At 59.4% G+C, this 57,499-nt stretch carries 48 protein-coding genes and 7 pseudogenes; 30 read left to right on the top strand and 25 right to left on the bottom strand.

Annotated elements, in window-relative coordinates:
• Positions 1-72: 72 nt before the first annotated feature.
• The 3 genes and pseudogenes from tli1a to DR88_RS31290 form a co-directional block, all read left to right on the top strand.
• Positions 73-423: pseudogene (gene tli1a, locus DR88_RS15745) on the top strand (Tli1a family immunity protein); the annotation flags it as partial.
• Positions 424-491: 68 nt separating this feature from the next.
• A complete protein-coding gene (gene tli1 / locus DR88_RS15740; protein ID WP_025862318.1) occupies positions 492-1,016 on the top strand; it encodes a T6SS immunity phospholipase A1-binding lipoprotein Tli1-KP in 525 nt (174 codons plus the stop codon).
• Entirely contained in the window at positions 1,004-3,457 is a 2,454-nt protein-coding gene (locus DR88_RS31290) for a T6SS phospholipase effector Tle1-like catalytic domain-containing protein (protein WP_004148173.1), read from the top strand. Before tli1 ends, DR88_RS31290 begins: the two co-directional genes overlap by 13 nt.
• An 87-nt stretch (positions 3,458-3,544) precedes the next feature.
• Here the strand turns inward: DR88_RS31290 and DR88_RS15730 are convergent, their stop codons facing one another.
• Positions 3,545-4,513 (bottom strand): IS110 family RNA-guided transposase, encoded by a 969-nt coding sequence (locus DR88_RS15730; protein ID WP_028016388.1) that lies wholly within the window; start codon positions 4,511-4,513, stop codon positions 3,545-3,547.
• Positions 4,514-4,700: 187 nt separating this feature from the next.
• Here DR88_RS15730 and DR88_RS15725 point away from each other — a divergent pair, with 187 nt between their 5' ends.
• From DR88_RS15725 to DR88_RS15690, 8 genes are all read left to right on the top strand, one after another.
• Positions 4,701-4,901 carry a PAAR domain-containing protein gene (locus tag DR88_RS15725; RefSeq protein ID WP_050511145.1) on the top strand — a complete coding sequence of 67 codons (201 nt, stop codon included), beginning with the start codon at positions 4,701-4,703 and terminating at the stop codon, positions 4,899-4,901.
• The gene (locus DR88_RS15720) at positions 4,898-6,037 is read left to right on the top strand and encodes a KPHS_23130 family T6SS system protein (RefSeq protein ID WP_004148175.1); all 1,140 of its coding nucleotides are present in this window, start codon (positions 4,898-4,900) and stop codon (positions 6,035-6,037) included. Before DR88_RS15725 ends, DR88_RS15720 begins: the two co-directional genes overlap by 4 nt.
• Entirely contained in the window at positions 6,021-9,449 is a 3,429-nt protein-coding gene (locus DR88_RS15715) for an ImcF-related family protein (RefSeq protein WP_004148176.1), read from the top strand. The genes DR88_RS15720 and DR88_RS15715 overlap by 17 nt, the downstream gene beginning before the upstream one ends.
• A complete protein-coding gene (gene tssA, locus DR88_RS15710) occupies positions 9,446-11,038 on the top strand; it encodes a type VI secretion system protein TssA (protein ID WP_004148177.1) in 1,593 nt (530 codons plus the stop codon). The genes DR88_RS15715 and tssA overlap by 4 nt, the downstream gene beginning before the upstream one ends.
• A 79-nt stretch (positions 11,039-11,117) precedes the next feature.
• On the top strand, positions 11,118-12,872 hold the full coding sequence (gene tssF / locus DR88_RS15705; protein WP_004148178.1) for a type VI secretion system baseplate subunit TssF: 1,755 nt from the start codon (positions 11,118-11,120) through the stop codon (positions 12,870-12,872).
• Positions 12,836-13,921: a type VI secretion system baseplate subunit TssG gene (gene tssG, locus DR88_RS15700; RefSeq protein ID WP_004148179.1), complete on the top strand. Its 1,086-nt coding sequence runs from the start codon at positions 12,836-12,838 to the stop codon at positions 13,919-13,921. The genes tssF and tssG overlap by 37 nt, the downstream gene beginning before the upstream one ends.
• Positions 13,899-14,441: a type VI secretion system lipoprotein TssJ gene (gene tssJ, locus DR88_RS15695; RefSeq protein WP_020803993.1), complete on the top strand. Its 543-nt coding sequence runs from the start codon at positions 13,899-13,901 to the stop codon at positions 14,439-14,441. Before tssG ends, tssJ begins: the two co-directional genes overlap by 23 nt.
• A 128-nt stretch (positions 14,442-14,569) precedes the next feature.
• A complete protein-coding gene (locus tag DR88_RS15690) occupies positions 14,570-15,064 on the top strand; it encodes a hypothetical protein (RefSeq protein WP_016947221.1) in 495 nt (164 codons plus the stop codon).
• A 66-nt stretch (positions 15,065-15,130) separates the two neighbouring features.
• On the opposite strand, the gene bdcA is transcribed toward DR88_RS15690, so the two are convergent.
• Complete coding sequence (gene bdcA / locus DR88_RS15685; protein ID WP_025862233.1) at positions 15,131-15,844, bottom strand: SDR family oxidoreductase; 714 nt, start codon at positions 15,842-15,844, stop codon at positions 15,131-15,133.
• Positions 15,845-15,917: 73 nt separating this feature from the next.
• Here bdcA and DR88_RS15680 point away from each other — a divergent pair, with 73 nt between their 5' ends.
• A complete protein-coding gene (locus tag DR88_RS15680) occupies positions 15,918-16,511 on the top strand; it encodes a TetR/AcrR family transcriptional regulator (RefSeq protein ID WP_025862234.1) in 594 nt (197 codons plus the stop codon).
• 4 nt (positions 16,512-16,515) lie between these two features.
• On the opposite strand, the pseudogene DR88_RS15675 reads toward DR88_RS15680, so the two are convergent.
• Positions 16,516-16,845, bottom strand: a pseudogene (locus DR88_RS15675) (SDR family oxidoreductase); the annotation flags it as partial.
• On the opposite strand from DR88_RS15675, the gene DR88_RS0125625 reads away from it, so the two are divergent.
• Entirely contained in the window at positions 16,822-17,703 is an 882-nt protein-coding gene (locus tag DR88_RS0125625) for an NmrA/HSCARG family protein (RefSeq protein WP_032443860.1), read from the top strand. The pseudogene DR88_RS15675 and the gene DR88_RS0125625 overlap by 24 nt on opposite strands.
• Positions 17,704-17,759: 56 nt before the next feature.
• On the opposite strand, the gene DR88_RS15670 is transcribed toward DR88_RS0125625, so the two are convergent.
• Complete coding sequence (locus tag DR88_RS15670) at positions 17,760-18,308, bottom strand: TetR/AcrR family transcriptional regulator (RefSeq protein WP_004179582.1); 549 nt, start codon at positions 18,306-18,308, stop codon at positions 17,760-17,762.
• An 88-nt stretch (positions 18,309-18,396) separates the two neighbouring features.
• On the opposite strand from DR88_RS15670, the gene DR88_RS15665 reads away from it, so the two are divergent.
• Positions 18,397-19,431, top strand: coding sequence for an NADP-dependent oxidoreductase (locus DR88_RS15665; RefSeq protein WP_004148181.1), 1,035 nt, complete (start codon positions 18,397-18,399; stop codon positions 19,429-19,431).
• Between the two features lie 44 nt (positions 19,432-19,475).
• Here the strand turns inward: DR88_RS15665 and DR88_RS15660 are convergent, their stop codons facing one another.
• On the bottom strand, positions 19,476-20,651 hold the full coding sequence (locus DR88_RS15660) for an aminotransferase class I/II-fold pyridoxal phosphate-dependent enzyme (protein ID WP_004148182.1): 1,176 nt from the start codon (positions 20,649-20,651) through the stop codon (positions 19,476-19,478).
• A 220-nt stretch (positions 20,652-20,871) separates the two neighbouring features.
• Between DR88_RS15660 and DR88_RS15655 the strand changes: the two genes are divergently transcribed.
• Genes DR88_RS15655 through DR88_RS15645 form a run of 3 tightly spaced genes read left to right on the top strand, consistent with a single transcriptional unit; the run spans position 20,872 to position 23,361 of the window.
• On the top strand, positions 20,872-21,678 hold the full coding sequence (locus DR88_RS15655) for a MetQ/NlpA family ABC transporter substrate-binding protein (RefSeq protein WP_002902393.1): 807 nt from the start codon (positions 20,872-20,874) through the stop codon (positions 21,676-21,678).
• A gap of 8 nt (positions 21,679-21,686) precedes the next feature.
• Positions 21,687-22,700: a methionine ABC transporter ATP-binding protein gene (locus DR88_RS15650; RefSeq protein WP_032444022.1), complete on the top strand. Its 1,014-nt coding sequence runs from the start codon at positions 21,687-21,689 to the stop codon at positions 22,698-22,700.
• Positions 22,693-23,361 (top strand): methionine ABC transporter permease, encoded by a 669-nt coding sequence (locus tag DR88_RS15645; RefSeq protein WP_002902397.1) that lies wholly within the window; start codon positions 22,693-22,695, stop codon positions 23,359-23,361. The genes DR88_RS15650 and DR88_RS15645 overlap by 8 nt, the downstream gene beginning before the upstream one ends.
• 28 nt (positions 23,362-23,389) lie before the next feature.
• Here DR88_RS15645 and DR88_RS15640 read toward each other — a convergent pair whose 3' ends face one another.
• From DR88_RS15640 to DR88_RS15630, 3 genes are all read right to left on the bottom strand, one after another.
• Entirely contained in the window at positions 23,390-24,568 is a 1,179-nt protein-coding gene (locus DR88_RS15640; protein WP_025862151.1) for an amino acid aminotransferase, read from the bottom strand.
• A 38-nt stretch (positions 24,569-24,606) separates the two neighbouring features.
• Positions 24,607-25,221 (bottom strand): YitT family protein, encoded by a 615-nt coding sequence (locus tag DR88_RS15635; RefSeq protein ID WP_004176405.1) that lies wholly within the window; start codon positions 25,219-25,221, stop codon positions 24,607-24,609.
• A 251-nt stretch (positions 25,222-25,472) separates the two neighbouring features.
• Complete coding sequence (locus DR88_RS15630) at positions 25,473-25,952, bottom strand: Lrp/AsnC family transcriptional regulator (RefSeq protein WP_002902405.1); 480 nt, start codon at positions 25,950-25,952, stop codon at positions 25,473-25,475.
• A 334-nt stretch (positions 25,953-26,286) separates the two neighbouring features.
• Here DR88_RS15630 and DR88_RS15625 point away from each other — a divergent pair, with 334 nt between their 5' ends.
• Positions 26,287-27,666: an amino acid permease gene (locus DR88_RS15625; RefSeq protein ID WP_002902408.1), complete on the top strand. Its 1,380-nt coding sequence runs from the start codon at positions 26,287-26,289 to the stop codon at positions 27,664-27,666.
• 250 nt (positions 27,667-27,916) lie between these two features.
• Positions 27,917-28,663 (top strand): annotated as a pseudogene (locus DR88_RS0125630) (hypothetical protein).
• Between the two features lie 112 nt (positions 28,664-28,775).
• Here DR88_RS0125630 and DR88_RS15620 read toward each other — a convergent pair.
• The 3 genes from DR88_RS15620 to DR88_RS15610 form a co-directional block, all read right to left on the bottom strand.
• Positions 28,776-28,970, bottom strand: coding sequence for a hypothetical protein (locus DR88_RS15620; RefSeq protein ID WP_004148189.1), 195 nt, complete (start codon positions 28,968-28,970; stop codon positions 28,776-28,778).
• A gap of 236 nt (positions 28,971-29,206) precedes the next feature.
• Positions 29,207-30,325, bottom strand: coding sequence for an oxidoreductase (locus DR88_RS15615; RefSeq protein ID WP_047719043.1), 1,119 nt, complete (start codon positions 30,323-30,325; stop codon positions 29,207-29,209).
• A complete protein-coding gene (locus DR88_RS15610) occupies positions 30,288-31,031 on the bottom strand; it encodes a DeoR/GlpR family DNA-binding transcription regulator (RefSeq protein ID WP_023316286.1) in 744 nt (247 codons plus the stop codon). Before DR88_RS15610 ends, DR88_RS15615 begins: the two co-directional genes overlap by 38 nt.
• A 279-nt stretch (positions 31,032-31,310) precedes the next feature.
• Here DR88_RS15610 and zntB point away from each other — a divergent pair, with 279 nt between their 5' ends.
• The 3 genes from zntB to dbpA all read left to right on the top strand — a co-directional run bounded on the left by zntB (position 31,311) and on the right by dbpA (position 34,193).
• The gene (zntB, locus tag DR88_RS15605) at positions 31,311-32,294 is read left to right on the top strand and encodes a zinc transporter ZntB (RefSeq protein ID WP_004148192.1); all 984 of its coding nucleotides are present in this window, start codon (positions 31,311-31,313) and stop codon (positions 32,292-32,294) included.
• A 316-nt stretch (positions 32,295-32,610) separates the two neighbouring features.
• Entirely contained in the window at positions 32,611-32,805 is a 195-nt protein-coding gene (gene ynaL, locus DR88_RS31670; RefSeq protein ID WP_049245346.1) for a proline-rich small protein YnaL, read from the top strand.
• Between the two features lie 14 nt (positions 32,806-32,819).
• On the top strand, positions 32,820-34,193 hold the full coding sequence (gene dbpA / locus DR88_RS15600; protein ID WP_004148193.1) for an ATP-dependent RNA helicase DbpA: 1,374 nt from the start codon (positions 32,820-32,822) through the stop codon (positions 34,191-34,193).
• Positions 34,194-34,238: 45 nt separating this feature from the next.
• Here dbpA and ttcA read toward each other — a convergent pair whose 3' ends face one another.
• Positions 34,239-35,174 carry a tRNA 2-thiocytidine(32) synthetase TtcA gene (gene ttcA, locus DR88_RS15595; protein WP_002902422.1) on the bottom strand — a complete coding sequence of 312 codons (936 nt, stop codon included), beginning with the start codon at positions 35,172-35,174 and terminating at the stop codon, positions 34,239-34,241.
• Positions 35,175-35,407: 233 nt separating this feature from the next.
• Positions 35,408-35,842: a universal stress protein UspF gene (gene uspF, locus DR88_RS15590; protein WP_004140161.1), complete on the bottom strand. Its 435-nt coding sequence runs from the start codon at positions 35,840-35,842 to the stop codon at positions 35,408-35,410.
• A 65-nt stretch (positions 35,843-35,907) separates the two neighbouring features.
• On the opposite strand from uspF, the gene DR88_RS0125635 reads away from it, so the two are divergent.
• Both DR88_RS0125635 and DR88_RS27385 read left to right on the top strand, forming a co-directional pair.
• Positions 35,908-36,605, top strand: a protein-coding gene (locus DR88_RS0125635) for an IS1 family transposase (protein ID WP_115223979.1) whose coding sequence is annotated in 2 segments (ribosomal slippage) — positions 35,908-36,157 and positions 36,157-36,605 — 699 coding nt in all. Because the reading frame shifts where the segments join, the coding sequence is not laid out codon by codon here.
• A gap of 214 nt (positions 36,606-36,819) precedes the next feature.
• Positions 36,820-37,685: pseudogene (locus DR88_RS27385) on the top strand (IS3 family transposase); the annotation flags it as partial.
• Between the two features lie 11 nt (positions 37,686-37,696).
• On the opposite strand, the pseudogene DR88_RS28020 reads toward DR88_RS27385, so the two are convergent.
• The 4 genes and pseudogenes from DR88_RS28020 to nifJ form a co-directional block, all read right to left on the bottom strand.
• Positions 37,697-38,046 (bottom strand): annotated as a pseudogene (locus DR88_RS28020) (IS1-like element transposase); the annotation flags it as partial.
• Between the two features lie 134 nt (positions 38,047-38,180).
• Positions 38,181-38,393 (bottom strand): KTSC domain-containing protein, encoded by a 213-nt coding sequence (locus DR88_RS15585; protein ID WP_002902432.1) that lies wholly within the window; start codon positions 38,391-38,393, stop codon positions 38,181-38,183.
• Between the two features lie 143 nt (positions 38,394-38,536).
• Positions 38,537-39,658 carry a porin OmpK37 gene (gene ompK37, locus DR88_RS15580; protein WP_004148196.1) on the bottom strand — a complete coding sequence of 374 codons (1,122 nt, stop codon included), beginning with the start codon at positions 39,656-39,658 and terminating at the stop codon, positions 38,537-38,539.
• 356 nt (positions 39,659-40,014) lie between these two features.
• The gene (gene nifJ, locus DR88_RS15575) at positions 40,015-43,542 is read right to left on the bottom strand and encodes a pyruvate:ferredoxin (flavodoxin) oxidoreductase (RefSeq protein ID WP_004148198.1); all 3,528 of its coding nucleotides are present in this window, start codon (positions 43,540-43,542) and stop codon (positions 40,015-40,017) included.
• 362 nt (positions 43,543-43,904) lie between these two features.
• On the opposite strand from nifJ, the gene DR88_RS15570 reads away from it, so the two are divergent.
• On the top strand, positions 43,905-44,168 hold the full coding sequence (locus tag DR88_RS15570; protein ID WP_004140155.1) for a putative hemolysin: 264 nt from the start codon (positions 43,905-43,907) through the stop codon (positions 44,166-44,168).
• A 45-nt stretch (positions 44,169-44,213) separates the two neighbouring features.
• Here DR88_RS15570 and hslJ read toward each other — a convergent pair whose 3' ends face one another.
• The 3 genes and pseudogenes from hslJ to DR88_RS0125645 all read right to left on the bottom strand — a co-directional run bounded on the left by hslJ (position 44,214) and on the right by DR88_RS0125645 (position 46,414).
• On the bottom strand, positions 44,214-44,654 hold the full coding sequence (hslJ, locus tag DR88_RS15565) for a heat shock protein HslJ (protein ID WP_002902513.1): 441 nt from the start codon (positions 44,652-44,654) through the stop codon (positions 44,214-44,216).
• A 122-nt stretch (positions 44,655-44,776) separates the two neighbouring features.
• Complete coding sequence (locus DR88_RS15560) at positions 44,777-45,766, bottom strand: 2-hydroxyacid dehydrogenase (RefSeq protein WP_002902515.1); 990 nt, start codon at positions 45,764-45,766, stop codon at positions 44,777-44,779.
• Between the two features lie 147 nt (positions 45,767-45,913).
• Positions 45,914-46,414, bottom strand: a pseudogene (locus DR88_RS0125645) (DedA family protein).
• Between the two features lie 206 nt (positions 46,415-46,620).
• Here DR88_RS0125645 and DR88_RS15555 point away from each other — a divergent pair.
• Genes DR88_RS15555 through DR88_RS15545 form a run of 3 tightly spaced genes read left to right on the top strand, consistent with a single transcriptional unit; the run spans position 46,621 to position 49,773 of the window.
• Positions 46,621-49,260 carry a YdbH family protein gene (locus tag DR88_RS15555; RefSeq protein ID WP_004148203.1) on the top strand — a complete coding sequence of 880 codons (2,640 nt, stop codon included), beginning with the start codon at positions 46,621-46,623 and terminating at the stop codon, positions 49,258-49,260.
• Positions 49,257-49,442 carry a YnbE family lipoprotein gene (locus DR88_RS15550; protein WP_002902519.1) on the top strand — a complete coding sequence of 62 codons (186 nt, stop codon included), beginning with the start codon at positions 49,257-49,259 and terminating at the stop codon, positions 49,440-49,442. Before DR88_RS15555 ends, DR88_RS15550 begins: the two co-directional genes overlap by 4 nt.
• A gap of 7 nt (positions 49,443-49,449) precedes the next feature.
• Complete coding sequence (locus DR88_RS15545) at positions 49,450-49,773, top strand: YdbL family probable chaperone protein (protein ID WP_002902522.1); 324 nt, start codon at positions 49,450-49,452, stop codon at positions 49,771-49,773.
• On the opposite strand, the gene feaR is transcribed toward DR88_RS15545, so the two are convergent.
• On the bottom strand, positions 49,774-50,676 hold the full coding sequence (feaR, locus tag DR88_RS15540; protein WP_016947236.1) for a transcriptional regulator FeaR: 903 nt from the start codon (positions 50,674-50,676) through the stop codon (positions 49,774-49,776).
• 235 nt (positions 50,677-50,911) lie between these two features.
• On the opposite strand from feaR, the gene DR88_RS15535 reads away from it, so the two are divergent.
• Positions 50,912-52,411 (top strand): aldehyde dehydrogenase family protein, encoded by a 1,500-nt coding sequence (locus DR88_RS15535; protein WP_004140136.1) that lies wholly within the window; start codon positions 50,912-50,914, stop codon positions 52,409-52,411.
• Positions 52,412-52,534: 123 nt separating this feature from the next.
• On the top strand, positions 52,535-53,425 hold the full coding sequence (locus DR88_RS15530; protein ID WP_025862099.1) for an oxidoreductase: 891 nt from the start codon (positions 52,535-52,537) through the stop codon (positions 53,423-53,425).
• A gap of 17 nt (positions 53,426-53,442) precedes the next feature.
• On the opposite strand, the gene DR88_RS15525 is transcribed toward DR88_RS15530, so the two are convergent.
• The 4 genes and pseudogenes from DR88_RS15525 to DR88_RS27290 all read right to left on the bottom strand — a co-directional run bounded on the left by DR88_RS15525 (position 53,443) and on the right by DR88_RS27290 (position 57,452).
• Positions 53,443-54,174, bottom strand: a complete 732-nt coding sequence (locus DR88_RS15525; protein ID WP_016947239.1) for a class II aldolase and adducin N-terminal domain-containing protein — start codon at positions 54,172-54,174, stop codon at positions 53,443-53,445.
• Positions 54,175-54,179: 5 nt separating this feature from the next.
• Positions 54,180-55,010, bottom strand: a complete 831-nt coding sequence (locus tag DR88_RS15520) for an ABC transporter substrate-binding protein (RefSeq protein WP_016947240.1) — start codon at positions 55,008-55,010, stop codon at positions 54,180-54,182.
• A 23-nt stretch (positions 55,011-55,033) separates the two neighbouring features.
• A pseudogene (locus DR88_RS0125650) lies at positions 55,034-55,905 on the bottom strand (phytanoyl-CoA dioxygenase family protein).
• Positions 55,906-55,931: 26 nt separating this feature from the next.
• On the bottom strand, positions 55,932-57,452 hold the full coding sequence (locus DR88_RS27290) for an amino acid ABC transporter permease/ATP-binding protein (RefSeq protein WP_004148211.1): 1,521 nt from the start codon (positions 57,450-57,452) through the stop codon (positions 55,932-55,934).
• Positions 57,453-57,499 lie beyond the last annotated feature (47 nt).

Consider the following 57,499-nt stretch of genomic DNA (forward strand, 5'->3'; position numbering starts at 1 on the left):
CCTGAGTCCGGTAGAGTACCGAACCCAGGCTCTGAGAGCCGCTTAATATGAACCATCCAACTTTATGGGGTCAGTCCAGGGGGCGGAGGCGGCTGCTGCTTCAGCGTGCCCGCCCGCTGGACGCCGGGTATGACGGTGCGCGTTGAATGGGAAACCGGGCAGGGTTCATCCGCGGGTTTCCCGGGGTTTGCTGATGAGGCGAAATACCTTGCCTGGAAAAAAGGGATTGATGCCCAAAAGAGGCAGCACAGCAAAACCGTTCCGCTGCCCGACTATAACGGCCAGGATGTGTGCGGCATTACGGTGCACTTTTTACCCTGCGATGACGTGAAGGTGACCACCAGCTGCTGGTCACCGAGAAATGCGAACTATCCGATAAAAGAGCCCGTCAGGATGAAGGAGCCTGCCGTATGTCCGAAGTAGCCCGCCTTCGTTTATTCAGGATGGCATCACCATCCCTTCATTACCCTCAAACCGACAGGGAGAGTCCGATGAAATCTGCATTAATCAGCCCGCTGCTGGCGGGTCTGCTGCTGTTAACCGGCTGTGCACAGCCTGCCGCACAGGCCGGAGGCGGCGGCACCATTGACGCCATCAACCACACCAAATGGGCAATTAACCACTTCAGTATCAATGGCCAGTCGGGTATCGATTCAATAGGCCCGTTTCAGGGGGGCGGAGGCGGCTGCTGCTTCAGCGTGCCCGCCCGCTGGACGCCGGGTATGACGGTGCGCGTTGACTGGGAAACCGGGCAGGGTTCATCTGCGGGTTTCCCGGGGTTTGCTGACAGGGCTAAATATAAAGCCTGGATAGCAGACATTGATGCCCAAAAACGCCAGCACAGCCAAACCGTTCCGCTGCCCGACTATAACGGCCAGGATGTGTGCGGCATTACAGTGCACTTTTTACCCTGCGATGACGTGAAGGTGACCACCAGCTGTTACACCTACGGCAGTCCGTCGTACCCGATAAAAGAGCCCGTCAGGATGAAGGAGCCCGCCGTATGTCCGAAATAACCGAAACCCATGCCGCCTGGGTCCCGCCGCCGTTTCCGCCGCAGGGACGTCTGCCGGGCCGGGCGCTGCAGGTTGGGCAGAACTGCCATCAGCAGAACAGCGACGAGCGGCGCTATCACCAGGAACTGTGCCTGGCTGCCGGACGGCGCGTGGAGCCGCCGTGCTGCAAGACACTGCACATCAGCCTGTTTTTCGACGGTACCGGCAATAACTTAAATCATGACTTTTTTATCGCGAACCCGAAGCACCCGACCAATATCGCGCGTTTGTTTCGTGCCACCATTGGCGACGGTACCGCCGGCGGCGTCACTGATACCAAAAAGATGCCGCTGGATGGGGTAAAAGACAGTGGAGGAAAATACTTCAAGTTTTATATTCCCGGTGTGGGCACCCCGTTCCCGGAAGTGAATGACCCGGACTATTCCACCATGGGTCTGGTGGGGGCAGTTAAGGGTGAGGAGCGGATTAACTGGGCGCTGCTGCGGATTATTGATGTGCTAATGCGCCTGAGTAAGGACAAGGAAAACAACAGCATAAAGCTGTCCGAAGGAGCCAGCCGTGAATCCCTCAAAAAAATGGGTACCAGCTGGAACCGGCTGTGGTTTGGCGGCAGCCATAACCGCTATGAAGAGTTCACTCGTTTGCTGAATGATTTGGCCTCTGATTTGAAGCCCCTGATTATTCAGCCTGAGCCGGGCAAGCCGAAACTGACAGGCATCAAGCTGTATGTCTATGGTTTTTCCCGCGGCGCGGCAGCGGCGCGCACCTTTGTGCGCTGGCTGAGCGAACTGCTGCCCCCGCCGGCGGCGGAAGGTGAAAAACCGCCGCAGTGCCTGCAGACAGGCGGGATGCAGCTGCCCGTCAGCGTGGAGTTTCTCGGGCTGCTGGATACGGTGGCCTCCGTTGGGGTGGCGCATGTGGTGCCGGTTGCCGACGGGCATATGTCCTGGGCAGACGGCACGATGGAGCTGCCGGATGATGAAACCTATGGCGGGCTGATAAAAAAATGTGTTCACCTGGTCTCCGGGCATGAGCAGCGTCTCTGCTTTCCGCTGGACTCTGTGCGCCGGGCAAACGGCAAATACCCGCCCTGTGCCACTGAGGTGGTTTACCCGGGAATGCACTCGGATATTGGTGGAGGGTATCCACCGGGGGATCAGGGGAAGGCGAATGCTAAACATGATGGCTATCTGTTGTCACAAATAGTGTTGCATGACCTGTATTCAAGCGCTTTTTCTGCTGGCGCGCCACTGAAAGTCAATAAATTTAGTTTACCGGAGAGTTTAAGAAAGGATAGTTGGCGCGCTCTTGATGCTGAGCAAATTAGAGATTTTGTCGCTGCACCGGAATTAATATCACGCTTCAACGCCTGGCGCGAACTTACCCTGGGCCAAACCACGCCGAAAACGTTCGATCCCGATGCAGCCTCTCACTACGAACCACCTGCCGCCGGCGGCAGTCTGGAAACCGTCATTGCTGAGCAGATGGCCTGGATCACCGCCTGGCGCATCGACCGCTATGCCAGAGGCTCAATGCTGAAAACGCCCTTCTATCAGCGCGCCACGAATACCGAAGCGCTGCCTGCCGCGCGTAAGGCGGCAGAAGAGATTCGTGATGAAAAACAGGCGGCGGTGCTCAGGGCTCGCCAGAACCAGATAGCAAACCAGCCTCCTGACAGGATGGATGAGCTGGTTCTGCAGCCGGGCGTGAAGGATTTTGACCCAAAGATGGATCAAACCCAGCTGTTCGACGCGGCGAAGGAGTTCGGAAAGGATTACCACGACGGTTACCGTATCCCGGATAACCTGGCGCAGCTGGTGCTGGATACCGTGCTGCAGCCGGTTATTTTCGTTCTCAATACCGATGATGAAGCGCAGGAATACCGGCGCATGAAGCGTGACGGAGAGGCCCGGGTGGCCGTCCTCTTTCCCGATGCCGGGGAGGCCAGCAACGCGGAGCAGCCTGCCGGGCTGGTGAGGGCGCTGTTTGATGATCAGGTGCATGACTCACGCGCCTGGTTTATGTATGCCGCGCTCGGCACGCGCGAGATGTGGACCGGCTACTTCCGCTACCGGATGATTTACTTCAGCGAGCGCTGCAGTAAGCCGCTCTCGCCGCTGGTGCTCGCCGGAGACCTGGTGGGTTTTGCGACCGTGACCGCGGGTGTCGTGCTCAGTTTCCGGCAAAAGCGCCTGACCGGCAAGCTGGCCGGGCTGGCTGCGACAGGCGCCGTGCGCTCGCTGGAGGTGGCGGTGCTGGACCAGATAACCGGGGAAGCGCTGCCGGAGCTGCCCGGAGGGGAGCAGCTGCGGGCATTTACCCACGAGCCGGGAACCGTTGTCGCACAGCAAAAGGCGCGGAAAGCGGACGAGCAGCTGGCGCGGGGGCAAGCCGCGCTGCCGGCCAGCTGGCTGGAGGACGTTCTGACGACAACGGTCTGAACGCGGATAAGGAGGATCCGATGAATAAAGTCATTCGCAAAGGCGATACCCTGCGGGAGTATGGAGCAACTGTCTTGAAGGTAAAAATTATGGAGCAACGTGGTGGTACGACTCATCCCATTCTTCGTTCTTTCTGAGCATTGCGTTCAGGATGGTAAGCAGCTTACGCATACAGGCTACCAGCGCCACTTTTTTGGCCTTTCCGGCTGCAAGCAGGCGCACATAAAACGTTTTTATCACCGGATTAAAGCGGGTTGCCACAAGCGCAGCCATGTACAGTGCTGATCTTACGCCAGCCCTGCCGCCAAAAATGGTTCGCCGGCCACGCATAGTCCCTGAGTCCCGGTTGACAGGAGCAACACCTATAAGCGCACTGATTTCGCGCCGGGAGAGCGTTCCCAGTTCCGGAATCTCCGCCAACATCGCGGAAACGGTCATGGTGCCTACACCTTTGATACTGCTCAGGCGCTCAGCAATCTCTTTAAAGTGGTTCCGGATGTGACTGTTCATGTCTTTCTCGAGCCTGGCAAGCTCATCTTCCAGCGCTTTAATGATGGTATTAATGCTTTTCTTGTTCTGTGGATGGGATGGATACAGTCGGTTACGCTCAGCCACCAACATCGCAATCAACTGGCGTCTGCGAACCACCATTGCAGCAAGGGCCTGACGTTCAGCATCCGGCAGTGCCCTGATAAAGCGTTTCCGCTCAGGATGACGATTAATAACCTCAGCCATCTGCGTGAGGACTCTGGCATCAATTCGGTCGGTCTTCGCAAGATATCCCATTGCACGGGCGAAGTCACGGGCCTGCCTGGGATTGACCACGGCAACCTCAAAACCTTCGGCCTGAAGCGAACAGGCCACCGCAACCTCCAGCCCACCAGTGGCCTCCATCAGAACCAGAGCAACGGAGTGCCGTCTCAGTCCGGTAATAATCGCGTTAAAGCCATCAGAGTCATTGCTGACTGTAAACTGAGCAACATCACTGCTGGCAGCGATGTCCAGTGTGGCTTTGGAAACATCGATGCCCACACAAAGTGGATTTGGCTGACTCATTTTTACCCCTCCTTGCAAATACGTTATGGAATACGGACAACTGTTCGGGTTTCAGATGAGTGGCTCAGCGTATGCGCCAGTCGCTGATATACGGGCTTGAACCCTGGAAGGCATCGGGCTGCATACGTTTTGCCAAATCTAATCGTATTAATTTTAATCAGTCTTCAAGATACAAGGCAGGGTGCTGATGGGGCATTATCAGTGTTTTGGTCTGGGGTTCGCCTGCAAGGGCGACCCGGTCAAGTGTAACAAACACGGTATGACGACCATTGCTGAAGGCAGCGCACTAACCACGATTGATGGCCAGCCGGTTGCGCTGCACGGTCATCGCTGCGCCTGCGGCTGCACGCTGGTCAGCTCTAACCCAGACTGCGGGGTTGATCAGTGAGGCCGGTACCGGAGTATCCCCCGTACGGAGACGCGCGACCGCCTGGTACGGCCAGGTGGCTATCGGCTTCGGCCCTGCTGGTCCTGCTTAGCGGCGGGGTCAGCGCTTTACTTCCCTCGTCAGAAGGAAAAAGCGCCCTGGTCGCCACCGGGATCCTGTTGGCTCTGGTGCTGGCAGGTACCGGCTGGTTGATCCGGCTGCTGTACTACCGCATGAGCGTGCATAACGCCAGGTTCTATGACCAACTGGTGGCATACGAACAACAGCAATGGTGGGCGGAGCATCGGCAGCCGATCGGGTTACAGGAAGGTCTGTTGCTGGGGCCCATGGGCAAAACGACCACTGACTGGCTGCGGGTGCTAAGCCGTCACCAGCGTCCGCCAGAGGAAGAGAACGAGGGCGGCGGCAGGGCGCTGCGAGCGCCATACCTTTCAGTTTCTGAGGCTATCGCCCGCGAAAAACGGCTGGCGGAACTACTGGTGATGGAATGGCAACGACAGCGCAGTGAAAGAACGCTTACGCCGCCGCTGCGTTGCTACTGGCAGGGAACGGAGCTCGCCTGGCAGGCGTTTCGTGCACAGATGACCCTCACTGTTGCGCAGATGACACTACCCTCACGCCCGTATGCCTGGCGTGGGGAGGCCAGCCTCGCGGAGATAGCACACGCTCTGGCGGAAGCTGACCCCCATGACACTGTGCTTATCGCCGGATGTCAGGTGGTTGTCGCCCAGACGGGGGCGGTGCAACCCGCCGGAGAGTCTGCGGTACTGTGGCTCGCCGGACGGGACGGTCCGGTGCACCTGACCAGGGGGGAAATCTATTGCGCAGAAAAAGGGGAGGCCCTGACTGCTGTAACCGCTCGTGTGCTGGAGCAGAACGAACTGAGCGGCCCCCCGGAAGCCTGTGCGCTGTTTTTTCAGCCGGGGCTGGAAGCGCTGGCGCACAGCGGTTGGGATATCAACCTGTATCGCCAGGATGCCTGTTGGGGAGACATCGGCGAGATGGAAGGCTTGACCGTCCTGTCGCTGGCGGCGATCTACGCCGCGCACTACCAACAACCGTGTGGCTGGCTAGCCCGCGATCCCTTGAATACCCTCGCAATTGGAATTGTAAAACCTGATGGACAACGTCAATAAACCTGCAGCTATCTCTGTGGCGGCTACGGTTATCGTCTGTATTGCTGCGGTCACGCTTCTGGTGCTCCTGGGCGGGCTGGCATGGTGGCTATGGGCGATGGATCGTGCCACGCAGTGGGAAACGCTGCGCCCGCTTATCGCCACGGGCTTTATTATCTGGGGGATGGCACTCAGCCTGCTGGTACTGGGGTTTATGGCCTTTCGACTGCTGATAAAAGATAAGGTTAAGCCTTCAGCAGCGCCTGTGCGGCAACCCACCAGGCCCGCCGGGCGCGAAGCCCTTTATGCCCCGCTGAAAAAGCACCTTCACGCACGTTACCGCCTGCGCTGGCGGCGCAAAGTCCGCCTGCTGCTGGTTACCGGCGACGAGGCAGCAATCGAACAACTGGCGCCTGGTCTATGTCAGCAGCGCTGGCTGGAGGGCCAGCGTACCGTTCTGATTTACGGCGGCGGTCTGCTCTCCGAACCCGATAACCAGCAATACGCCGCGCTGCGCAAGCTGCGCCGTGGCCGTCCTCTGGACGGGATTGTGCGGGTGATGCCGTCGTCTCTGACCCTGACGCCGCAGATAAGCGAGAGCGACCTGCGCGGGCTGGAAAAAATCAGCGAACTGCTGGGCTATGCCGCCCCGGTCTGGTTATGGAAACTGTGCGACAGTGAGTGGCCGCAGGCTGACCGCGCGGTGCAGGCGGTAGGGGTTAGCTTCCCGTTGCGCGCCACTGAGGAAGATGTCGCCCGTCAGCTTGCGCAGATGTTGCCGACGCTACGGGAGCAGGGGATGCACCAGATCGCAGCAGATACCCGCCACGACTTCCTGCTGCGTCTGGGGCAGCAGCTTATCGACGGGGAGATCGCACAATGGCGCCGGCAGCTGGCGCCGTGGCTGACCGCCTCGCGGCAGCGGCTTGCGCTGCGAGGCCTGATGTTTAGCCTGCCAGAGCCTCGTACCGTAGATCCGTATCAGGAAGCTGATGCCCTGCCTGCGAGCCAGCCTCACCTCCTGACGCTGCCCGCCACCTGGCAGGGGATCGTCGATGACTGCCGCCGTTTACGCGGGCATCACGTGGGAATGGCATGGGAGCGGGGCCTGGCGTGCGGTCTGCTGGCCATCTTCGGCCTGTGGGCGGCGGGACTGCTGCTCTCCTTTGCCCTCAATTACAGTCAGATTGCTTCGGTAGCGGGAAAAGCCCGCGACCTGGTGGCCCACCCCTCCGTTTCTGACTATCAACTGACGGCCCTCCATGCCCTGCGCAATGAGGCCGGCCGTCTCGTGCACGATGGGCAGAATGGCGCTCCCTGGTATCGGCGCTTTGGTCTGGACCATCATCAGCAACTATTAGACGCCGTCCTGCCCTGGTACGGTGTGGCGAATCATCGCCTGATACGTGACCCGGCCAATGCCGCGTTGCAGCAGGCGCTCAGCGCGCTGGTCAACTCCGCCCCCAATAGCGACCAACGAGCCCAGCTGGCGAAACCGGGCTATGACCAGCTGAAAGCCTGGCTGATGATGGCTCGTCCGGATAAAGCCGATGGCGCATTTTTTGCGCAGACCATGAAAACGGTCCAGCCGACGCGAATGGGGATCTCGACCGGTCTGTGGCAAAGTCTGGCGCCGGATTTGTGGGCCTTTTATCTCTCCCTGCTGCCCGAGCGGCCAGAGTGGAAGATCATCCCGGATGCGCAACGGGTGAGTCAGAGCCGTCAGGTTCTGTTGCAGCAGCTAGGTCGCCGCAATGCCGAAAGCACCTTATATGAGAACATGCTCAAATCCGTGCGTCGTAATTTTGCCGATGTGTCGCTGGAAGACATGACCAGTGGCACCGACGCGCGCCGGCTGTTTACCACCAATGAAGTGGTCCCGGGGATGTTTACCCGCCAGGCATGGGAAGGCGGCATTCAGCAGGCCATTGATAAGGCAGCCAGCTCGCGCCGGGAGGAAATCGACTGGGTGCTGAGCGATTCGCGCAAAACGATGTCGACAGACCTGTCGCCGGAGGCGCTGAAAGCGCGTCTGACCCGACGCTACTTCACCGATTTCGCCGGCAGCTGGCTGAATTTTCTCAACAGTCTGCGACTCAACCCGGCGACCACCATTGCCGATGTTACCGACCAGCTCACGCTGATAAGCGATGTCCGCCAGTCGCCGCTGATTGCCCTGATGAATACCCTTGCCTGGCAGGGGCAGGCGGGGCAACAAAGGGAGGGGCTGTCGGACAGCCTTATTAAATCGGCCAAAGATCTGGTGGGCGGGAAAGACAAGCCGGTCATCGACCAGTCGGCAGCCGGCCCGCAGGGGCCTCTGGATGACACGTTCGGCCCACTGCTCCAGCTGATGGGGAAAAACACGGGCAGCAACGTCATGTCGGCCGATAGCACCCTGAGCCTGCAAACCTATCTGACCCGTATCACCCGCGTGCGCCTGCGCCTGCAGCAGGTTGCGAATGCCTCCGATCCGCAGGAAATGATGCAGGTCCTGGCGCAGACCGTCTTCCAGGGGAAAAGCGTCGACCTGACCGACACGCAACAGTACGGTAGCCTGATTTCGGCAAGCCTTGGCGAAGAGTGGAGTGGCTTCGGTAATACTCTGTTTGTGCAGCCGCTGACTCAGGCCTGGGAAACCGTGCTTCTGCCATCGGCGACCAGTCTGAATGATAAATGGCGCCGTTCGGTGGTCGCCAACTGGCACACCGCCTTTGACGGACGCTTTCCGTTTGCCGCCAGCAAAAGCGACGCCTCCCTGCCGATGCTGGCTGAGTTTGTGCGCAAAGACAGCGGGCGAATCGAACGTTTTCTCACGACGGAGCTGAACGGTGTCCTGCATAAAGAAGGCAGTCACTGGGTGCCGGATAAGGTCAACAGTCACGGCCTGGTCTTTAATCCGGCCTTTCTGCGCGCGATCAACCAGCTAAGCCAGCTGTCCGACATTCTTTTCACCGACGGCAGCCAGGGGATCAGCTTTGAGTTACAGGCCAGGCCTGCCCCGGAGGTTGTCGAGACACAGCTGACGATAGACGGCCAAAAGCTGCGCTATTTCAATCAGATGGCCGACTGGCAGACTTTCCGCTGGCCGGGGGAGACGTATAAACCCGGCACTCTGCTGACCTGGACCACCGTCAATGCGGGCACGCGTCTGTTCGGTGACTACAGCGGTACCTGGGGCTTTATTCGCTGGCTGGAGCAGGGTAAACGCCATCCGCTGGATCGCAGCCAGTGGATGATGAGCTTCTCCGCTCCGGATGGCCGCACCCTGCAGTGGGTATTGCGCTCCCAGCTTGGGAGCGGCCCGCTGGCGCTTCTGGCGCTGCGCGGATTGACCCTGCCGGATCAGATTTTCACTGTCGATGCGGCTGAGAGCGCACAGGCCCTGACGACGGGGTTAGGGAATAGTGACATGGATGAGATGGAATTATGAGTATTTTACAAAATTTGGTTGCCGCCAGTCAGTTGGATGAAAGCGTACTGCGCCAGCAGGCCCGGTCACGCCAGGCGCAGTGGCAGTCCTGGCTTGCGCCAATCAGTGACGCCCAACCAACCGGGGACGATCCGGGCTATGACGATGATTTTCAGCGTATCCGCGAGGAGGTCAATAAGATCTCCGGTGTCGATACCGAACTGATTTGCCAGCTGGCAGAAAAACTGCTGACTCAGACCTGCAAGGATCTGCGCGTGATCACCTTTTACGTGTGGGCGCGTCTGCAGCGGGATGGCGAAACCGGTATGGCGGAGGGCGTTACGCTGCTGGCGGCAATGCTTGAGCGGTTTGGGGCTATGCTCCATCCCCAGCGTGAACGTAGCTGTAAATCAGCGCTGGAATGGCTTGGCAGTCGCCGGATGTCGGACAGTCTGTCTCTTTATCCGGAAGTCGACATGACCACTATGCAGGTCATTATCGGGGCGTTATTGCTGGCGGAAGCCACTTTTTCCGGCTTGGCTGAAGCATCTCGCCCCGATCTTTCCGGGCTATATCAGATACTGGAGAACCGCCTGGTACAAAGCGGCGGAGCCCACAGTCTGGTGCCGCAGACCAGCCGCGAAGAACACGATCTGCTACCCCAACATACGGACACCGCACCGGTAATGCATACCGTCACGTCAGGTCGTGATTTGCTCGATCAGGCTAAGGTGCTGGCGAAATATCTGCGCGAGTGTCCCGGCGGATGGCTGGCAGGTCATCATCTGATGAAGAGTGTGCGTTGGGATACGTTAACGGAGTTACCGCCGCTGGATGCCTCCGGCCGGACACGGCTATTGCCTCCCAAGCCTGAGAGTAAAGCCCATCTTAAGCGGTTGTATTTACAGAAAAGCTGGTCGGAACTGCTAGAGCATACGGACACGCTGTTGGCGCAAGGCGTCAACCATCTGTGGCTGGATGTGCAGTGGTACGCCTGGCAGGCGCTGCTGAAACTGGATGCTGACAGTGTACGGGCCGATATCCTGTGCCGGGATATGAAAGGGCTATTGGCTCGTCTGCCGGGGCTGGAAACCCTGGCGTTTAACGATGGTACGCCATTCGCCGATGAAGTGACGCTCAACTGGCTTAACGAACGTGTCCTGGATGAGATGGCCGGATGGCAAGATGAGCCGGTAATGGCGGCGACCAGCGCTGATGAGGTGCTGTCGCTGGAGCCAGAAGTGCTCACCCGCGCGGACGATGAAGGTATTGAGTCGGCGCTGAACTGGTTACAGGCGCAGCCGGGCTATACCACCAGCCGCAATCGGTGGCTGATGCGCTTACTGATGGCGCGGGTCAGCGAGCAGTACGGAAAAAATGAAATGGCGCTGCATCTGCTGGCGGAACTCGACAGCCGCGCCCGGGAAATGACGCTCGAACAATGGAAGCCGGAGCTTATCTTTGAGGTCAAAGCCCGCCGACTCCGGCTGCTCAGAGGCAAGGCCGGGCGCAGTGAGGCAGAAAAAAATCGCTTGCTGCCAGAAATGGAGTCATTGCTTGCCGGGCTCATCGCTCTGGATCCTGCTCGCGCCGCGGTGCTGTGCTCATAATTCACGCATCATTCACATTGCACTCCCTGCACCTGCGGTTCTCTGCATATCTGAAAGCTATTACTCATTCTGGTGATTTATGGACGATTTAACCCTGCGTTATTACGACGCTGAAATGCGCTACCTGCTGGAAGCTGGTGAAGAGTTTGCCCGCGCTCATCCTGAGCAGGCGGCAATGCTCAATCTCGACAAAGCGGGCGCTCGCGACCCCTTTGTCGAGCGCCTGTTTGAAGGTTTTGCCTTCCTGATGGGCCGCATGCGCGAGAAACTCGATGACGATCTGCCTGAGCTGACCGAAGGCGTGGTCAGTCTGCTGTGGCCACATTATTTACGTACCATTCCCTCGATGTCGGTCGTCGAATTCACCCCCGACTGGCCGGAAATGAAAGAATCGATGACGATAGGCAAAGGTTTTGAAGTGCTTTCCCGGCCGATCGGTGAAAAGGGCACGCGCTGCCGGTACACCACCACCAAAGCGATCGCTCTGCAGCCGTTATCCCTGGAGCGCGTCCAGCTGGCCACCGATACGGATGGCCGGTCGGTGATCACGCTGCGCTTTACCTGCAGCCAGCTGACGGACTGGCGCCGGGTCGATCTCAGTCATATCCCGCTGTACTGCAACGCCGATGCGCCGCTGGCCTGCGCCATGCACGAGGCCTTTACCCTCAATGTGGCCCGGATGTGGCTGCGCATCCCCGATGAGGTGGACAGAAGGCCGCTGGACGGGTATTTCAGCGCGCTGGGATTTGGCGAGGATGACGGCCTCTGGCCTGAAGATGGCCGCAGTTTTCGCGGTTACCAGCTGCTGCTGGAGTATTTTACCTTCCGCGAAAAGTTCATGTTCATCGATCTGCGCGGGCTGGAGACGGTGGCTTTTCCGGCCGGACTGGCGTGGTTTGAAATCGACGTCGTGCTGGCGGAACGCTGGGAACATGACTTCCGCTTCAGCGAAAAGCAGCTGCGCCTGCACTGCGTGCCAGTGATCAACCTGTTTCCGCTGGAGTCCGATCCGCTGACCATCAATTCCCTGCAGACCGAATACCCGCTGCGCCCGATGCGCGTGCAGGACGGCCACACCGAAATTTACACCGTCGATTCCGTGATCTCCTCACACCAGCAGGTTTACGCGCCGTTCTCAAGTTTTCGCCACAAAGGCGGCATGATGCGTCATGACGCGGCGGACTATTACTATCATACCCGGGTGCGCCGTGGCCCCTCCGGGCTGTACAACACCTGGCTTATCGTCGGCGGAGAAGCCTTTGATAATCATACCGTACCGGAAGATGAAAGCCTGTCGCTGACCCTCACCGGAACCAACGGCCAGCTGCCGCGTCGCGCGCTGCAGAGCACCGTGCTCGATACGGTGATGAAAACCACTTCCGCCAGTATTGCAGTGCGTAACCTCTGCGCGCCGACGCTGCCGTGCTATCCCCCCGCCCAGGACCGTTTTCACTGGCGGGTGCTGAGCCATCTGGGCAGCAGTTTTCTTTCCCTGATGGATAACGCGGAGGTCCTGCGCGGCACCCTGGCGCTGTATGAATGGACCGACAGCGAGATGAATCGTCGGCGTCTGGAAGCCATCCTCGACGTGAAGCACCGCGCGACAGAGCGCTTTGCACAGGGCCATCTGGTGCGCGGCGTGCAGATTGAAGTCACCCTCGACAGTCACGGCTTTGCCGGACGAGGCGATATATGCCTGTTTGGCGAGATGCTTAGCCGCTTCTTCGCGCTCTACACCGACATCTACTTGTTCAACCGCCTGATTATCATTCTGCAACCAACCGGAGAACGACTGGAATGGGAAGAGAAGCACAGCCGCCGCATTCCCGGCTGACCCCGCGACTGGAGGCCGACCTGCCGCGGATCAATTTTTACCGCTTCTGCCAGCTTCTGGAAAAACGGCGTCCCGGCCAACCGCTGATGGGGGGAACCAGCCATCCGGCTGACGATCCGGTGCGTTTTTACCCGCATCCGGGAATGGGATTTCCCGCCAGCGAACTGAAAGCCGTGGAATACGATGAGGCCGATGACAGCAGGCCGCCGGTCATTCGCACCACCTTTATGGGGTTGTACGGTGTCGATTCGCCGCTCCCGACGGCATATCTCGATGATATCGCCCAGCACAGGGAAGGGCATGAAGCGCTGCAGGGCTTACTGGATATCTTCAGCCACCGGATCATGACGCAGTTTTACCGCATCTGGCGGAAATACTCCTGGCCCGCCACCTTTGAGCCCGGCGGCACCGATCGTCTCTCGCAGTCGCTACTGGGCCTGACGGGGCTGGGCATCCCCGGCACGACGCAGCATATCGCCTCGCCGGCGTCGCGCTTTCTGGCGCTAACCGGCGTGCTGCGTCAGCCGGGCAAAACCCAGCAGGGGATCCAGGCGCTGGTCACCCTGCTGGCCCCGGAGACCACCGTCAGGGTGAGCCCGTACAGCCTGCGTCCGGTGGCGATCAGCCAGCCGCTGGGGTTTTACGGCGATGACGACTTCTTCCTGGACGGCAATACGCCGCTGGGTGACGAAGCGATGGATGCCAGCAGCCAGCTCCTCGTCGCCCTTACCACCGACAATCCCGCGGAGGCGCAGGGCTGGAAGCCTGACGGCCCGCTGTTTCGGGACTTTCTCATCCTGCTGCGGGTATACCTCGGCTGGCGATTCCGGGCCAACATCACCCTGACCGCGCCGACCCGACTGCTGGCTGTCCCGCCGCTGGGGGACGAGCCGTTCTGGCTCGGTATGAACGGCGTGTTGGGCGTGGGTGAGGGCGAGAGTGAGGACGATATTCCTCAGACCTTTACCACCGAGCTGGGTACCTATACGGGCCTGCAGCCTGCCACCTTTCTACAAGGAAACCGACGTGTTACGTATAAGTTTGACTAAAACCGCCTGTCTGCTGCCCCTGCTTGCGCTTTGCCTGAGCGGATGCGGACTCACCCAGCGCGTCTCGGAGGGAACAAAGTCTGCCTTCAACGCCGTTTTTTATAAGAAAATTAATACGCTGCATCTGGACTTTACCGCGCGCGAAGCGCTCAACACCGATGCCAGAGAGAATCACTCGCTCTCTGAACCGGTGGTGGTGCGCATCTATCAGCTTAAAGATCGCCAGACCTTTGACCGGCTGGTTTACCAGCAGCTGCTGGAGGAGGGGGATATTCTGCTCGCCGCCGATCTCCTCGCCAGTCGCGATGTGGTGATCGGTCCCGGAGGGGACGCAAGTCTGAATATGCCGCTGGAAGCGGAGGCGACGTTCGTGGCGGTTGTCGGCCTGTTCCGCCATCCGGACACACAAAGAAATACCTGGAAGCAGGTGCTGGCGCGTGAGGAATTGGATCCGGACAAGCCGCGCATTTTCGCCGCCGAACACAACCAGCTACGGCTCAGGCCTGAAGCGGCGAAGTAACGTAAAAAAAAACAAACATTTGCGGCGGGGCCATCGCGCCAGTTCGCCCTCAATCTTCGTAACCAGCGAACGGGCGATAACCATCTTCATCCAGCCCAACCGGTTTCATCACAGCACAGGGGGATAACGTGACAGCGAGGGAACGTTTTTTTAAGAAACTGCAGCAACAGCAAAATCCGCGGCGGACAGCGGCCCTCGACGGGTCGGCCGCCGCGGATATCGCCAGGTTTCGTCAGCAGATGGCGGCGCTGGCACAGCAGATAAGTCAGTGGTTTGATGGAACCGGTATTGAGGTGGTGATTTCGACCCGCCATCTCCACGACCTGAGTACCCTTGGCTACAGCCTCAACAGCGGCATCTGCCGCTACGATATCCCGGCCATTCGTCTGCAAAACGGCGAGCGCAGTGTCAATATCGTGCCGCAGCAGCTGTTGGATGGCGTGGAAATGGGGATCGTGACCCTGAGTCTTGAGGCGCCCGACGGCGCGGGATCCCGGGAGGTGTTTTATCTGAGCCTGGCCCCGGAGGAGGGCTGGATGATCCGCAAGGCGCACCAGTCCCCGGAAGCGCGGCTTATGCTTACCGAAGATCGCTTTTTTATGGCGGTCGATAGCCTGGCCTGATGATCCCTGACAGGCGATGACGTTCCCGCGGCGGCGGTGCAAAGCGCGCATCGCCGCCCTGGGGTATCAGGCGCCAAACGCTCCGTCGATGGTGTGCATGGCGCCAGTGACAAACGACGCCTCCGGACCGGCCAGCCACGCCACCATTCCCGCCACCTCTTCCGGACGGCCATGGCGCTTAATGGCCATAAAGCTGTGCATCAGCTCTTTCATCGGGCCGTTCTCCGGGTTGGCGTCGGTATCAATTGGGCCGGGCTGGACGACGTTGACCGTGATGCCGCGCGGGCCAAAATCCCGCGCCAGGCCGCGCGCCAGCCCCTGCAGGGCCGATTTGCTGACCGCATAGGCCGCCATTCCCGGCACTGGCATGCGATCGCCATTGACCGAGCCGATGACAATAATGCGCCCGCCTTCCGGCATGCGGCGCGCCGCTTCGACGGAGGCATGGTAGGGGGCGTGAATATTGATGCGGAACAGGCGAACGATGGCATCGCTGTCCTGCTCGAGAGCGTCACCGAAAAGCGCGATCCCGGCATTGACCACTAACACGTCCAGCGGGCCGCTGTCGCGGACCAGGCTTATCACCGCATCGCGATCGGCGCTGTCCGCCTGCACCGCCGTGCTGCCGGTCTCTGCCGCCAGCCGCTCGGCCGCTTCCGGCGAACCGGAATAGCTAAACACCACCGACGCGCCATCGGCGACAAAACGCCTGACGATCGCCGCGCCAATTCCCCGACTCCCGCCTAAAACCAGCACTGATTTGTTGTGAAACGCTGTCATATCCCACACCTCATGATATTGTAGTGATGATTACAATATGCTGCGGCTAAACAGGCTGTCAAGGATTAATATAGTGACCACTACAAAACAAGGGCGTGCTCCGGGACGTCCCCGCCAGTTTGATGCGGAACAGGCCATTGAAACGGCGCAACGCCTCTTCCACGCGCGAGGCTACGACGCGGTGAGCGTGGCCGATCTGACCCAGGCTTTCGGCATCAACCCCCCGAGCTTTTATGCCGCTTTTGGCAGCAAGCTCGGGCTGTATACCCGCGTCCTGCAGCGCTACAGCCAGACCGGGGCCATTCCCATCGATGCCCTGCTGCGAGACGACCAGCCGGTGGCGGCGTCGCTCATCGCCGTACTGCAGGAGGCGGCTCGCCGCTATGTGGCCGATCCGGCCGCCGCCGGCTGCCTGGTGCTGGAGGGGGTACATTGTCAGGATGCTGATGCCCGGGTGGCGGCAGGCGAATGGCATGCTGCGGCAAGAGCCAAAATCCAGCAGTATATCGCCCGCCATCGCCCACAGGACGCGCTGCGGGTGACTGACTATATGGATACGCTGATGCTTGGCCTGTCGGCGAAAGCGCGGGAAGGGGATAGTCTGCCGCGTCTTCTGGAGACCGTGCGGCTGGCAGGCCTGGCGCTGGAGCGCATCCTGCCAGCCTGAGTCGTCAGATGGTTTGTCCGCCCGACACCTCGATCCGCTGAGCGGTCACCCAGCGGTTATCGTCGCGTAGCAGGCTGGCGATCATCGGCCCAATATCCTCGGGAACGCCCACCCGTCCCAGCGCCGTCATGGCGGCAAACTGCGCGTTTACCTCTGCGTCGTCCCGCACCAGCCCACCGCCAAAATCGGTGGCGATAGCGCCGGGGGCGATGGTATTAACGGTGATGCCGCGCCCGCCCAGCTCGCGGGCCATGTACACGCTCAGCATCTCCACAGCCGCTTTGGCGGCGGCGTAGGCGGAGAAGCCAGGATAGGAGACGCGGGTCAGCCCGGAGGGGTGGCGCGGGCGCTGCTGCACCGCGGCTGGCGGGTTCGGGCGCTGGTCAGGGATCCTTTCTCCGCCGGGGCCGCTGCGCTGGCGGCGCGGGGAGCCGAGCTGGTCGTGGGTACCTTTGAAGACCGGGCGGCAATGCGGTCGGCGATGGCCGGGGTCGACGGCGTCTTAAGCGTCCAGCCCAGTTCGCCGGGAGGGACGGTGACCGATGAGCAGGAGGTACGCTACGGGATAACCATCGCCGATCTCGCCGTCGAGTGCGGGGTGAAGCATCTGGTGTACAGCTCCGGCAGCGCGACGGGGGAGACGCCGACCGGCGTAGCGCATTATGACACCAAAGCGGAAATTGAACGGCATATTCGCCGCCTGCCGCTGGCGGCGACCATCGTGCGGCCCGCCACCTTTATGGAGCTGCTGGTGATGCCTGGTTTTGGCCTTGATGAAGGTCGTTTTCAATTTTTTATGTTGCCGGAGGGGAGAATGCAGGTGCTGGCGGTGGAGGATATCGGCCATCTTGTCGCGGCGGTTTTTGCCGCGCCGGCGCGGTTTGCCGGCAAGACGTTCGAGATCGCCAGCGACAGCGTGACCGGTCGTCAGCTGGAGGGGTTATTCTCCGCGGCGGCGGGACGGCCGATCCCCTATTCGCGATTTTCCGACGAGGTGCTGGCCGCCAGTCCTTTTCTGCATAAGCTGACCGGGCTGGTGGACGACGGGCGGCTGGCGGGGCACGCCGACCTCGACGCCCTGCGCCAGCTGCACCCGCAGCTGTACACCTTCGCCGGCTGGCTGGCCGGCCCCGGCTGTCCCGCCTTCGAGCGGGCGCTGACCAGCGGGGCCCGCTGGGCGTTTGATAGTTAAAGGCTGGTGTTCCGGTCACCCGCCAGGCGCGCTGTCTCGTCGGTGACCGGCCGCCGCTAGCCGGCAGTCAGGATCGCGTCGGCCAGCACCGCTAAAATCCGCTCTGCGCGCGGGGCATGGGACGGCTGCTCCCGCAGCCAGGCAAGCGCGGCGATCAGATCGAACAGCTCCTCTCCGCTGAGATCTGGCCGTGCCAGCCCGGCCTGCTGCGCGCGGGTAAGCAGCGACGTACCGGCGGCGCGCAGGGCAACGCAGGCGCTGTGCAGGGCGGACTCAGGATCGTCGATGGCGCTCATCAGCGGGGCGATGATCCCGCGATGCTGATGGGTAAACGCCACGCTCTCGGCCAGCCACTCCAGCAGCGCCGCGGCAGGATCGGCGGCGAGCAGAAGCGACTCAGCCCGGGCGGTTAGCGCCGCAAAGCGGCTGCGGAGCAGGGCTTCCAGCAGGCTGTCGCGGTTGGGAAAGTGGCGATAGAGGGTTCCCATTCCGACGCCCGCCCGGCGGGCGATATCGCGCAGCGAGGCCTCAGCGCCTTGCTCCACAAAGACGTCCCGGGCCACCTCGATCAACAGGTCATAATTTTTTCTGGCATCAGCTCTCATTGGCGTTCCTTGACAATCGGAGCACTGCTCCATATATTCGGAACAGTGCTCCGTTAAATATAACGCATTTCCATATGAGGAGAAAGCGATGTCGACGCAGATGATGAAGGCTGTTCAACAGCACGCCTTTGGCGGGCCGGAAGTCCTGAGCTATGAGGATGCGCCCATGCCGGTCCTGCAGGCCGGTGAAGTACTGGTACAGGTGCACGCGGTGGGCGTGAACCCGCCGGACAGCTATCTGCGCGATGGCTATCAACAGCTGCCCCCGGAGTGGCGGCCCGAGGTCCGCTTTCCCTTGATCCTCGGGACCGATCTCTCCGGGGTGGTGGTGGCGCGGGCGGATGACGTCCGGGAGGTGGCGGTCGGCGACGAAGTGTATGCTATGGCGCGTTTTCCCGAAGGGGCGGCAGGGGGCAGCCGCGCTTACGCCGAGTACGTTAGCGTGCCGGTCAGCGACCTGGCCCGCAAACCCCTAACCCTGAGCCATCAGCAGGCTGCCGCGGTGCCGATGTCGCTCCTGACCGCCTGGCAGTTCATGATCGATCCCGGGCATGAGGTGGCGAATCCGCTGCAGCCGGGGCCGCATCGGCCGGTGCCGCTGGCGGGTAAACGCGTCCTGGTCAACGGCGCGGCAGGGGGAGTCGGTCATTTCGCCGTGCAGCTGGCAAAGTGGCAGGGCGCCGAGGTGATTGCCGTCGCCGCGGGCCGCCATGAAGCCTTTTTACGTCAGCTCGGCGCCGATAGCGTTATCGACTATACAACCACTGCAGTGGAGGAGACGGTGCGTGACCTGGATCTGGTCATTGATGCGCCGGGCGGGCCGACCAGCGGCCGTTTTTTGCGTACCCTGCGACCCGGCGGCGCGCTGTACCCGATCTTTCCGCTCGGCTTTGCCGGGGCGGAAGAGGCGCGACAGCGCGGAGTGACGGTCTCCACCACCCAGGTACGCTCCAGCGGCGCGCAGCTCGCCCGGCTTGCCGACCTGCTGGACGCCGGGGTCATCCGGGTTGCAATTGACAGCGTTTTCCCCCTTGCGCAGGCGCAGATGGCGCATGAGCGAGCAGCGCAGGGGCATCTTGAGGGCAAAATCGTGCTGTCGGTGATGGACTCGTCAGCCGGGTAATCCCCGACGGCCAGGGTTGCGTTTTTGCTTCTCCCTGCGGCGGACTAAAACAGCGCCAGCCGGGCAAGACGGTCCAGCGCGTTGCTCAGCGCCTCGTCCCCTGCGGTCAGGCTGATGCGAATAAATCCTTCTCCCCCTGCGCCAAAACCAGTGCCCGGCGCCACCAGAATATGCGCTTCCTGCAGCAGCAGGCGGGCAAACTCCTGCGAACGGTAGCCGGGCGGCACGCCGAGCCAGAGGAAGAAAGTGCCTTGTGCGTCACGCGCCGGCCAGCGCAGCGCAGCCAGTCGACGCAGAACCCACTCCCGACGTTGATGATAGACCGCCGTTAGCTGCGCAATCCGTTCGGCCGGCAGGTTGAGCGCGGCGATCGCCGCATCCTGAATCGCGCCAAACACCGTACTGTAGCTATGGGTGTGCAGCTTTTTAAACGCCCGGATAATCGAGGCGTTGCCGACCGCGAAGCCGAAGCGCCAGCCGGCCATATTAAAGGTCTTGGAAAAAGTATAGGTTTCCACTCCCCATGCTTTGGCGTCGGGCTGGGAGAAGAGGCTCAGCGGCGCATCGCTGGCCGCGCTGCCGATGGCCGCATAGGCAAAATCATGGAGGATCGGCACCTGGTGACGACGAGCAAACTGCAGCGCGCTGGCGAACAGCGCCGGCGTGGCGAGGGCGCCGGTTGGATTATGCGGATAGTTAAGCACCACCAGCCCGGCCTTGTCAGCGACTTCCCGGGGAAGATCGTTAAAATCCGGCAGGAAATGGTTCTCCGCCCTGAGCGGCAGGCCATAAAACGCCGCCTGGGACTGCAGCGCCGCCGAGCGGTAAATCGGATAGCAGGGATCGGTGGAGATGAGGTATTGCCCGGGGCTGAGCAGCGCCCGCGGGATGCCGCCTATACCGATATGCGACCCCTGAAACACGGCGACTTCGCTGTGCGGATCGAGTTCCACATCATACTGCCGGCGATAGAACCGGGCGATCGCCTCGCGGACCTGTGGTTTGCCCCAGAACGACGGGTAGCCATGGTTTTCACGACGATGAATAGCGCTCTGCAGCGAGTCGATCACTTCCGGCGGGGTGGGTTGATCCGGACTGCCGCTGGAAAGATCGATCAGCGGCAGCGCTTCGGTGTTGACCTCCGCGGCCAGTTTTTCCAGCAGGCTGAACAGATTCTCTTCCAGGGCGTCCACCAGCGGCGAAGCAGTAAAATCAGGCATAACATTCCCGGTTTAAATCACGAATAATTAACCATCTTTAAGGGATTTATAGCGGCTGGCTAAATAACAATATACGCAAAAGATTCTTGTTTTTAAGATATGTCGGTATAGCAAAAGTTAATGAGGAATTAGCAAAAGGAAATTCGGCGTTCTGGCTTACAACCCACAATCGGCTGTGATTTAATCGTTCAATATCGCCAACCCTCCAGGAAAATACCTTATGAACAAGTCAGTTGCGCGCGGGATCGCTCTCGCCCTGTTGTCGGCCACCTCTTTTTATGCCGCCGCCGACGCTCATCTTATCCGCGTCGGCTTTAACCCCGGGCCGTATAAAGAACAATTTGAGAAAGGCGTCGCGCCCTATTTATTGAGTAAAGGGTATAAAATCGAATATAAGGATTTCAGCGACGGTATTCAGGTGAATGACGCGGTAGCCCGCGGCGATATCGAAGCGAATATTATGCAGCATCCGGTATATCTGAAAGCAATTAATGAGCGGCTGGGGATCGATAACGTGGGCATTGTGCAGGTCCCCACGCCGCCGATGGGGCTGTATGGTGGGAAACTGACCACCCTGGGGACCCCGGCGGCGGGCACCGTCGTGTCGGTACCAAACCAGCCGTCAAATGAATATCGCGCGGTACTGGTGCTGGAGAGCCTTGGCTGGGTGAAAATTAAACCAGACAGCGATCCGGCCACTTTTTCGCAGCGTAACATCGTAGATAATCCTTACAAAATTGTCCTAAAAGAGATGGATAATGCCCAGCAGGTTCGCGCTCTGCCGGACGTCGACTATGGCCTGATTCAGGGCAATTTTGCCGTTTCCAGCGGTATGTCCCTGACCTCGGCCTTAAAGCTGGAAGCAGCCACCAGCCATTTTATTAATGTCGTGACCGTCGCCGGTAAAAATCAGAAGGCGCAGTTTGCCAAAGATATTATCGATGGCTACCACTCGGCCGAGTTCAAAAAATATATTCTCAGCCATCCGCAGTATGATGGTTACCTGCTGCCTGACTATTTAAAATGAATAACGCGATGATAGAATTTCGCCACGTCAGTAAAAGCTTTTCTAGGAAAGGACATCCGATTCTGGCCTTGCAGGATATTAATCTCAGCATTGAGCGAGGCGATATTTTTGGCATTATTGGCTACAGCGGGGCAGGAAAAAGCACCTTATTACGGCTGATTAATCGTCTGGAAACGCCTGGCGAGGGCGAGGTACTGTTAAACGGCGAGCCGCTACAGGCCTGCAGCGGCCAGCGCCTGCAGGCGATCAAAAAAGATATCGGCATGATCTTTCAGAATTTTAATCTGCTGAATTCGAAAACCGTTTTCCATAACATCGCCATCCCGCTGATTTTACAGGGGCGCGACAAGGCCTTTATCCAGGCGCGGGTGGCGGAACTGCTGGCATTCGTCGATCTGAGCGACAAAATCCACAGCTACCCTAATGAGCTGTCGGGCGGACAAAAGCAGCGGGTCGGTATTGCCCGGGCGCTGGCCACCAACCCGTCGGTCCTTCTGTGCGATGAAGCCACCTCGGCGCTCGACCCCCACACTACGGTGCAGATCTTACTGCTTTTGCAGGAGATTAATCGTCGGTATGGCATCACCATCGTACTGATCACCCATGAGATGTCGGTGATCCAGAAAATCTGTCATAAGATGGCGGTGATGCAGGCGGGCCGTATCGTTGAACAGGGGGCGGTTTTTGATCTCTTTGCTCAGCCGCAGCATCCGGTCACTGCCAGTTTCGTGCAGTCGGTGGTGCACGACCGTCTGCCGCAGCGGGTGGCGTCGTTCCTGCAGCGCGATAACGGCGCCCGGGCTTTACGCCTCGAATTTGTCGGCGCGACGGCGCAGCAGCCGATTATTAACCACCTGATCCGCGAGTATGCTGTCGAGGTGAATATCCTGTTTGCCAGCATGTCTGAAGTTCAGGGCCGGATTCTGGGATTTATGATTGTGCAGCTCCTCGGCGAGCCTGACGAAACCGAACGCGCCATCACCCATCTGGTCGATGCAGGAGTGAAAATCACCCATGTTTGATCTTATTGATACCGCCATCACCGGGGATCAGTTTCTGCTGGCGCTGCATGACACCCTGATTATGGTCGCCGTCTCGCTGGGCTTTGGCGCGCTGATCGGCGTCCCGCTGGGGATTGTGCTGGTGGTTTGCCGTCCCGGCGGCATCGTGGCCAACCCGGTGGTGCATCAGGCGCTGAATCCGCTGATTAACGTGCTGCGTTCACTGCCGTTTATCATTTTGCTGATTGTGATCCTGCCCTTTACCAGACTGCTGGTGGGCACCACTATCGGCACCGCGGGAGCCATCGTGCCGCTGATCGTCTTTGTCGCCCCCTATATTGCCCGACTAGTGGAGAGCTCGTTGCTGGAGGTGGATGAGGGGATCCTCGAGGCCGCGGACGCCATGGGCGCAACCCCGCTGCAGACTGTCTGGCACTTTATGCTGCCGGAGGCGGCGGCATCGCTGATTCTGGCCCTCACCACGGCGACCATCGGTCTGCTCGGCGCCACCGCCATGGCGGGTACAGTGGGCGGCGGGGGAATCGGGGATCTGGCTATTACCTATGGCTATCAGCGCTTCGACGCCTTTGCCACCCTCACCACCGCCCTGGTGCTGATTGTTATTGTCCAGCTTATTCAGACGCTGGGGACCCGCCTGGCTCGCCGGCTGCGTCGCGATTAATCGCTCTACCGCGCCGGGGTTGACCCGGCTAGCGTGCGCAGACCGCGGCGAAGGCGCTGGCTACCCGCGCAATATTGCCGTGGTTGAGCCCGGCCACGCAGACCCGACCGCTGGCGATCAGATAGATGCCATGCTCTTGACGCAGAACGTCTACCTGATCGGCGCTAAAGCCGGTGTAACTGAACATGCCGCGCTGGGTCAGCAGATAGGAAAAATCCCCCGCCGGCAGGGCTGCCTGCAGGGCCTTCACCAGCGCGACGCGCATGGCCTCCACTTCTTCCTGCCACAGGGCATTCAGCTCGGGATCGTTGAGCACCTGCGACACCACCTGGGCGCCAAACCCCGGCGGGCTGGAGTAGTTGCGCCGCACGGTGGCTTTCAGCTGGCCCAGCACGCGCCCGGCGATATCGGCATTGTCACAGACCACTGACAGGCCGCCAACCCGCTCGCCATACAGCGAAAATATCTTGGAAAACGAGTTGCTGACCAGCGCCGTCAGCCCGGCGCTGGCGATGGCGCGAATGGCATAGGCATCCTCGTCCAGTCCGCGGCCGAAGCCCTGGTAGGCGATATCAAGGAATGGGATCAGCTCCCTGCCGATCAGCACCTCAATCACGCGATCCCACTGCTCGCGGGTGAGATCGGCCCCCGTCGGGTTATGGCAGCAAGGGTGAAGCAGCACAATGCTGCGCGGCGGCAGCTGCTGGAGGGCGGCGAGCATAGCGGGGAAATTCACCCCGCGGGTGGCGCTGTCGAACCAGGGATAGGTATGTACCTCAAAGCCGGCGCCGGCAAAGATGGCAACGTGGTTCTCCCAGGTTGGATCGCTGACCCAGACCGCGGAGTCGGGGAAGTAGCGCTTGAGGAAATCAGCGCCCACCTTTAGCGCGCCGGAGCCCCCCAGTGTCTGGATGGTGGCGATGCGTCCGGCACGCAACGCCGGATGATTGTCGCCAAACTGCAGGGTCTGGACCGCGCGGCGATAGGGCGCCAGCCCCTCCATCGGCAGATAAAGGCTGGCCTTTTGCTGCTGACTCTGCAGCCGGTCAGCGGCCTGACGGACCGCCTCCAGCTGGGGAATAATGGCCTGCTCGTTATAGTACAGCCCGATGCTGAGGTTAACTTTGTCTGCCCGGGGATCCTGTTGAAAGGCTTCCATCAGCGACAGGATAGGATCGCCCGCATAGGCGTCAACGTTCTGAAACACAGTGGTTACTCCTGAAATGACCGTCAAAGGTGAAGCCATTACACCGCGTAGCGTCCGGGACGGTGGTTCATGGCGATAATCGAATTCAAAATCACGGCGCCGAGGACAGAGACCAGCAGCATCGGCAGGCTAACCACCCACAGCGAGGCGGTGACGATGCAGGCGTCCACTACCATCTGGAATTTACCGGCGCGGATGCCGCTTTTATCCTGCAGATAGAGGGCCAGAATATTGACGCCGCCGAGACTCGCTTTATGGCGGAACAGCACAACAAAGCCGATGCCGACCATGATGTTGCCGAAGAGGGTGGCGTAATAGGGGTTCAGGCGATCGACATGGATAAAGTAGCCGTGCAGGTCGGAGAACAGCGACACCAGTCCGACCGCGCAGAAGGTTTTCAGCGTGAAGGCGGCGCCCATCCGCCGGACGGAGAGCCAGTAGAAGGGCAGATTAATGGCGAAGAAAACTACGCCAAACGGCAGGTGGGTGGCGTAGTGGATCAGAAAGGCCATGCCCGCCGTCCCGCCGGTCAGGGCGCCGGCCTGGCGAAAGAGGATAATGCCAAAGGAGATCATCAGCGTGCCGAACAGCAGCGCCAGGGCATCCTCCAGCCAGGTGTGGGTCAGTTTTTCAGGGGAAAGGACGTTATCCATAAATAAGCACTATCTTTTCGTTAACAAGGATAAGCTCTGGTTTGCAAAAATCGCACCAGAGGAGCGTGCCCTGGCGAGCGTTTGCGGAAAAAATAGCCGTGGTTTAGCCTAACCTGTTGTTCTGACAGGAAGAGGAAATTGCACGGGTCGTGCGTTTTATGGTTTCCGAATGCGTGAATTGTGCGAATTTGCCGCTTGTCGCGCATTGTCTGGCCTCGCGTCTGCACCAGCGCAGGGCACTGTGCCCCGGTTCAGCGCAGCGGGGTCGTGCCCGGCATCAGCTGGCCGTTCTCTTTAAGGCGGTTGAGCACGACGGCGGTTTTCAGATGGGCCACCCCTTTGTTTTGCGCCAGAATATGGCTGATCAAATGGCTCAGACCGGGCAGGTCCGGGACCGTTACCCGCAGCAGATAATCGGCGTCGCCGGTGGTTTTCCAGGCGTCCAGAATGGCGTCCACTTCACTGAGCATCTGATGAAAGCTCTCCACGCATTGCGGGGTGTGATTCAGCAGACGCACCTCAATCAGGCCAAGCATCTCCTGCCCGGCGGCATCCGGCGCCAGACGCGCATGGTAGCCGAGGATAAGCTGTGCCTGTTCAAGGGCGATACGGCGGCGCGAACACTGGGAAGCGGACAGGCCGATAAGCTCGCTCAGCTCCTGATTGGTTAAACGGCCATTGGCCTGCAGCAGGGTAAGTATTTTCAGATCATAGTCGTCGATGTTGTACATAGTGGCCACTAGCGGAACGTAAAAGTGGCTACCAGCCTAACAGTTTTTTGCCTGGCGTGAAGCCTGAGCGGACGGCGGCAAACCGGGTGCACCAAAACGGGTCAGGTTCATGCATTAATCCGCTCTTTTTCTCATGATCTGTGCGTTATCTGGCCAGTTTTCGCGTGTGATGCGCCAGGTCGGCGCCGACATGACCAGCTACCGGAACTGATTTGAAAAGAATATTTGAATATATTTCAATTAATTAATTATTGTCTGACGCTGCAAGACGCTCCGCTGGCCTGAAAGTTGCTACCGGCGAACGTGACTTTTTACAGACAGGGGCAGGTCAGAGATGACAACGCAGCAAGAGCATCAGTTAAAACGCGGGTTAAAAAACCGCCACATCCAGTTGATCGCCCTCGGGGGGGCGGTCGGCACCGGACTGTTTTTAGGTATCGCGCAAACGATCCGTATGGCAGGCCCGTCGGTCCTGCTGGGGTACGCCATTGCCGGGGTTATCGCTTTCTTTATCATGCGTCAGCTTGGCGAAATGGTGGTAGAGGAGCCGGTGGCGGGGTCGTTCAGCCATTTCGCCAACCGCTACTGGGGGCCCTTCGCCGGGTTTATGTCCGGCTGGAATTACTGGGTGTTGTACGTGCTGGTAAGCATGGCGGAGCTGACGGCGGTGGGGATCTATATTCAGTACTGGTGGCCGGAGGTACCCACCTGGCTGTCGGCGGCGATCTTCTTCGTGGCGATCAACGCCATCAACCTGACGCACGTCAAAGTGTATGGCGAGCTGGAGTTCTGGTTCTCGATTGTCAAAGTGGCTGCCATCATCAGCATGATCGCCTTTGGCTGCTATCTGTTATTTAGCGGTCACGGCGGCCCGGCGGCGACGGTGGCCAACCTGTGGCAGGACGGGGGATTTTTCCCTAACGGCATCACGGGCTTGGTGATGGCCATGGCGGTGATCATGTTCTCCTTCGGCGGGCTTGAGCTGGTGGGGATCACCGCGGCGGAAGCCGACGAACCGCATAAAACCATTCCCAAAGCCACCAACCAGGTGATCTACCGTATTCTGCTGTTTTACGTGGGGTCGCTGGCGGTCCTGCTGTCACTCTACCCGTGGCGGAACGTCGTGGAAGGGGGAAGCCCCTTTGTGCTGATCTTTCACGCCATTGACAGCAATATTGTGGCCAACGCCCTCAATCTGGTGGTGCTCACCGCCGCGCTGTCGGTCTACAACAGCTGCGTCTACTGCAACAGCCGGATGCTGTTCGGCCTGGCTCAGCAGGGCAACGCCCCGCGTGCGCTGCTGCGGGTGAACCACCGCGGGATCCCATTGACCGCCCTGGCGGTATCCGCCGTCGCCACGGCGCTTTGCGTGGTGATTAACTATGTGATGCCCGGGAAAGCCTTTGCCCTGCTGATGGCCCTGGTGGTGGCCGCCCTGGTCATCAACTGGGCGATGATCTGCATCACTCATCTTAAGTTCCGCCGCGCCATGCAGCGGGCGGGGAAGGTAACGGCTTTCCAGAGTTTCGCCTATCCCCTGACAAACTGGCTGTGTCTGCTGTTTCTCGCCGCGATCCTCGGGGTGATGTATCTGACCCCGGACATCCGCATCTCCGTCTGCCTGATCCCGGTATGGCTGCTGATCCTTGCTGCAGGCTATCTGCTGCGCAGGAAAAGCGCGCCGGCGCCGGTGGCGGCGCTTGAGGAGCGTTAATCTGCGACGCCCTGCCTGGCGGCAGGGCGATATTATTGCGCTGAAAATATATAGCGCCAATATATAGGATGGTTTATATAATTACGATAAATGATAACTAACAATATCACGCTGAATATAAATTAGAATGTGAGGAGACCGCGCGCTTTTTATTGATCTTGCGTACCGCTTTGCTACTATCCAGCCGGCATTGAGACTGTATTTAATAATGCCTGGAAATGGAATAGTAAAAACCATAATGGAGTAGGGTATGAAGCATGTGCACAAGCTGGCCTGGATAGGCCTGTTCGTCAATATTATTATCTGTTTTGTCGCGCGAAATTTATTACTTGATGAAGGACAGCTGAACTTCCATAGTCGGGCGGACGGCGTATGGTCCTGGCTGGTGCTGACCCTGTTTATTGCCGTGGTGGTTCAGGCGATCAGCATAATGCTGTCAGGCCGCTACCCTTATCTGGCCATCGTCCTGGCGTTTGTTGGCGGCATCGTGATGGTGCCCGCCAGCGTGATCTTTCTGGTGGGTAGTCTGTTCAGCTTGCAAACGCGGATTAACGCCGGATTTACGCCCTGGCGATCAACCACGGCAGTGGGCGAGGCTGATAACCAGCAGCTATAAACCTTTAATGCCTCAGGCTTTTATCCCCAAGGGGCGCTGGCGCTCATCGCCGGGATCATTATTTTAATGATTGGCATGGGGATAGGCGGAGTATTTATTGCCGCCGGTATTGTTGCGCTGTGCAATGGCTATCGTCTGCAAAATCGGGTGGTGATTGGCGTGAGCGGCGAGTCGATGATATTTACGCCGGGGCTTTATGCCGATACCTACGTTCTTCCCTTGCGGGATGTTGCCGTAGTTGAACGCAGCAATAATGATGCGAAAGTCCGGCTGCTGATCCGTTCCAGCGGCAGAAGCTTCACGTTGCGTAAAAAACTGCTCGCCGGCGATAAGGTTAATGACGCCTTCGCCGCCATTCTGGCAAAACTGACTACCGTTTAATGCTGGCAGAATAGAGAAGCCGCCAGGCGGCGCGAGGCGTCCTGGCGGTGAAAGGTGGGGTTAGCCTGCGCGGCTACCGCACCAGCTTGTCTCTTACGAACAGCACTGCCTGTTAATCCACGTTAGTAAAATAATCGCGCGCGGCGGTCTCGACGCGTTTCGCATCCAGCCCGGTCTTCTTAGTGATCTGTTCGATAAACGATTTAAATTTTTCGCTCATCACGTTACCCCCTTCCCAGTGGGCGACGTAAAATTTGCACTGATAGCGATAAAAATGGAGAGTGGTATCTCCTAACGTGTAATACATGCGCTTCTCCTGTCCGGTAGTACGGTTGCCGCGTCCACAGCGTCAGCAACCTCTTTCTCATTACGATCGATCTGCATTCTATCCTCCTCCCAATTGGCTGAAATTTCCAGCGGTGCTTTGCACCATGGAGCAGGATAAAGCAATGTTAATCTGCGGATAGATAGTGATTTTTTCTAAGGTGGCGCAAAAGTAGCGGTTACCTGCGGGCCGCGCAGGTAACCGGAGAACAGGGCGGATTAGCGCAGCGTGTTGCGCTCGTCGTCGGACAGGTCCAGGGTCTGCACCATACCACTTTCAGCAGAGCGCACCGCCGCTTCCAGAACGGCCATCACCGCCAGCGCTTCCACCGGCGGCACCGGATTGGCGATCTGGCCCTTCAGCGCATCGCGGATCAGCATATAGTACTGGCGCTGATCGCCCTGCGGGGTAGCCTGCGCGTGGGCCTGCAGCGAGGCATCATAGATAACCAGCGGGTCGTCATCCTGGCCCCAGTCGGCGCTGCCCGGTACCACGCCCGCCAGCAGCTGGCTCTCCTGTTGGTCGGCCCGCGCTTTGATAACGCTACCTTTATCGCCGTGCACGGTGAAGCGCGACGAGCCGCCCGCGACCAGCATGCTGCAGTGCAGGATCACTTTATGCGCCGGGTAGTTTAATACCACATGCGCCCAGTCGTTGATCTCCGCGCCGTCGCGCAGGGTGGCTATGTTACCTTGCACCGACTGCGGCAAACCAAATAGCTGCAGCGCCTGGTCGATAAGGTGCGGCCCCAGGTCGAACCACAAGCCGCTGCCCGGGACGTTCTGCTCGCGCCAGCGGACGCGGACTTCCGGGCGGAAGCGGTCGAAATGCGACTCGAAGTGTTTCACCGCGCCGAGGGTGCCTTGCTCAATCACCTGACGGATCCCGAGATAGTCGCTGTCCCAGCGGCGGTTATGGAAGACGGAAAGCAGACGCTGTTTCTCCTCCGCCAGGGCGATCAGCTCCCGGGCCTCCTGCATATCGAGGGTAAAGGGCTTATCCACCACCACATGTTTGCCGGCGTTCAGCGCCAGGCGGGCCAGCGGGGCGTGCGTGGCGTTAGGGGAGGCGATGACCACCAGGTCAACGTCCGGATGCTGGACCGCTGCTTCCGGGGAGTCGATCACCGTGGCGTCCGGCAGGTCGCGTTTGACCTTCTCTTCATCGCGGGAAGCGACGAACGCCAGGTTCAGCCCCGGCACCGAACGGATAAGCGGCGCGTGGAAGGTCTTACCGACGAATCCGTAGCCAATCAGGGCGATATTTATCGTGTTGTTACTCATCAGGTTCTCCACGTTGTTAAGCGTCAGCAATATGTACAGAGAGGGCGGGGTCATCCCCCAGCTCAGCCCAGGGACGGTCAAGAAAAAGATGGTGAATGTCGCTGAGTCCGGCCACCCGCCACGGTTCGCAGCGGTTGAGTTTGGTATGGTCCGCCACCAGCCAGTGCTCGGCGCTGGCGGCCAACATGGCGCGTTTAACGTCGGCATCAGCTTCCTGGCTGGCGCTCAGCCCCAGCCCGGCATGGAGCGCGCAGGCGCCGAGAATGGCGATATCGGCCCGGTAGCGGGTGACCAGCGACAGGGTGGCGCTGCCGGCGAACAGCCGTTGTTTACTATCCCACTGGCCGCCAAGCAGGATCAGCTGGATATCGGTACGGTCGCTGAACAGCTGAGCGATATCCAGAGAAGCCGTGATCACGGTCAACGGCCCTTTCAGCTGGGCTGCCACCGCCAGCAGCGTGCTTCCGGCGTCGAGAAACAGCGTCGAGCCAGAGGGAATGCGCGCGGCGACCTGCTGACCCAGGCGCTGCTTGGTCTGGGTGAGAAGAGCGTTTCTGCCCTGGCGCGTCATGGCCGGAACGTTAAGGGCGATGGCCCCGCCGTGGCTTTTCTGCAGCACGCCCTGTTGTTCCAGGTCACTCAGATCGCGGCGAATGGTATCGGCCGACACCTGCAGCTCTGCAACCAGTTCGCTAATGCTCAGCTGACCGGTTTCGCTAAGCCTGTCGAGAATATGTTTTTGCCTGGCGAGCTTATGCATGGCCATTGACTCCGCAAATTAACGCAATAAACAGCATAATACAGCAAGAAGTTGCAAAATAAACGGCAAAACGTCGCTCTGTATGTGTTGAATCGTGAAGAACTTGATTTCACTAAGTTTTAACGTTAAATGAGGGGAGCGCCGCGACCGGGGGCGAAAGCGCTTTTCAATGAAGCGACTAGGCCTGTATTTCCGGGTCATTAAAAGCAAGAATGCGCGCTTTCGCGTACCTTATAGAGAAGGCGCGTAATTTAGCAGATATGGATTAACGGAGGTTGAGTGGACGCGATTAAAGGCTCGGAGTTGCAGATACCGGACGCGATCTTCGCGTGGGTGCTCGACGGGCAGGGGGGCGTTAAGCCGCTCGCCGATGACGATATTATCGACAAAGACAAGCCTTGCTGGCTGCATCTCAACTATACCCATAGCGACAGCGCCGACTGGCTGGCGGCCACCCCGTTGCTGCCCAATAACGTACGCGATGCCCTGGCGGGGGAGAGCACCCGGCCGCGGGTGACGCGGATCGGTGACGGGGCGCTGATCACCCTGCGCTGTATCAACGGCAGTACCGATGAGCGGCCCGACCAGCTGGTGGCGATGCGCCTGTATATGGATGAGCGGCTGATCGTCTCCACTCGTCAGCGCAAAGTGCTGGCGCTGGACGATGTGCTGGGCGACCTGAAGGAAGGTAATGGCCCGACGGACGGCGGCAGCTGGCTGGTGGAGGTCTGCGATGCGTTGACCGATCATGCCAGCGAGTTTATCGAACAACTGCACGATCGCATTATCGACCTGGAAGACGACCTGCTCGATCAGCAGGTGCCGCCGCGCGGATTTCTCGCGCTGCTGCGTAAGCAGCTGATTGTGATGCGCCGCTATATGGCGCCGCAGCGCGACGTTTATGCCCGGCTGGCCAGCGAGCGGCTGCCGTGGATGAGTGACGATCAGCGGCGGCGAATGCAGGATATCGCCGAGCGGCTGGGGCGCGGTCTGGATGAGATCGACAGCTGTATCGCGCGGACGGCGATCATGAGCGACGAGATCGCCCAGATTATGCAGGAGTCGCTGGCGCGGCGGACCTATACCATGTCATTGATGGCGATGGTGTTTCTACCCAGCACCTTTTTAACCGGCCTGTTCGGCGTCAACCTCGGCGGGATCCCTGGCAACAGCTGGCATCTGGGGTTTAGCCTTTTCTGCTTGATGTTAGTCGTTGTCATCGGTGGTGTTGCGTGGTGGTTACATCGCAGTAAATGGCTGTAAAGAATCGCCTTTTAGCGGCTGTAGTGCCGGGAAAACCCGGCAATGTTTGAGCGAAATCAATAAACCATCTACCCATTCAGGGCAATATCTCTCTCGCAGGTGAATGCAACGTCAAGCGATGGGCGTTGCGCTCCATATTGTCTTACTTCCTTTTTTGAATTACTGCATAGCACAATTGATTCGTACGACGCCGGCTTTGTTGAGTCGGCTTTTTTTTTGCGCTCTCCGGACCAGCTTCTACCCTTACTAAGACACCCGACGGTTTCTGGCCGTTGACGCCTGCGGGTACGCCCGTATCACTCTCCGGGAGGCCTCTATGTATTACGCTTCAGAGCTGACAGCCCAGTCTATCCCTATCTCGCCCGAGCCGAACGATCCGGCTCCTTTACCCGATCCACGACCGCGTCCGCAGCCCCAGCCCGATCCGCCGCCTGACGAAGAGCCGATTAAATTGTCGCATCAGGCGCGGAGATCTGCGAGGATACGCGCCTGCAGATTGTCTGCCTTTTAATACGAGAATACATTGTGACCGCTTTTTCTACCCTGACTGTTTTACCTGCCGCCCAATTAGCCAACCTTAACGAGCTGGGTTATCTGTCGATGACCCCGGTTCAGGCCGCCGCCCTGCCGGCGATCCTCGCGGGGAAAGATGTGCGCGTGCAGGCAAAAACCGGCAGCGGAAAAACGGCCGCATTTGGGCTGGGTCTGCTGCAGCATATCGATCCGGCGCGCTTCGAGACCCAGTCGCTGGTGTTGTGCCCGACCCGCGAGCTGGCCGATCAGGTCGCCGGCGAGCTGCGCCGCCTGGCGCGCTGCCTGCCGAACATCAAGATTCTGATGCTCTGCGGCGGGCAGCCCTTTGGCGCCCAGCGAGATTCCCTGCAGCATGCCCCGCATATTATCGTCGCCACCCCGGGCCGTCTGCTCGATCATCTGCAGAAGGGAACGGTCTCCCTTGACGCGCTGCAGACCCTGGTGATGGACGAAGCGGACCGCATGCTCGATATGGGCTTCAGCGATGCCATTGATGAGGTGATCCGCTTCGCACCGGCTGACCGGCAGACGCTGCTGTTTTCTGCTACCTGGCCGGCGGCAATCGCGGCGATCAGCGGCCGGGTGCAGCGCAATCCGCAGACCATTGAGATCGACACTGTCGACGCGCTCCCGGCGATTGAACAGCAGTTCTTTGAAGTTTCCCGCCACGGTAAGATTGCCCTGCTGCAGCGCCTGCTCAGCCAGCATCAGCCCGCATCCTGCGTGGTGTTCTGCAATACCAAACGCGATTGCCAGGCGGTCTGCGATGCGCTCAACGCCGCCGGGCAGAGCGCCTTGTCGCTGCATGGTGACCTTGAGCAGCGCGATCGCGATCAGACGCTGGTGCGCTTCGCTAACGGCAGCGTCCGGGTTCTGGTGGCGACCGACGTCGCTGCCCGCGGTCTGGATATCAAATCCCTGGCGCTGGTGGTGAATTTCGAGCTGGCCTGGGATCCGGAGGTGCATGTTCATCGCATCGGCCGTACCGCCCGCGCCGGTGAACAAGGGCTGGCCATCAGCTTCTGTGCGCCGGAAGAGGCGCAGCGCGCCACTATTCTGGCCGACATGCTGCAGCTTTCCCTGAACTGGCTGCCGGCGCCGACGGGCAACACCATCGCGCCGCTGACGGCGGAGATGGCGACGCTGTGTATCGACGGCGGGAAAAAGGCGAAAATGCGCCCGGGAGATGTGCTGGGAGCCCTGACCGGGGGTATGGGCTTTGATGGTGCCGATATCGGCAAAATTACCGTCCACCCTGCCCACGTCTATGTGGCGATCCGCCAGAATATGGCGCAGAAGGCGTATAAGCAGTTACAAAATGGCAAGATCAAAGGTAAATCCTGCCGCGTACGACTGCTGAAGTAAGGGCAGGAGAGTGCGTCTCAGGCGGCTGCCTGAGACGCGTGAGGGTTATTTCACTTCCACTACGTTCAGACGCAGCTCATCGAGACGGGCGTCTTCTTCTTCCGGCTGCCAGCCGGCGGGCTGCAGGGGAATATCTTCCCGGTCAAACGCCAGATCGCCACCATCCACCACCTCTGAGCCGTGGGTGATGCCTTTAAAATCAAACAGATTGACGTCGCTCAGGTGCGAAGGCACCACGTTCTGCATCGCGCTGAACATGGTTTCAATGCGCCCAGGATAACGCTTGTCCCAGTCGCGGAGCATATCGGCGATCACCTGGCGCTGCAGGTTTGGCTGCGAACCGCACAGGTTGCACGGAATAATCGGGAAGCCTTTGGCCTGGGAGAAGCGCTCGATGTCCTTTTCGCGGCAGTAGGCCAGCGGGCGGATGACGATGTGTTTGCCGTCGTCGCTCATCAGCTTCGGCGGCATCCCTTTCATTTTGCCGCCGTAGAACATATTCAAAAACAGCGTCTGCAGGATATCGTCGCGATGATGGCCGAGGGCGATCTTGGTCGCCCCGAGCTCGGTAGCGGTACGATAGAGGATGCCGCGACGCAGGCGAGAGCACAGCGAGCAGGTGGTTTTTCCTTCCGGGATCTTCTCTTTGACGATGCCGTAGGTGTTCTCTTCGACAATCTTGTATTCAACCCCCAGCTGCTCCAGATACGCCGGCAGAATATGCTCCGGGAACCCTGGCTGCTTCTGATCGAGGTTCACCGCCACCAGCGAGAAGGAGATGGGCGCGCTTTTCTGCAGATTGCGCAGGATCTCCAGCATGGTATAGCTGTCCTTGCCGCCTGAAAGACAAACCATAATGCGGTCGCCCTCTTCAATCATATTGAAGTCGGCAATCGCCTCACCGACGTTGCGGCGCAGACGTTTCTGCAGCTTATCGATGTTGTACTTTTCTTTTTTACTGATTTCTTGGTTTTGCAGCATGTAATAGTGGCTCAATTCATAGTGTGGCATCAGAAGAGCACGCATTCTGCCAGCCGCTGAACAACGTGGCGCTGGCGCGTAGCAATTATTGAGGTTTGACAGGCAACCGTGGCGTGTATGGTACGGATTCAGGGGCGGAATGTCAGCATCTTTCCGGCACTTTCGGCAGCGAGCAGCCAGGCGGGGGCGGCTGATGCGGAAATAAAAAGCCCGCCGGGCGGCGGGCTGCGGCGTTAGCGGACCACCAGTACCGAGCACTCGGCGTGACGAACCACCGCGGCGGCGTTGGAGCCCAGCAGATAAGTTGTGATATCCGGTCGGTGCGAAGCGATGATCACCAGGTCGGCTGGCAGCGACTTGGCCAGCGCAAGGATTTTATCTTTTGGCGATCCTTCCGCGACGTGAAAATGCATCCGGTCTTCCGGGATGGAGAACTGCTTCGCGATCTCTTTCAATTGCGTTTCAGAACCCTCACGCAGCTCATCCATGCCGGGAAGCTCAGCGGTATAGGCCATTCCCAGTGAGGCATAATAGGGCAGAGAAGGGATCACGGTGAGGAAATGCACCTCGGCGTCGTCAATCCGCGCTTCCGATTCAACGTGACTGATAATGCGTTCAGTAAATTCTTTATCAGAGATATCGATAGGGACAAGAATCATTCTGCTCATAAAACCTCCTGGTAATGCTACCAACTTACTGATTTAGTGTATGATGGTGATTTTAAGGTGCTTGCGTGGCTTCCATTTCCATCAGATGTCCCACTTGTTCAGCTACCGAAGGCGTCGTGCGTAACGGTAAAAGCACTGCCGGACATCAGCGCTATCTCTGCTCTCACTGCCGTAAAACATGGCAACTACAGTTCACTTACACCGCCTCTCAGCCCGGTACGCACCAGAAAATCATTGATATGGCCATGAATGGCGTCGGATGTCGCGCCAGTGCACGCATTATGGGCGTTGGCCTCAACACGGTTTTACGTCACTTAAAAAACTCAGGCCGCAGTCGGTAACCTCGCGCATACAACCGGGCAGTGATGTGATTGTCTGTGCTGAAATGGACGAACAGTGGGGCTACGTCGGTGCTAAATCACGTCAGCGCTGGCTGTTTTACGCGTATGACAGGATACGGAGGACGGTTGTGGCGCACGTCTTCGGTGAACGCACTCTGGCCACACTGGAGCGTCTTCTGAGCCTGCTGTCGGCCTTTGAGGTCGTGGTATGGATGACGGATGGCTGGCCGCTGTATGAATCACGCCTGAAGGGAAAGCTGCACGTTAACAGCAAGCGTTACACTCAGCGCATTGAGCGACATAACCTGAATCTGAGACAACATCTGGCAAGGCTGGGACGGAAGTCACTGTCGTTCTCAAAATCGGTGGAGCTGCATGACAAGGTCATCGGGCATTATCTGAACATAAAACACTATCAGTAAGTTGGAGTCATTACCGTTAATGTTTATCGACGCTCAAATAGCAAAACAAAAGGATCAATCAGCGGTCCTTTTTATTATTTTAATAATATCAATAAATTAAATTCTTAACGTACGTTTTCGTCCGGTTGGCCTTCATACCCCGATATTGGCTCATCATTGATGGTCAAAAAATGAGCCTAACGTACAATAATTTTCGATATCCAAACTGACCCCAATAAGCCTTGTCAGTCGTTGCCTCCGGGTCTCACGTGCGCAGCTGCATGCCATGGCCCGTAGGTCGAAGGACTGGCAGGGTCGTCGGTGCAAGCGCAAGCCTGATGATACTGAAGCGCTGGCCCTTATCCATACCGTTATCGGCGATCTGCCCACCTATGGTTATCGTCGGGTATGGGCACTGCTGCGCAGACAATCAGAAACTGACGACATGGCGGTGCTGAATGCCAAACGCGTATATCGCATCATGCGTCAGAATGCGTTGCTGCTTGAGCGTAAACCGGCAATAACGCCCTCGAAGCGACGCGCATACAGGGAAAGTGGCCGTTGGAGAAAGTAACCAGCGGTGGTGCTCTGACGGCTTCGGGTTCAGCTGTGATAACGGTGAAAAACTGCGGGTCACGTTCGCGCTTGACTGCTGCGATCGCGAGGCACTTCACTGGGCGGTCACAACGGATGGCTTCGACAGTGAAACCGTACAGGACGTCATGCTGGGAACAGTGGAACGCCGCTTCGGCAGCAGCCTGCCGTCATCCCCCGTTGAGTGGCTGACGGATAACGGTTCAGCCTACCGGACTCATCAGACGCATAGGTTCGCCAGAATGGTATGACTGGAGCCTGAACATACAGCAGTAAGCAGCCCGGAAAGCAACGGGATGGCAGAGAGCTTCGTCAAAACGATGAAGCCCGATTACATCAGCGTCATGCCAAAGCCCGACGGGTTAACAGCGGTAAAGAACCTTGCGGAGGCCTTCGAACATTAACGAATGGCATCCGCATAGTGCACTGGGATATCGTTCACCACGGGAATATCTGCGGCGGCGGACCAGTAATGGGTTAAGTGATAAAAAGTGTATGGAAATATAGGAGTCAACCCACCCGACGTAGCCCCTCTGCTCTTCCCTTTTTACGCAGACAATAACACCCCAGCCAGCCTTTATCCGCGAGGTTACTGACTGGGGACTGAGTTTTTTAAACGACGGAAAATGGTGTTCAGACCAATGCCGATAATGTGTGGACTGGCACGGCATCCAGAGCCATTTATAGTCATATCGATGATTTTCCTCTGGTGTGTACTGCGCTGTGAGGTTGTATAGGTGAAAGTGAGTGTCCATGGCTTACGGCACTGCCTGCAGAGATAATGCTGATGACCGGCAGTACTTTTGCCGTTACGGTCTACGCCTTCAGTCACAGCACAAGATGGCGATCCCACGTAAATGGAAGCCATAAAGCACCTCAAAAACACTATCCAACACAAAATCAATAAGTTGGTAGCACTACCAAACCTCCTGTTTAAGTATCCCTTCATATTGTAAGGTATTAGGGCACGTTTTGTATCATGACCGCAGTCACACTTTGACATTAACGTAGCTTGCGTTCGGGAAATTTTCCTTTGATCACCCCATCATAATACCGGCCTTTTGACACCACCTGTAAAAAATCATGAAAAATACGCGGTGGGACCCCGGTATATTGTAATGGCGGCTGGTGATAGAAATAGATTTCCAGTGTGGCGGAGGCGTCATCGTAGGCGACGGAGATAATTCGGGAAGATTTTACCGGATGGTGGTGCATGATGGACGTCCTCGGGCAAGCACTGACTGGCCATGACTATATCATTAAACGGACGGCTATTTTAGTCCGCGAGATATAGCGTTTTGTTTTATCTGCAGCGAGGCGGGTGGGGGAAAGCCCGCCGGAACCGGCGGGCAGGCGCATCAGAACTGGTAAACCAGGCCCAGGGCGACGATGTTATCGGTAGAGATACCGTTGTCTTCGTAGAATTTGTCGTTACCATCCAGCAGGTTGATTTTGTAATCAACATAGGTGGACATATTACGGTTGAAGTAATAGGTCGCGCCAACGTCCATATATTTGACCAGATCTTTATCGGCATAGCGACCGTTATTGTACAGATCTTTGCCTTTGGACTGCAGGTAGGAGATGGCCGGACGCAGGCCGAAGTCGAACTGATACTGCGCGGTGACTTCGAAGTTTTGCGTTTTATTGGCCACGCCGTCATTGCCGTACGGGGTCATATTGCGGGTTTCAGAGTACATGGTCGCCAGGTAGATATCGTTGGCGTCGTACTTCAGGCCGGCGGTCCAGGCTTCCGCTTTATCGCCGCGCGCGTTGGTCTGGGTCATCTGATCGTTAGTACGGTCAGACGAGGTGTAAGCTGCCGCCGCGCTGATGCCCATGCCGAAGTCGTAGGAAGTGGAGAGGCCGAAACCATCGCCATTGTCGAAGCGAACATCGCTGTCGCTGCTGCGGTTATTGGTGCCGACGTTGATATCCTGCGCGTTCTGGCCTTCGTTTTTACCCTGATACTGCAGGGCGAAGTTCAGACCCTCCACCAGACCGAAGAAATCGCTGTTGCGGTAGGTTGCGACGCCGTTGGCGCGGCCTGCCATAAAGTTATCCGCATAGGTGTAGGAGTCGCCGCCGAACTCCGGCAGCATATCGGTCCAGCCTTCAACGTCGTACAGCACGCCGTAGTTACGACCGTAGTCGAAGGAGCCGTAATCGCCCACTTTGATACCGGCGAATGCCAGACGGGTCCACGCCTGATCGCTGGAGGTCTCGGTGTTGTTGGCCTGAACGTTATATTCCCACTGGCCATAGCCGGTAAGCATATCGTTGATCTGGGTTTCGCCTTTAAAGCCAAAACGTAAATAAGTTTGATCGCCGTCTTTTTTCGAGTCGCTGGAGAAATAATGCAGACCATCTACCTTGCCATAGAGATCTAATTTATTCCCGTCTTTATATATTTCCGCCGCATGCGCGGCACCGGCGGCTAATAAAGCCGGAATAACGAGGGCCAGTACTTTTCTTTTCATGAAGAAATTCCTTTAACTGTTTTTATGTTTTAACTTCCGGGTGGGAAGTGAACTCATGCTAAAGGAGCGGTCTGAGATCCGGTAAGACTCAATTGTTACGATATAAGTAAAATCTAAAATAAATAATACCAATGAAATGGTGATAATTATGCTGAATGCATTTATAGATAATATACAAAATAAAAATTATACATGCCCGGGCTAATCACGTATTATTTGCGCGTTATATGCCTTTATTGTCATGCCAATAATTTATTGTTGCCGTCTCATTCTGCGGAATGATGTTGTTTATCGGTAAAACGACAAGCCCGAACGTTGTGTTCGGGCTTTTTTTATGGACAAAGGTGACGGGGCGGTTAACCTTCGCTTGGCGATTTCTCCGCTTTGCCAGCCAGCTGGGCGAGGAAGTCATAGCGCTTCTGCAGATCGGCGGCGGCGTCTTTCCATAGCTGCTCCGCCACTTCAGGCTGCTGGGCGTTCAGGCGGCGGAAACGTTGCTCATTAAGCAGCGTCTCGGCCAGCGCGTCTGATGGCGGACGGGAATCTAGCGCCAGCGGGATCTTGCCTTCATCTGCCCGACGCGGGTCGAAGCGGTAGAGCGGCCAGAAGCCGGTGGCGGTCAGCTGACGCATCTGGTCGTGGCTGAGCGCCAGATCGTAGCCATGCTCTTCGCAAGGGCTATAGGCGATGATCAGCGATGGCCCCGGATAGGCTTCCGCTTCCTGAATCGCTTTCACCGTCTGGTTCAGCTGCGCGCCCAGCGAAATTTGCGCCACATAAACATGACCGTACATCATCATGCTGACGCCCAGATCTTTACGCGCCTTGCGTTTGCCATGCTCGCCAAACTTAGTCACTGCTCCCAGCGGGGTGGCTTTTGACGCCTGCCCGCCGGTGTTGGAGTAACACTGGGTGTCCAGCACCAGAATATTGACGTTTTCCGTCAGGCTCAGTACATGGTCCAGGCCGCCGAAGCCGATATCGTAAGCCCAGCCGTCGCCGCCGATCAGCCAGACGGATTTCTCCACCAGTGCGTCGGCATCGGTCAGCAGCTCTTCAGCTCCCGCCACGCCGGCCAGCGCCTGACGCAGGGCTGCCACCTGTTCGCGGCGAACTTCCGGCGTCGCCTCGGCGTGCAGCGCCGCGTTCAGCTCTGCCGGCAGTTTGTCGGCGAATTCGCTCAGCAGGCGCATCACGCGCTGGCGATGCTGGTCGACGGTCAAGCGGAAGCCGAGCCCGAATTCGGCGTTATCCTCAAACAGCGAGTTGGCCCACGCCGGGCCGCGGCCGTTGGCGTCGGTAGTGTATGGTGTCGAGGGCAGGTTGCCGCCGTAAATGGAGGAGCAGCCGGTGGCGTTGGCAATCAGCATTCGGTCGCCGTACAGCTGGGTCAGCAGTTTGATATACGGCGTTTCGCCACAGCCCGAGCAGGCGCCGGAGTATTCAAACAGCGGGCTGATCAGCTGTGAGGTGCGAATATCAATGCGCTCAAGTTTGCTGCGGTCGATTTCCGGCAGGTTGAGGAAGTACTCGTAATTGACCTTCTCCTCTTCCACATGCTCCAGGCGGGACATCATATTGATGGCCTTGATCTCCGGGTTCTGGCGGTCTTTTGCCGGGCACACTTCGACGCACAGGTTGCAGCCGGTGCAGTCTTCCGGGGCGACCTGCAGAACGTATTTCTGTCCGCGCATATCGCGGGATTTTACGTCCAGCGAGTGCAGACTGGCAGGGGCGTTCTCCATCTCTTCCGGGGCGACCACTTTGGCGCGGATCGCCGAGTGCGGGCAGGCGGCGACGCAGTGGTTGCACTGAGTACACAGCGCTTCCTTCCAGATGGGGATCTCTTCGGCGATGTTGCGTTTCTCCCAGCGGGTGGTGCCCATGGGCCAGGTGCCGTCCGGCGGCAGAGCGGAAACCGGCAGCGCATCGCCGAGGCCGGCCAGCATCGCGGCGGTGACCGTTTTGACGAAATCCGGCGCGGCGTCGGAGACCACCGGCGGGCGGTTCGGACTGCTGGCGTTCACCGGCTGGAGCGGTACTTCCGCCAGTGATTCACGGGCCAGGGCCAGCGCCTGCCAGTTGCGCTCCACCAGCTCCTGACCTTTACTGCTGTAGCTTTTGGCGATGGCTGCCTGCAGTTCCGCCAGCGCGCTATCACCCGGCAGGATCTGGGTTAAATGGAAAAAGGCCATCTGCATCACGGTATTAATGCGCGCCCCGAGGCTGCATTCGCGGGCGATCTTTGCCGCGTTGACCACGTAAAAACGCGCTTTTTTCTGATTCAGGGTGGCCTGGACTTCCTGGGGCAGGCGGGACCAGACCTCATCGGCGCTGTACGGCGTGTTGAGCAGGAAAATGCCGCCGGGCTTCAGCCGCTCGGCCATCTGGTATTTATCGATAACCTGCAGCTGGTGGCAGCCGACGAAATCAGCCTGCGAAATCAGATACGATGAACGAATCGGTTTTTCGCTGACCCGCAGATGCGAGACGGTGAGGCCGCCCGCTTTCTTCGAGTCATAGACAAAATAGCCCTGGGAGAACCATGGGGTCGAGTTGCCGATGATTTTGATGTTGTTTTTGGTAGCTGACACGCTGCCGTCGCTGCCGAGGCCGTAGAACAGGGCCTCGAGCTTGGCCTCTGCCGGCAGGGTATTTTCGCCCAGCGGCAGCGACAGGTTGGTCACGTCATCATAGATCCCGACGGTAAAGCGCGGCTTCGGCTGGGCGGCCTGCAGTTCACTGAATATCGCCAGCACGCATTCCGGACCAAACTCCTTGGAGGAGAGACCGTAGCGGCCGCCGATAGTGCGCGGTAGCGTCTCGCGCTCGCCGCGGTTAAAGGCTTCCGCCAGGGCGGTCATCACGTCGAGGTAAAGCGGTTCGGCAAGCGCGCCGGGTTCTTTGGTGCGATCCAGTACGGCAACCGCGCGGGCGCTCTCCGGCAGCGCCGCCAGCAGGTGGGCGGCGGAGAACGGGCGATAGAGGCGGACTTTTAGCACGCCGACTTTCTCGCCGCGACTCAGCAACTCATCGACCACCTCTTCGCAGGTGCCGATGGCCGAGCCCATAATGACGATCACGCGCTCTGCCTGCGGGTGGCCGTAAAACTCAAACGGTTTGTACTGACGGCCGGTGGCGGCAGCGAAGTCGTCCATCGCTTTCTCGACATGGTCATACACCGCGTCGTACCACGGATTGGTAGCTTCCCGGGACTGGAAGTAAGTGTCGGGGTTGGCCGAGGTTCCGCGGATCACCGGGTGTTCCGGGTTGAGCGCGCGCTGGCGATGCTCAGCGATCTTATCCTGCGGCAGCAGGGCGCGAATGGTGTCATCCGCCAGCGGGGCGATTTTGTTGATTTCGTGCGAAGTACGGAAACCATCAAAGAAATGAATAAACGGCACCCGGCTTTGCAGGGTGGCGATATGCGAGATCAGCGCGAAATCCTGCGCTTCCTGGACGCTGCTGGCGCACAGCATGGCGCACCCGGTCTGGCGGACGGCCATGACATCGGAATGGTCGCCGAAGATCGACAACGCATGGGTAGCGACAGTGCGGGCGGCGACGTGCAGCACAAACGGCATCAGCTGGCCGGCCAGTTTGTACAGCGTGGGGATCATCAGCAGCAGGCCCTGCGATGAGGTAAAGGAGGTGGAGAGGGCGCCGGTCTGCAGCGCGCCATGTACGGCGCCAATGGCACCCGCCTCCGACTGCATTTCGACCACGCGGGGAACATCGCCCCAGACGTTTTTCAGCCCATTGCCGGCCCAGGCGTCAGCCTGTTCCGCCATCGTTGAACTGGGCGTGATCGGGTAGATGGCGATAACTTCACTGGTGCGAAACGCGACGGAAGCGACCGCGCCATTACCATCAATCGTAATCATATGAAGACACCCTTACATTGCGCAAAAGAATGGACGCGTGAAACCGCGACGCGCCCTGTAATTATATAAGGGGTAGTTTAGCAAACCGCTGACCCCGCCATTTTTGCATTTGTGTCCTCAATGCGCCGGGTACCCGTGACCAGATCAATATTTTGCGTGGTTCGCGGAGAAAATGGCTGCCTGCCGGGAGATGAACCACCTGCGCCGGGCGACATGGCCGAGGCAGATCAAGCTTTAGGCGAAAATTTGCTAGAAAATGTTAATGAGGCGCATAAATACGTACTTCCCCTCTCGACGCCGCCCGCCACGCTGCCTATTATTCTGGGGTTTGCTTTTTTAAGACGTTTCCGAGGGGAGAGAGAATGCGAGCTGCGATGTTAGTAGGATGTGCGGCGCTGTTGCTGTCCGCGTGCAGTAGTGAACCCGTTCAGCAGGCCACGGCGGCGCACGTCACGCCGGGAATGCGGGCGGCGATGAGCGACGCCGGTCAGGCCAACTGCGCCATGATAGGCGGCTCGTTATCGGTGGCTCGTCAGCTCGATGGTTCGGCGATTGGCATGTGCGCGCTGCCGAACGGCAAACGCTGCAGCGAGCAGGCGCTGGCGGGCGGCAGCTGCGGCTACTAACAGCGGCCCCGTCGCGGGGCAGCGTCAGCGGCACCTCAACGCCGGCTAGTGCATCAGGTCGGCGAGCTTATAGACCAGCGTCTGGTCGGCGGTCGCCAGCGTCAACTGGTTTTCCGTCAGATCGACCTGCGCACCCTCGCGCAGCATCTTGTCGATCGTCGCATCCAGGGTATTGAGCTGGGCGTCGTGGCACAGCATCCGGGTCATCGCCAGCGATTTGACCTTCAGCTCGCCGTCCGACACTTTACCTTCCCCGCTAAAGCCGTTGCACATATTGCCGGATACATACATCTTGCCGGTAATAGCCATCTTCTCACCGAAGCTCAGCTCCAGCGGCCGGTCGCTGGCGTTGACCGCCTGGCCGTTGACGCTGGTCAGCACGAAACGATGATGCTGCAGCTGTTCCGCACCGGTGGACACTTTACTGTTATAGACACAGCCGGACAGCAGCATACCTGCCGCCAGAAGCGCCGCAAATTTGTTCATTTTCACTCCAAAACATTCACATAACTAATAAAACCAAGCCAGTGTAACGGTATCGCAGCGGGGATCTGTGGGGATTATCTGAATGTGCTCCCCCCGGGAGAGGAGCACAAAAGGGAAAGGCATTAGACGATGGCGTTCGGACAGGTTTCGCCGTTGGCGACCTGCTGCAGGTTACCCAGAGTGGTCTCCGAAATGCTGATCAGCGCCTCGGCGGTGAGGAACGCCTGGTGGCCGGTAAACAGCACGTTATGGCAGGCGGAGAGGCGGCGGAAGACATCGTCCTGGATCACGTCGTTGGATTTGTCTTCAAAGAACAGATCGCGTTCGTTCTCATAAACGTCCAGCCCCAGCGCGCCAATTTTCTGGTGCTTCAGGGCGTCGATGGCCGCCTGAGAGTCGATCAGGGCGCCGCGGCTGGTGTTGATCACCATCACCCCGTCTTTCATCTGATCGAAGGCTTCGCGATTGAGAAGGTGGTAGTTTTCGTCGGTCAGCGGACAGTGCAGGGAGATCACGTCCGATTCCTTGTACAGCGTGGCGAGGTCGACATATTCCACACCCAGCTCCAGCGCGGCGGCGCTTGGGTACGGGTCGAACGCCAGCAGGCGCATGCCGAAGCCTTTAAGGATCCGCAACATCGCTACGCCAATTTTCCCGGTGCCGATCACCCCGGCGGTTTTGCCGTACATGGTGAAGCCGGTGAGGCCTTCGAGGGAGAAATTGGCATCGCGGGTACGCTGGTAAGCGCGGTGGATGCGGCGGTTGAGCGACATCATCATGCCGATCGCATGCTCAGCGACCGCTTCCGGAGAGTAAGCTGGAACGCGCACGACGCGCAGGCCAAGCTCCTTTGCCGCCTCAAGGTCGACGTTGTTAAACCCGGCGCAGCGCAGGGCGATATATTTCACCCCGTGGGCCTTCAGCTCTTCCAGCACCGGGCGGCTGCCGTCGTCATTGACGAAGATACATACCGCTTCGCAACCGTTGGCGGTTTTGGCAGTCTTCGCTGTCAGCAGGAAATCGAAGAATTCCAGTTCAAAGCCGTATGCATCATTAACGTGCTGCAGGTACTTTTTATCGTACTGCTTCGTACTATAAACCGCGATTTTCATAAGACTTTTCTCCAGTGATTATACCGTCACGGTAGCATATTTAAAATAATCGTACAATTATTAAAAAATAGTTTAATGAGAGGGTGCTAATCCTAATTCTAGAGCATATCGCGGACTTGCGGAATCTCTTTGAAAGACAAAGTTTTTTCACCACAAACTGAGGCTGAAAGCGCCGGGGGCGAGCAGCAGAAGCGGCCACAGCAGACCGGAGCTGACGTTAGCCAGCTGAAACGACCACAGCGGCAGACTGCTGGCGCCGCTAACGAAGGGCAGCGTAGCCCTCAGGGGAGAGAGAAAGCGGCTGAAAAAGATAGCCCACGGGCCATAGCGCTGAAAGAAGAGGCGGCTGCGGGCCAGACGCTCGGCGGTCAGCCAGCGTAGATGGGTGAGGCGATGACGGTAGCGAATGCCCAGCCGCTACGATAGCCAGAATCCGCCGATGGCGCCGAGGCTGGCGCTGGACCACATTAACAGGAAATGTCCGAGGCTGGCGGAAGCGAATGTTCCCAGCAGCAGCAGGCCGGAGGTGCCGGGGATTGCCAGCGAGACCAATGCGCAGGATTTAGTGAAGGTAAGCAGAAAAACAATCAGCAATACCCATGGATAGTGGTCCTGTGCGCTCTCTATGAGCGAGATAATTAACGACACCGCCTCTCCCGCAAGCTATTCCCGTCTGGCTGGAGTGTGGCAGGGGCGACTTAAACAACAGTTAAATGATAATGGCCGAACGTCGCGCCGCGAGTCCGGCTGGCAACTATGCTTTAACAGGCCGTAAACTTTCACTCAGTGGTCGAACGTGTCACAATGGACGCCTTTCGGCTTTTACTTATGTTGAATCAGGATATTAACTGCCCATGAAGGGTAAATATAAAGCCGCCATCGCGCTGGTGTTAGTTCTGGTGTTATTGCCGCTAACCCTGCTGTTGACGCTAACCCACTCGGTGCCGACGCTGGCGGGCATCTGGCTGCCCGTGGGCACGCGTATCTCTTTGCAGGAGAGCCCGCGCCTGACGCGGTCGGCCCTGCTGATCCCCGATCTGCGTTATCTGGTGGGCGACTGTGAAATCGCCCGGGTGACCGATGCCCGTCTCTCGCGTCCCAGCCGCTGGCGGCTGCATATTGGCCAGCTGGAGATCAACAGCGCCTGCCTGAGCAAACTGCCGGCCAGCGATCCCTCTCCCGGTTCACCGCGCACGCTTGCCGAATGGCAATCGATGTTGCCCTATAGCTGGTTAACCATTGACAATCTGCGGCTGTCGCCGTGGGAGAAATGGCAGGGGCGGCTGGTAATGTCATTAACGCCTGCGCAGCAGGATATCGGCTTTGCCGGGAAGGAACTGAGTCTGCAGGCGCGCCTGCGCGGCCAGGCGCTCACCGTCAGCCAGTTCAGCGCCCGGCTGACTGACGATCAGCCGCCGGTGAAGCTGGTGGGGACCTTCCATCTGCCGCTGGTGCCGGATGGTCTGCCGGTCGACGGCCAGATGCAGGGCACCTTCGAATTCCCGCAGACTGCGGAATGGATCGATGCTGAGCTCGAGTGGCAGCACAATCGCGGCCAGCTGCTGGTCACCCCGCGGGGTGAGGTAGAGCCTATTCTGGACCTGCCGTGGGAGATCACTCCGGAGCGGATCACCATCAGCGACGGCCGTTGGCGCACCCGTTACGAGGCGTATCCGCTGCGCGGGCGGGTGGCGCTGTCGGTGGGTAACTGGCAGCAGGGCACCGAACAGATGATCGTCAGCGGTCGCCTGAATGTTCTCACCGAGGGGCATGCCGGGAAGGGCAATGCGGTACTGAATATTGGTCCGGGCAAGCTGAGCATGGATAACAGCGATCTGCCGCTGCGGCTCACCGGCGAGGCCAAGCTGGGGGAGATGATACTATACGCGGCGCTGCCGGCTCAGCTCAGCGGGCCGCTGATCAGCCCGCAGCTGGCTTTTCACCCCGGTGCGTTGCTGCGCTCGCGCGGGCGGGTGATCGACGCGCTGAATATTGACGAAATCCGCTGGCCGCTGGCCGGGGTTAAGGTCACTCAGCAGGGCGTCGATGGCCGCCTGCAGGCGATCCTTCGCGCCCATGAGCAGCAGATGGGCGACTTTACGCTGCATCTGGACGGTCAGGCGAGCGATTTTCTGCCCGACAGCGGCCGCTGGCAGTGGCGCTACTGGGGCGAGGGACATTTTACCCCGATGCAGGCGCGCTGGGATGTGAAGGGCAGCGGGGAGTGGCGCGACAATGCTATTACCCTGAGCAGCCTCTCCACCGGCTTCGATAAGCTTGAGTACGGCACAATGCGGGTCAGCACCCCGCGTCTGACCCTCGAGCAGCCGATCCGCTGGCTGCGCGATGCTGAGCATCCGCGGTTGACCGGCGCGCTGTCGCTGGACGCCGCCAAAACCACCTTCTCCGGCGGCAGCTATCTCCCGGCCTCAACGCTGAAATTCGCCCTCGACGGTCGGGACCCGACGTGGTTCCAGTTCACCGGCGCCCTGCATGCCGAGGCTATCGGTCCGGTGCGTCTGTCCGGGCGCTGGGATGGCGAACGGCTGCGCGGCCAGGCGTGGTGGCCAAAACAGTCGCTAACGGTGTTCCAGCCGCTGGTGCCGCCGGACTGGAAGATGAACCTGCGCGAAGGCAGTCTCTACGCGCAGGTGGCCTTCTCGGCGGCAGCCGGGCAGGGATTTGAGGCGGGCGGCCATGGCGTCCTGAAGGGCGGCAGCGCCTGGATGCCGGATAACCAGATCAACGGCGTCGACTTCGTCCTGCCGTTCCGCTTCAGCGACGGTCACTGGCAGCTGGGCATCCGCCGCCCGGTCTCCCTGCGCATTGGCGAAATCGTCAACCAAGTCACCGCGCGTAATCTGACGGCGGACCTGCAGGGCACCTGGCCGTGGAGCGAGGCCAATCCGCTGCAGCTCAGCGACGTCAGCGTCGATCTGTTAGGCGGGAAACTGACGTTGCTGCAGCTGCGTATGCCGCAGCGCGACCCGGCGTTGATCCGCCTGCAGCATATCTCCAGCAGCGAACTGACCAGCGCCGTCAAGGTGAAACAGTTCGCCATGTCCGGCGCGGTGAGCGGCGCGCTGCCGCTGTGGCTGGAGAATAATCAATGGATCATCCACGACGGCTGGCTGCGCAATGACGGACCGATGACCCTGCGGCTGGATAAAGACACCGCCGATGCGCTGGTGGCGGATAACGTCTCCGCCGGGGCGGCGATTAACTGGCTGCGCTATATGGAAATCTCCCGCTCGTGGACGCAGATTAACCTCGATAATCTGGGCGTGTTGACGCTTAAGGCCAGCATCAACGGCACCAGCCGGGTGGAAGGGAAAAGCAGTACCGTGCATTTAAACTACGCTCATGAAGAGAATATTTTCGACCTGTGGCGCAGTTTGCGCTTCGGCGACAATTTACAGGCGTGGCTCGAGCAGAATGCTACGCTGCCCGTACGGCGCTGTACGGACGGTAAGACATGTAAGGAACCTAAATGAAGAAGCTGTTACTGGCCATGGCGGCGTCGATGCTGCTCGCCGGCTGTACGCCGCGCATCGAAATCGCGGCGTCGAAAGAGCCCATCACCATCAATATGAATGTCAAAATTGAGCATGAGATCCATATCAAGGTCGATAAGGATGTGGAAAACCTGCTCAAATCCCGCAGCGATTTGTTCTGAGGCGACGATGAGAAAACGACTGTTAACCGCGGCGCTGACGCTGGCTTTACTCAGCGCGCCCGCGCTGGCGTTGACCCTGAGCGAAGCGCGCCAGCAGGGACGAGTGGGGGAGACGCTGAACGGCTATCTCGCGCCGCTGCGTCAGGATAAAGAGACGCTGGCGCTGGTAAAGCAGATTAACGCCGCGCGCAGCGAAAGCTACCAGCAGCTGGCGGATGACAACAATCTGCCGGTGGATGAAGTGGCGAAAATGGCCGGGCAGAAGCTGGTGGCCCGCGCGCAGCCCGGGGAGTACGTCCAGGGATTGAACGGCCAGTGGCTGCGCAAATAATTAGCGACAGCGCTTGCGGTATTCCCCCGGGGTGACGCCAAAGCGCTGCTTAAAGGCGGTGGAGAAATGGCTGTGGTCGCTGAAGCCCCAGCGGTAGCCGATCCCCGCCAGCTTTTCATCGTCATGGACGTTCTGTAACGCCTGGGCACACAGATCCAACCGCCGGTTCTTAATATACTGCGCCACCACCAGCCCCTGGTCGGCAAACAGCCGGTACAGGCTGCGTACCGACATGCCCGTCTCGCTGGCCAGCCACTCCGGACGCAGATGCTCCGACTGAATGGACGCATCGATTAACGCAATAATCTTCTGAAACTGCTTTTCCCGCCGGGAAGGGGCAGGATCGCGCTGATGCAGCACCGGGCGCAACAGGCAGGCGATCGCCTCCAGCGCGGCTTCGCTCTCGCTGGCGGAGAGCGTCGTGCCGCCCATGCTTTCCAGCAGCAGTCGCTGGCTGAGCTGGACCATTGGCAGAGATTTGTCCAGCCGGCAGGCGGTAGTGATGTCCCCTGTGGGCGCCACCCGCTGGCGCGGCAGCAGCAGCGAGGCCTGACGTGAGGTCTGCTGCCAGACGATGGAGCATGGGCGGGCGGCGTCGATTAACGTGATATCGCCTGCCGCCAGCGTCACCTGGCGATCGTCCTGTTCGATGATGGCTTCGCCGGCGAGCTGAAACACGGTATAGAACCAGGCGTCGTTATCGCGTTTTATCTCATTGCGCGTGCGGTAGAGATTGACGCCGGCGGCGGTGACGGTACTGACCTTGAGGCTGCCGGCGTAGCGGGCGTCAATCTCGCCGTGGAAACTCTCCTTCAGCGGCCGGGCGGCGAAATGGCCGCAGACCTGATTGATCGTCGCCAGCCAGCGCTGATATGCCAGCCCCCCCTCTGCCGTGGTCATCATTCGCCCTTCTCCTGTAATAACAATGTTTCCGCATTGTTGCATTTGTGTCGCCTCAGGCAAGGGCGCGATGGCGGGTATATGAAAGAACTATTACCCGCGGCACATTTCTGCGAGGGCAGACGACGGAATTGCGGCGACTGTCACAGCGGCGCAAACGAATGTCACAGAGAAAAAAGCGCCAACCGCCAACCAGACATAGACTGAAAGCACTATCCGCGATGAATAAGGAAAGGGTATGTCCACCTCACAGATAGCGCTGCTTGCCAGCGTCCAGCAGTTTTTAGACCGTCAGCATGGCCTGTATATCGACGGCGCCCCCTGCGCCGCGCAGAGCGAAAACCGGTTAACCGTCTGGGATCCGGCCACCGGGCAGGCGATTGCCACCACCGCCGACGCCAGCCCGGCGGATGTCGACCGGGCGGTGATGTCCGCCTGGCGCGCTTTTGTAGATCGCCGCTGGGCCGGGCGCACCCCGGCTGACCGTGAACGCATCCTGCTGCGTTTTGCCGATCTGGTGGAGCAGCACGGCGAAGAGCTGGCGCAACTGGAAACCCTCGAGCAGGGGAAATCCATTGCCATTTCCCGCGCCTTTGAGGTCGGCTGCACCCTGAACTGGATGCGCTACACCGCGGGGCTGACCACCAAGATCAGCGGCCGGACGCTGGACGTTTCGATCCCGTTCCCGCAAGGGGCGCGTTACCAGGCGTGGACCAAAAAAGAGCCGGTCGGGGTGGTGGCGGGCATCGTCCCGTGGAATTTCCCGCTGATGATCGGCATGTGGAAGGTCATGCCGGCCCTGGCGGCGGGCTGTTCGATAGTCATCAAACCCTCGGAAACCACCCCGCTGACCCTGCTGCGGGTGGCGGAGCTGGCGACCCAGGCGGGCATTCCTGACGGGGTGTTCAACGTGGTCACCGGCAGCGGCGCCGGCTGCGGCGCGGCGCTGACCGCCCATCCGCAGGTGGCGAAGGTTAGCTTTACCGGCTCGACGGCGACCGGGAAACAGATTGCCCGCGTGGCTGCCGACCGCCTGACCCGCGTGACGCTGGAGCTGGGTGGCAAGAATCCGGCGATTGTGCTCAAAGACGCCGACCCCCAGTGGGTTATTGAGGGGCTGATGACCGGAAGCTTCCTCAATCAGGGGCAGGTCTGCGCCGCCAGCTCGCGGATCTACATCGAAGCGCCGCTGTTTGACACCCTGGTCAGCGGCTTCGAGCAGGCGGTGAAATCGCTGCAGGTGGGGCCGGGGATGCAGGAGACGGCGCAGATCAACCCGGTGGTCTCCCGGGCCCACTGCGACAAGGTGGCGGCCTACCTCGAAGAGGCTCGCCAGCAGAAGGCAGAGCTTATCAGCGGCAGCGCCGGACCAGATGCGGGAGGGTACTATATTCCGCCGACGCTGGTGGTAAACCCCGACGCCGGACTGCGTCTCAGCCGTGAGGAGGTTTTTGGCCCGGTGGTGAACCTGGTGCGAGTGGCCGATGGCGAGGAGGCGCTGCGCCTGGCCAACGACAGCGATTTTGGTCTGACCGCCAGCGTCTGGACCCGCGATCTGACCCAGGCCCTGAACTACACCGACCGTCTGCAGGCGGGAACGGTATGGGTCAACAGCCATACCCTGATTGACGCCAACCTGCCTTTCGGCGGCATGAAGCAGTCTGGTACCGGCCGCGATTTCGGCCCTGACTGGCTCGACGGCTGGTGCGAAACCAAATCCGTCTGCGTGCGCTACTAGCCCTCCGTCGGGGAAGGCGAAAGGCTTTCCCGACGCGCCCCTTGCCGACTTCCGGTCTTTCTCGCTACTGTGGAGGGCAATCTTTGCCTAATCTGGGCGGTGAATCATCAGGAGGTCTTCGGCATGACAGCATTTCCTAAGGTTGCGCTAATTGGTCCCGGCGCCATCGGCACCACGATTGCCGCCGCCCTGTTTGAGAGGGGGAGGGCGCCGATGGTCTGCGGGCGTACCGCCCATTCGGCGCTGGTGCTGCGCACTGACGAGGGTGAGATCGTGGTGCCCGGCCCGGTGCACACCGACCCGATGGCGATATCCGCCCCCTTCGACCTGGTCTTTGTCGCGGTGAAAACCACCCAGACGGAGGCCATCGCCCCCTGGCTGACGGCCCTGTGTTCCCCTGACACCGTGGTGTGCGTGCTGCAAAACGGCGTTGAGCAGCGCCAGCAGTTTGCCCCCTTGACCGGCGGCGCGACGGTGCTGCCGTCGGTGGTCTGGTTCCCGGCGCAGCGCGATGCCGATGCCTCTGTCTGGCTGCGTGCCACGCCGCGCCTGACGCTGCCGGATCTGCCGGGGGCAGAGCGAGTGCAGCAGGCGCTGGCGGGAACCCGCTGCGCGGTGGACCTGGCGGCTGATTTTACCACCGTTGCCTGGCGCAAACTGTTGCAGAACGCGGTTGCCGGACTGATGGTGCTGACCGGACGACGCGCCGGGATGTTCGCCCGGGAGGACATCACTGCCCTCGGACTGGCTTATCTGCGCGAATGCCTGCAGGTGGCGCGGGCGGAAGGGGCCGCCCTGAGCGACAGCGTGTCGGAGGAGATTATCGCCGGCTTTCATCGGGCGCCTGCCGACTTAAGCACCTCTATTCTGATCGATCGCCTCAATGGCCGACCGCTGGAGTGGGATATTCGTAACGGCGTGGTGCAGCGTCGCGGGCGTCAGCACGGCATTCCGACGCCGCTCAGCGATATCATCGTGCCGCTGCTGGCGGCGGCCAGCGACGGCCCGGGCTGACCCGGGCTGGCGCGGGGTTAGTCCACCAGCGAGGGATCGAGGTCGATCATCAACTGCTTCATCTCGGCAAAGTGCTGCCTGGAGAAATCGGCAATCTTCTCCCAGTCCTGGGCGGTTTTTTCCGCCACCGCGTCTGACAGCACCTTCAGCGGCTGGCCGGTTGACCAGGCGGTGATCAGGATCTGACAGGCGCGCTCCAGGGTCCAGATATCGTCGAACGCTTCGCCGATGTTCGGGGCGGTCACCAGCACCCCATGGTTGCCCATCAGCAGACGGCGTTTATCTGCCAGCAGCCCCGCCAGCCGGGCGCCTTCTGCCGCGGTGTCCGCCATCCCGCCGTACAGGGTATCGACGGCGACCCGGTTAAAATAGCGGGCCGTGTTCTGGTCGATGGGCAGGATCTGCGGCGTCGCCAGACAGGCGAGGCTGGTGGTGTACACCGGGTGCAGATGCAGCACCACCCGCACGTCGGGCAGTCGCTGATGGATCTGCCCGTGGATGGCCCACGCGGTGGCATCGACGTCAGGGCGCGCGGCGCAACGTTCATCATCGGCGTTCAGCACCAGCAGATCGCTGGCGCGGATGCGCGAAAAGTGTTTCCACTTCGGGTTGAGTAAAAACGTTTTCCCGTCAGCGGAGAGCGCGGCGCTGAAATGGTTGGCCACCGCCTCATGCATGCCGAGATGGGCAATGATGCGAAAGGTGGCCGCCAGGTCGATGCGGATCTGCTCTTCATCGGAATCGCGCATGGGCATTACTCCGCTTTCGGCATCAGGGTCTGCAGATCCTCTTCCGTCGGCGCCTGGAAGTGATATTTCTTCAGCAGGGCGGCATATTCCGGCGTCGCGCTGTATTTTTTCAGCGCCTCTTCGAGGGCGTTTTTCACCTCCATGTTGCCTTTTTTAACGCCAAAGCCGTTCAGCACCGGATAGATCAGCGTGTCAGAGGAGATAACCACCCGGTTGCCCAGCTTTTCCACCACCCCGCGCGCCACGGCGGCGTCGGTGATCTGCGCATCCACTGCGCGCGACAGCAGCGCCTGGGTGGTCTGCGGGTCGGTGGTATAGACGCTCAACGCAATTGGCTTCAGCCCTTTCTTCACGCAGTAGTCGGCGGAAAGCTTCTGCAACTGCGCCAGCCACGAGGTGGCGCCCATCGAGCCGATTTTATGCCCGCAGAAGTCTTCCGGCGTCTTAGGCTGGTAGTCGCTCCCTTTGCGGGCGAGGATCGCCTCCCCGCTTTTCAGGTACGGCACCATGTCGATCACCTTCAGGCGCTCGGCGGTAATGTACATCGACGAGTTGGTGATATCGAAGCGCCCGCCCTGCAGCCCGGGGATCAGGTTGGGGAAGCGGGTATCGATATTCACTGCTTCACGGCCCATGCTCTTCGCTAGGCCGTTGAGCAGTTCAATATCAAACCCCGCCGGCTTATTGTTCTCCATGTACTCGTAAGGGAAAAAGGTCATGTCCGAACCAGCGGTGATCTTACCGCTTTGCTGGAAGGCCAGCGCGTTCAGGGATGTCAGAGCCCCCACTGCGCAGAGCAGCAGAGCCAGCGGGCGTGGTGCGAAAAAGCGTGTCATAAAACCTCCGGAGTGTGGGCGAATTACATGCTGGCGCGATCGGTACCGGCCTGCTGAACAAAAAACGAAGCGCCGCGCGGCTTCTGCGGCAGGCGAAGCTGGTTATCGGTGCTGCGCACCAGACCGCTCTCTTCCCCGGCCACCAGCTGGCCGGCATGGCGGCTCGGCAGCGGGTTTTCGCCGAAGGGCAGCGCATCCTCGGCGGCGTAGACGCTGATGAACAGGGTGCGCGGCAGGGCGGTCTCGTTGGGGCTGGAGGCGTGCAGCAGGCGGGTATGCATAAAGCAGACCGAGCCGCCGGGCCAAAACAGGCCTGCGGCTGCTGGCAGTGCGTCGCCACCACCTCATCATCCACCGCCCCCGTGAAGCGCCCCTCCTGCCAGTGGGTCCACAGCGGCCCCTGATGGCTGCCCGGCACCACGTTGAGCGGGCCATTCTCCGGCGTCACCTCGCTGACCATCAGCAGAGCGGTGATGATGTCGTCATTGCTGTGTGGGGTGAAGAGGAAATCCTGATGCCATTTCACCTCGGTGGCGGTGTGCGGCAGCTTGGAGTTAATTTTGCTGTGATGAAAGCGGGTGCCGCTGCCGCCGATCAACTGCGCGGCGATGGTAGCCATCCGCGAATTCAGCGCAGTATGGCGATAGGCCTCGGAGATCTCCGTCGGTGAGGCGACCCGGCGCAGCGACGGATGGTCGGGAGCATGGTCGCGTTCGATATCGAAACGTGGCCGCCCGTCGAGGGTTTCTCCCCACGCCGTCGCGTGGCGGCGGCTCTCCTCGACCCAGCCGTCGAAATCGCTCTGCAGGGCGGCGATGTCAGCGCTGGAAAGCACTTCTTCGACCACTAGAAAACCCTGCTGATGAAACTGATCAATTTGCCACTGCGCAATCATAGTTTTTCCTCTTCACGTTCCGATAGTTAAGCCAGAGAAACATCTTTCAGAAAGGCCTCGACCCGCGGGTGATGCCCGCTACGCATCGCCTGCGGCGTGTCATCGCACACCACCCGGCCTTTCTCCATAAACACGATCCGGTCAGACACTTTGAAGGCGAAGTTCATCTCGTGGGTGACGATGACCATCGTGATGCCTTCGTGGGCCAGGGATTCGATAACCTGCAGCACTTCATTCACTTTTTCCGGATCCAGCGCCGAGGTGGGCTCATCGAACAGCATGATCTGCGGACGCATCATCAGGGCGCGGGCGATCGCCACCCGCTGCTGCTGTCCGCCGGAGAGCTGGTGTGGATACTTCCAGGCGTGCTCCAGCATGCCCACTTTGTGCAGCAGTTCGCAGGCGTGCTGGCGCAGCTCCGCGTCACTTGCCAGATGGTGATAGCGCGGGGCCAGCAGCAGATTGCCGAACACGGTCAGATGCGGGAACAGGTTAAAGCTCTGGAACACCATGCCGATGTTCAGGCGATGTTCGGCATTCTCCATAAAGCGCGGCTTCTGCTGCCCCTGGCGGTCGAGGTGAATAAAGGGTTGGCCGTTAATCTGAATTTCGCCGTTATCGATCTGCTCAAGACCGTTCAGCAGGCGAATGAGGGTGGTTTTCCCCGAGCCTGACGGACCGATGACCGAGACCACCTCGCCGGGCTGGATCTGCAGGCTCACCGCCCCCAGCACTTCGACGTTGTTGTAGGCCTTATGCAGCTTAGAGGCCTGCAGTGCCGGCTCATGACTCTGGGTGACGCTGCGCGCCATCGCCGGGCGGCGGGCGCTGGCCAGCCGCTGCATCTCGGCATCTACCGGACGAGCGGTATTGCGCTGGGTTACGTCAAGGTAGTTCTCCAGCCGTTTCAGCAGAAAATCGAACACCGTGACGATAAAGATGTAATAAAACGCCACGGCCGTCATCGTCTCCATGACCAGAAAGTTCTGCGAGTAGAGCTGCTGGCCGACCATCAATATTTCGGTCAGGGAGATCACCGACACCAGTGAACTGAGCTTCACGATGGCGATATATTCATTGGCCAGCGCCGGCAGGGCGACGCGCAGCGCCTGGGGGATGATCACCCGCCACTGGATCCCGGCGTAGCGCAACCCCAGGGCCCGCGCGGCTTCGCTCTGCCCTCGAGGGATGGAGAGCAATCCGCCGCGGTGGATCTCGGCGATATAAGCCGCTTCGCTGAGAACCATCGCCAGCAGGCCGGCCCAGAAGGGATCGTTCAGCACCGGGGCGAAGGAGGGCAGCGCCTGCGGCATGTTGTAGACAAAAATCAGCAGGACCAGCAGCGGCATACTGCGAAATAACCAGATATACAGCCGGGCTGGGGTGGATAACCAGCCGCGCGGCGACTGTTTGGCCAGCGCCAGAATAAATCCGAGCACAATACTGCAGCCCCAGGTCAGCAGACTTAATTTAATGACGGTCCAGGTGGCCCACCAAAAATCGGCATCGCTGAGCAGGCTTAACATGTAGTTCCAGTTAAACGTCATGGGCTATTTCACTCGTCATAATTATCAAAAATTAAAGTGGCTCGGCT

Source organism: Klebsiella pneumoniae (assembly GCF_000742135.1).
Classification (GTDB): domain Bacteria; phylum Pseudomonadota; class Gammaproteobacteria; order Enterobacterales; family Enterobacteriaceae; genus Klebsiella; species Klebsiella pneumoniae.

Bases quoted from the DNA above. Each gene is read 5' to 3' on its own strand.
- hslJ (WP_002902513.1), bottom strand. From the start codon at position 44,654: ATGAACAAATTTGCGGCGCTTCTGGCGGCAGGTATGCTGCTGTCCGGC.
- DR88_RS15650 (WP_032444022.1), top strand. From the start codon at position 21,687: ATGATAGAATTTCGCCACGTCAGTAAAAGCTTTTCTAGGAAAGGACAT.
- DR88_RS15620 (WP_004148189.1), bottom strand. From the start codon at position 28,970: ATGTATTACACGTTAGGAGATACCACTCTCCATTTTTATCGCTATCAG.
- DR88_RS15545 (WP_002902522.1), top strand. From the start codon at position 49,450: ATGAGAAAACGACTGTTAACCGCGGCGCTGACGCTGGCTTTACTCAGC.
- DR88_RS15530 (WP_025862099.1), top strand. From the start codon at position 52,535: ATGACAGCATTTCCTAAGGTTGCGCTAATTGGTCCCGGCGCCATCGGC.
- tssA (WP_004148177.1), top strand. From the start codon at position 9,446: ATGAGTATTTTACAAAATTTGGTTGCCGCCAGTCAGTTGGATGAAAGC.
- DR88_RS15715 (WP_004148176.1), top strand. From the start codon at position 6,021: ATGGACAACGTCAATAAACCTGCAGCTATCTCTGTGGCGGCTACGGTT.
- DR88_RS15635 (WP_004176405.1), bottom strand. From the start codon at position 25,221: ATGGATAACGTCCTTTCCCCTGAAAAACTGACCCACACCTGGCTGGAG.
- DR88_RS15615 (WP_047719043.1), bottom strand. From the start codon at position 30,325: ATGACCCCGCCCTCTCTGTACATATTGCTGACGCTTAACAACGTGGAG.
- DR88_RS15625 (WP_002902408.1), top strand. From the start codon at position 26,287: ATGACAACGCAGCAAGAGCATCAGTTAAAACGCGGGTTAAAAAACCGC.
- DR88_RS15645 (WP_002902397.1), top strand. From the start codon at position 22,693: ATGTTTGATCTTATTGATACCGCCATCACCGGGGATCAGTTTCTGCTG.
- nifJ (WP_004148198.1), bottom strand. From the start codon at position 43,542: ATGATTACGATTGATGGTAATGGCGCGGTCGCTTCCGTCGCGTTTCGC.
- DR88_RS15660 (WP_004148182.1), bottom strand. From the start codon at position 20,651: ATGCCTGATTTTACTGCTTCGCCGCTGGTGGACGCCCTGGAAGAGAAT.
- DR88_RS15630 (WP_002902405.1), bottom strand. From the start codon at position 25,952: ATGTACAACATCGACGACTATGATCTGAAAATACTTACCCTGCTGCAG.
- DR88_RS15655 (WP_002902393.1), top strand. From the start codon at position 20,872: ATGAACAAGTCAGTTGCGCGCGGGATCGCTCTCGCCCTGTTGTCGGCC.
- tssG (WP_004148179.1), top strand. From the start codon at position 12,836: ATGGGAAGAGAAGCACAGCCGCCGCATTCCCGGCTGACCCCGCGACTG.
- DR88_RS15520 (WP_016947240.1), bottom strand. From the start codon at position 55,010: ATGACACGCTTTTTCGCACCACGCCCGCTGGCTCTGCTGCTCTGCGCA.
- ttcA (WP_002902422.1), bottom strand. From the start codon at position 35,174: ATGCTGCAAAACCAAGAAATCAGTAAAAAAGAAAAGTACAACATCGAT.
- DR88_RS15585 (WP_002902432.1), bottom strand. From the start codon at position 38,393: ATGCACCACCATCCGGTAAAATCTTCCCGAATTATCTCCGTCGCCTAC.
- DR88_RS15665 (WP_004148181.1), top strand. From the start codon at position 18,397: ATGTCGACGCAGATGATGAAGGCTGTTCAACAGCACGCCTTTGGCGGG.
- ynaL (WP_049245346.1), top strand. From the start codon at position 32,611: ATGTATTACGCTTCAGAGCTGACAGCCCAGTCTATCCCTATCTCGCCC.
- DR88_RS27290 (WP_004148211.1), bottom strand. From the start codon at position 57,452: ATGACGTTTAACTGGAACTACATGTTAAGCCTGCTCAGCGATGCCGAT.
- feaR (WP_016947236.1), bottom strand. From the start codon at position 50,676: ATGATGACCACGGCAGAGGGGGGGCTGGCATATCAGCGCTGGCTGGCG.
- uspF (WP_004140161.1), bottom strand. From the start codon at position 35,842: ATGAGCAGAATGATTCTTGTCCCTATCGATATCTCTGATAAAGAATTT.
- DR88_RS15560 (WP_002902515.1), bottom strand. From the start codon at position 45,766: ATGAAAATCGCGGTTTATAGTACGAAGCAGTACGATAAAAAGTACCTG.
- DR88_RS15535 (WP_004140136.1), top strand. From the start codon at position 50,912: ATGTCCACCTCACAGATAGCGCTGCTTGCCAGCGTCCAGCAGTTTTTA.
- DR88_RS15555 (WP_004148203.1), top strand. From the start codon at position 46,621: ATGAAGGGTAAATATAAAGCCGCCATCGCGCTGGTGTTAGTTCTGGTG.
- bdcA (WP_025862233.1), bottom strand. From the start codon at position 15,844: ATGACAGCGTTTCACAACAAATCAGTGCTGGTTTTAGGCGGGAGTCGG.
- DR88_RS15570 (WP_004140155.1), top strand. From the start codon at position 43,905: ATGCGAGCTGCGATGTTAGTAGGATGTGCGGCGCTGTTGCTGTCCGCG.
- DR88_RS15550 (WP_002902519.1), top strand. From the start codon at position 49,257: ATGAAGAAGCTGTTACTGGCCATGGCGGCGTCGATGCTGCTCGCCGGC.
- ompK37 (WP_004148196.1), bottom strand. From the start codon at position 39,658: ATGAAAAGAAAAGTACTGGCCCTCGTTATTCCGGCTTTATTAGCCGCC.
- DR88_RS15670 (WP_004179582.1), bottom strand. From the start codon at position 18,308: ATGAGAGCTGATGCCAGAAAAAATTATGACCTGTTGATCGAGGTGGCC.
- DR88_RS15730 (WP_028016388.1), bottom strand. From the start codon at position 4,513: ATGAGTCAGCCAAATCCACTTTGTGTGGGCATCGATGTTTCCAAAGCC.
- DR88_RS15525 (WP_016947239.1), bottom strand. From the start codon at position 54,174: ATGCGCGATTCCGATGAAGAGCAGATCCGCATCGACCTGGCGGCCACC.
- DR88_RS15610 (WP_023316286.1), bottom strand. From the start codon at position 31,031: ATGCATAAGCTCGCCAGGCAAAAACATATTCTCGACAGGCTTAGCGAA.
- tli1 (WP_025862318.1), top strand. From the start codon at position 492: ATGAAATCTGCATTAATCAGCCCGCTGCTGGCGGGTCTGCTGCTGTTA.
- DR88_RS15725 (WP_050511145.1), top strand. From the start codon at position 4,701: ATGGGGCATTATCAGTGTTTTGGTCTGGGGTTCGCCTGCAAGGGCGAC.
- tssF (WP_004148178.1), top strand. From the start codon at position 11,118: ATGGACGATTTAACCCTGCGTTATTACGACGCTGAAATGCGCTACCTG.
- DR88_RS31290 (WP_004148173.1), top strand. From the start codon at position 1,004: ATGTCCGAAATAACCGAAACCCATGCCGCCTGGGTCCCGCCGCCGTTT.